59 protein-coding genes, 1 tRNA gene, 1 other RNA gene and 1 pseudogene (2 of these 62 running past the window's edge) are annotated in these 56,829 nt (G+C 42.0%); 25 read left to right on the top strand and 37 right to left on the bottom strand.

The annotated features are described in order from the left end of the window. A protein-coding gene (locus ACM0OT_RS04525; RefSeq protein WP_414563113.1) for a hypothetical protein crosses the window boundary here: on the bottom strand, positions 1-140 show its 5' portion. It extends 127 nt beyond the left edge of the window; the window shows 140 of its 267 coding nt (coding positions 1-140); its start codon is at positions 138-140; the stop codon falls past the left edge of the window. Between the two features lie 317 nt (positions 141-457). After that, positions 458-544: transfer RNA gene (locus ACM0OT_RS04520), tRNA-Ser, on the bottom strand. A gap of 106 nt (positions 545-650) precedes the next feature. Here ACM0OT_RS04520 and ACM0OT_RS04515 point away from each other — a divergent pair. The 3 genes from ACM0OT_RS04515 to ACM0OT_RS04505 all read left to right on the top strand — a co-directional run bounded on the left by ACM0OT_RS04515 (position 651) and on the right by ACM0OT_RS04505 (position 2,502). After that, the gene (locus ACM0OT_RS04515; protein ID WP_414563112.1) at positions 651-1,019 is read left to right on the top strand and encodes a 2Fe-2S iron-sulfur cluster-binding protein; all 369 of its coding nucleotides are present in this window, start codon (positions 651-653) and stop codon (positions 1,017-1,019) included. Further along, positions 1,009-1,599: a thermonuclease family protein gene (locus tag ACM0OT_RS04510; RefSeq protein WP_414563111.1), complete on the top strand. Its 591-nt coding sequence runs from the start codon at positions 1,009-1,011 to the stop codon at positions 1,597-1,599. The genes ACM0OT_RS04515 and ACM0OT_RS04510 overlap by 11 nt, the downstream gene beginning before the upstream one ends. 84 nt (positions 1,600-1,683) lie before the next feature. After that, entirely contained in the window at positions 1,684-2,502 is an 819-nt protein-coding gene (locus ACM0OT_RS04505) for an inositol monophosphatase family protein (RefSeq protein WP_414563109.1), read from the top strand. Between the two features lie 240 nt (positions 2,503-2,742). Here ACM0OT_RS04505 and ACM0OT_RS04500 read toward each other — a convergent pair whose 3' ends face one another. The 5 genes from ACM0OT_RS04500 to ACM0OT_RS04480 form a co-directional block, all read right to left on the bottom strand. Further along, positions 2,743-2,898 carry an SUMF1/EgtB/PvdO family nonheme iron enzyme gene (locus ACM0OT_RS04500; protein ID WP_414563413.1) on the bottom strand — a complete coding sequence of 52 codons (156 nt, stop codon included), beginning with the start codon at positions 2,896-2,898 and terminating at the stop codon, positions 2,743-2,745. 24 nt (positions 2,899-2,922) lie between these two features. After that, a complete protein-coding gene (locus tag ACM0OT_RS04495; RefSeq protein WP_414563108.1) occupies positions 2,923-3,981 on the bottom strand; it encodes a reverse transcriptase domain-containing protein in 1,059 nt (352 codons plus the stop codon). A 141-nt stretch (positions 3,982-4,122) separates the two neighbouring features. Further along, complete coding sequence (gene avd, locus ACM0OT_RS04490) at positions 4,123-4,479, bottom strand: diversity-generating retroelement protein Avd (RefSeq protein WP_414563107.1); 357 nt, start codon at positions 4,477-4,479, stop codon at positions 4,123-4,125. A 166-nt stretch (positions 4,480-4,645) separates the two neighbouring features. Continuing rightward, positions 4,646-6,079, bottom strand: coding sequence for an SUMF1/EgtB/PvdO family nonheme iron enzyme (locus ACM0OT_RS04485; RefSeq protein ID WP_414563105.1), 1,434 nt, complete (start codon positions 6,077-6,079; stop codon positions 4,646-4,648). 129 nt (positions 6,080-6,208) lie between these two features. Then, complete coding sequence (locus ACM0OT_RS04480) at positions 6,209-6,670, bottom strand: hypothetical protein (RefSeq protein ID WP_414563104.1); 462 nt, start codon at positions 6,668-6,670, stop codon at positions 6,209-6,211. Between the two features lie 532 nt (positions 6,671-7,202). Between ACM0OT_RS04480 and ACM0OT_RS04475 the strand changes: the two genes are divergently transcribed. From ACM0OT_RS04475 to ACM0OT_RS04440, 8 genes and pseudogenes are all read left to right on the top strand, one after another. Then, the gene (locus ACM0OT_RS04475; protein ID WP_414563102.1) at positions 7,203-8,150 is read left to right on the top strand and encodes a J domain-containing protein; all 948 of its coding nucleotides are present in this window, start codon (positions 7,203-7,205) and stop codon (positions 8,148-8,150) included. Then, positions 8,150-9,361, top strand: a complete 1,212-nt coding sequence (locus ACM0OT_RS04470) for an ATP phosphoribosyltransferase regulatory subunit (protein WP_414563100.1) — start codon at positions 8,150-8,152, stop codon at positions 9,359-9,361. Before ACM0OT_RS04475 ends, ACM0OT_RS04470 begins: the two co-directional genes overlap by 1 nt. 139 nt (positions 9,362-9,500) lie before the next feature. Then, the gene (locus ACM0OT_RS04465; protein ID WP_066380485.1) at positions 9,501-9,725 is read left to right on the top strand and encodes an indolepyruvate ferredoxin oxidoreductase subunit alpha; all 225 of its coding nucleotides are present in this window, start codon (positions 9,501-9,503) and stop codon (positions 9,723-9,725) included. A 79-nt stretch (positions 9,726-9,804) separates the two neighbouring features. Then, positions 9,805-10,533 (top strand): ABC transporter ATP-binding protein, encoded by a 729-nt coding sequence (locus ACM0OT_RS04460; RefSeq protein ID WP_414563098.1) that lies wholly within the window; start codon positions 9,805-9,807, stop codon positions 10,531-10,533. A 75-nt stretch (positions 10,534-10,608) separates the two neighbouring features. Next, complete coding sequence (locus tag ACM0OT_RS04455; RefSeq protein WP_414544022.1) at positions 10,609-10,902, top strand: nucleotidyltransferase family protein; 294 nt, start codon at positions 10,609-10,611, stop codon at positions 10,900-10,902. Next, a complete protein-coding gene (locus ACM0OT_RS04450) occupies positions 10,899-11,132 on the top strand; it encodes a DUF86 domain-containing protein (RefSeq protein ID WP_414563096.1) in 234 nt (77 codons plus the stop codon). The genes ACM0OT_RS04455 and ACM0OT_RS04450 overlap by 4 nt, the downstream gene beginning before the upstream one ends. Continuing rightward, complete coding sequence (locus ACM0OT_RS04445) at positions 11,122-11,247, top strand: DUF86 domain-containing protein (RefSeq protein ID WP_414563094.1); 126 nt, start codon at positions 11,122-11,124, stop codon at positions 11,245-11,247. Before ACM0OT_RS04450 ends, ACM0OT_RS04445 begins: the two co-directional genes overlap by 11 nt. A 17-nt stretch (positions 11,248-11,264) precedes the next feature. After that, a pseudogene (locus ACM0OT_RS04440) lies at positions 11,265-11,357 on the top strand (ABC transporter ATP-binding protein); the annotation flags it as partial. 94 nt (positions 11,358-11,451) lie between these two features. Here the strand turns inward: ACM0OT_RS04440 and ACM0OT_RS04435 are convergent. The 10 genes from ACM0OT_RS04435 to trxA all read right to left on the bottom strand — a co-directional run bounded on the left by ACM0OT_RS04435 (position 11,452) and on the right by trxA (position 18,364). After that, a complete protein-coding gene (locus tag ACM0OT_RS04435) occupies positions 11,452-12,090 on the bottom strand; it encodes a Uma2 family endonuclease (protein ID WP_414563092.1) in 639 nt (212 codons plus the stop codon). 91 nt (positions 12,091-12,181) lie between these two features. Beyond that, positions 12,182-13,354 carry a molybdopterin-synthase adenylyltransferase MoeB gene (moeB, locus tag ACM0OT_RS04430; protein ID WP_414563090.1) on the bottom strand — a complete coding sequence of 391 codons (1,173 nt, stop codon included), beginning with the start codon at positions 13,352-13,354 and terminating at the stop codon, positions 12,182-12,184. A 62-nt stretch (positions 13,355-13,416) separates the two neighbouring features. Beyond that, a complete protein-coding gene (locus tag ACM0OT_RS04425; protein WP_414563089.1) occupies positions 13,417-13,875 on the bottom strand; it encodes a Mov34/MPN/PAD-1 family protein in 459 nt (152 codons plus the stop codon). Positions 13,876-13,885: 10 nt separating this feature from the next. Next, positions 13,886-14,245 (bottom strand): four helix bundle protein, encoded by a 360-nt coding sequence (locus tag ACM0OT_RS04420; protein WP_414544026.1) that lies wholly within the window; start codon positions 14,243-14,245, stop codon positions 13,886-13,888. Between the two features lie 131 nt (positions 14,246-14,376). After that, the gene (locus ACM0OT_RS04415) at positions 14,377-15,186 is read right to left on the bottom strand and encodes an alpha/beta fold hydrolase (protein WP_414563087.1); all 810 of its coding nucleotides are present in this window, start codon (positions 15,184-15,186) and stop codon (positions 14,377-14,379) included. Between the two features lie 112 nt (positions 15,187-15,298). Then, positions 15,299-15,727: a type II toxin-antitoxin system VapC family toxin gene (locus ACM0OT_RS04410; protein ID WP_414563085.1), complete on the bottom strand. Its 429-nt coding sequence runs from the start codon at positions 15,725-15,727 to the stop codon at positions 15,299-15,301. A gap of 2 nt (positions 15,728-15,729) precedes the next feature. Then, a complete protein-coding gene (locus ACM0OT_RS04405; RefSeq protein WP_414563083.1) occupies positions 15,730-15,942 on the bottom strand; it encodes a transferase hexapeptide repeat containing protein in 213 nt (70 codons plus the stop codon). Positions 15,943-16,426: 484 nt separating this feature from the next. Beyond that, the gene (locus ACM0OT_RS04400) at positions 16,427-17,125 is read right to left on the bottom strand and encodes a glutathione binding-like protein (protein WP_414563081.1); all 699 of its coding nucleotides are present in this window, start codon (positions 17,123-17,125) and stop codon (positions 16,427-16,429) included. 48 nt (positions 17,126-17,173) lie between these two features. After that, the gene (locus ACM0OT_RS04395) at positions 17,174-17,836 is read right to left on the bottom strand and encodes a nitroreductase family protein (RefSeq protein ID WP_414563080.1); all 663 of its coding nucleotides are present in this window, start codon (positions 17,834-17,836) and stop codon (positions 17,174-17,176) included. A gap of 165 nt (positions 17,837-18,001) precedes the next feature. Continuing rightward, a complete protein-coding gene (trxA, locus tag ACM0OT_RS04390; protein WP_414563412.1) occupies positions 18,002-18,364 on the bottom strand; it encodes a thioredoxin in 363 nt (120 codons plus the stop codon). A 44-nt stretch (positions 18,365-18,408) separates the two neighbouring features. Here trxA and ACM0OT_RS04385 point away from each other — a divergent pair, with 44 nt between their 5' ends. Then, positions 18,409-18,750, top strand: a complete 342-nt coding sequence (locus ACM0OT_RS04385) for an ArsR/SmtB family transcription factor (protein ID WP_414563078.1) — start codon at positions 18,409-18,411, stop codon at positions 18,748-18,750. Here the strand turns inward: ACM0OT_RS04385 and ACM0OT_RS04380 are convergent. The 4 genes from ACM0OT_RS04380 to ACM0OT_RS04365 form a co-directional block, all read right to left on the bottom strand. Further along, positions 18,737-20,446: an ATP-binding protein gene (locus ACM0OT_RS04380; protein WP_414563076.1), complete on the bottom strand. Its 1,710-nt coding sequence runs from the start codon at positions 20,444-20,446 to the stop codon at positions 18,737-18,739. The two genes, ACM0OT_RS04385 and ACM0OT_RS04380, sit on opposite strands and share 14 nt — an antisense overlap. Before the next feature lie 135 nt (positions 20,447-20,581). Then, the gene (locus ACM0OT_RS04375; RefSeq protein ID WP_414563074.1) at positions 20,582-21,166 is read right to left on the bottom strand and encodes a chemotaxis protein CheB; all 585 of its coding nucleotides are present in this window, start codon (positions 21,164-21,166) and stop codon (positions 20,582-20,584) included. Continuing rightward, a complete protein-coding gene (locus ACM0OT_RS04370) occupies positions 21,166-21,996 on the bottom strand; it encodes a CheR family methyltransferase (protein ID WP_414563072.1) in 831 nt (276 codons plus the stop codon). Before ACM0OT_RS04370 ends, ACM0OT_RS04375 begins: the two co-directional genes overlap by 1 nt. 186 nt (positions 21,997-22,182) lie before the next feature. Beyond that, on the bottom strand, positions 22,183-25,809 hold the full coding sequence (locus ACM0OT_RS04365) for a response regulator (RefSeq protein ID WP_414563070.1): 3,627 nt from the start codon (positions 25,807-25,809) through the stop codon (positions 22,183-22,185). A 566-nt stretch (positions 25,810-26,375) separates the two neighbouring features. On the opposite strand from ACM0OT_RS04365, the gene ACM0OT_RS04360 reads away from it, so the two are divergent. From ACM0OT_RS04360 to ACM0OT_RS04340, 5 genes are all read left to right on the top strand, one after another. Continuing rightward, positions 26,376-27,038 (top strand): general stress protein, encoded by a 663-nt coding sequence (locus ACM0OT_RS04360; RefSeq protein ID WP_414563068.1) that lies wholly within the window; start codon positions 26,376-26,378, stop codon positions 27,036-27,038. 247 nt (positions 27,039-27,285) lie between these two features. After that, the gene (locus ACM0OT_RS04355; protein WP_414563067.1) at positions 27,286-28,923 is read left to right on the top strand and encodes a mechanosensitive ion channel family protein; all 1,638 of its coding nucleotides are present in this window, start codon (positions 27,286-27,288) and stop codon (positions 28,921-28,923) included. Between the two features lie 19 nt (positions 28,924-28,942). Beyond that, on the top strand, positions 28,943-30,271 hold the full coding sequence (locus ACM0OT_RS04350) for a DUF2254 domain-containing protein (protein WP_414563065.1): 1,329 nt from the start codon (positions 28,943-28,945) through the stop codon (positions 30,269-30,271). A 312-nt stretch (positions 30,272-30,583) separates the two neighbouring features. After that, positions 30,584-31,420, top strand: a complete 837-nt coding sequence (locus ACM0OT_RS04345; protein ID WP_414563063.1) for a hypothetical protein — start codon at positions 30,584-30,586, stop codon at positions 31,418-31,420. A gap of 40 nt (positions 31,421-31,460) precedes the next feature. After that, positions 31,461-33,890 carry a TIM-barrel domain-containing protein gene (locus tag ACM0OT_RS04340; protein WP_414563062.1) on the top strand — a complete coding sequence of 810 codons (2,430 nt, stop codon included), beginning with the start codon at positions 31,461-31,463 and terminating at the stop codon, positions 33,888-33,890. Between the two features lie 522 nt (positions 33,891-34,412). Here ACM0OT_RS04340 and ssrA read toward each other — a convergent pair. From ssrA to ACM0OT_RS04325, 3 genes are all read right to left on the bottom strand, one after another. Then, positions 34,413-34,802: a transfer-messenger RNA gene (ssrA, locus tag ACM0OT_RS04335) on the bottom strand. A gap of 66 nt (positions 34,803-34,868) precedes the next feature. Beyond that, complete coding sequence (locus ACM0OT_RS04330; RefSeq protein ID WP_414563060.1) at positions 34,869-35,633, bottom strand: class I SAM-dependent methyltransferase; 765 nt, start codon at positions 35,631-35,633, stop codon at positions 34,869-34,871. A gap of 27 nt (positions 35,634-35,660) precedes the next feature. After that, the gene (locus tag ACM0OT_RS04325; protein ID WP_414563058.1) at positions 35,661-36,365 is read right to left on the bottom strand and encodes a cytochrome b/b6 domain-containing protein; all 705 of its coding nucleotides are present in this window, start codon (positions 36,363-36,365) and stop codon (positions 35,661-35,663) included. Between the two features lie 90 nt (positions 36,366-36,455). Here ACM0OT_RS04325 and ACM0OT_RS04320 point away from each other — a divergent pair, with 90 nt between their 5' ends. Continuing rightward, positions 36,456-36,656, top strand: a complete 201-nt coding sequence (locus ACM0OT_RS04320; protein WP_414563056.1) for a hypothetical protein — start codon at positions 36,456-36,458, stop codon at positions 36,654-36,656. A gap of 255 nt (positions 36,657-36,911) precedes the next feature. On the opposite strand, the gene ACM0OT_RS04315 is transcribed toward ACM0OT_RS04320, so the two are convergent. From ACM0OT_RS04315 to ACM0OT_RS04275, 9 genes are all read right to left on the bottom strand, one after another. Continuing rightward, entirely contained in the window at positions 36,912-37,859 is a 948-nt protein-coding gene (locus ACM0OT_RS04315) for a F0F1 ATP synthase subunit gamma (protein ID WP_414563054.1), read from the bottom strand. 97 nt (positions 37,860-37,956) lie between these two features. Beyond that, positions 37,957-39,477: a F0F1 ATP synthase subunit alpha gene (atpA, locus tag ACM0OT_RS04310; protein WP_414563052.1), complete on the bottom strand. Its 1,521-nt coding sequence runs from the start codon at positions 39,475-39,477 to the stop codon at positions 37,957-37,959. A 158-nt stretch (positions 39,478-39,635) separates the two neighbouring features. Beyond that, on the bottom strand, positions 39,636-40,193 hold the full coding sequence (atpH, locus tag ACM0OT_RS04305; protein WP_414544047.1) for an ATP synthase F1 subunit delta: 558 nt from the start codon (positions 40,191-40,193) through the stop codon (positions 39,636-39,638). After that, positions 40,190-40,753 carry a F0F1 ATP synthase subunit B gene (locus ACM0OT_RS04300; protein ID WP_414563050.1) on the bottom strand — a complete coding sequence of 188 codons (564 nt, stop codon included), beginning with the start codon at positions 40,751-40,753 and terminating at the stop codon, positions 40,190-40,192. The genes atpH and ACM0OT_RS04300 overlap by 4 nt, the downstream gene beginning before the upstream one ends. 112 nt (positions 40,754-40,865) lie before the next feature. Then, positions 40,866-41,357, bottom strand: coding sequence for a F0F1 ATP synthase subunit B' (locus ACM0OT_RS04295; protein WP_414544049.1), 492 nt, complete (start codon positions 41,355-41,357; stop codon positions 40,866-40,868). A gap of 125 nt (positions 41,358-41,482) precedes the next feature. Beyond that, entirely contained in the window at positions 41,483-41,728 is a 246-nt protein-coding gene (atpE, locus tag ACM0OT_RS04290; protein WP_010994186.1) for an ATP synthase F0 subunit C, read from the bottom strand. 121 nt (positions 41,729-41,849) lie between these two features. Beyond that, positions 41,850-42,602, bottom strand: a complete 753-nt coding sequence (gene atpB / locus ACM0OT_RS04285) for a F0F1 ATP synthase subunit A (protein WP_414544050.1) — start codon at positions 42,600-42,602, stop codon at positions 41,850-41,852. 117 nt (positions 42,603-42,719) lie between these two features. Next, a complete protein-coding gene (locus ACM0OT_RS04280; RefSeq protein WP_414563047.1) occupies positions 42,720-43,160 on the bottom strand; it encodes an ATP synthase subunit I in 441 nt (146 codons plus the stop codon). Positions 43,161-43,449: 289 nt separating this feature from the next. Beyond that, a complete protein-coding gene (locus ACM0OT_RS04275) occupies positions 43,450-44,631 on the bottom strand; it encodes a class I SAM-dependent methyltransferase (RefSeq protein WP_414563045.1) in 1,182 nt (393 codons plus the stop codon). On the opposite strand from ACM0OT_RS04275, the gene ACM0OT_RS04270 reads away from it, so the two are divergent. Beyond that, positions 44,630-44,857 carry a hypothetical protein gene (locus ACM0OT_RS04270; protein WP_414563043.1) on the top strand — a complete coding sequence of 76 codons (228 nt, stop codon included), beginning with the start codon at positions 44,630-44,632 and terminating at the stop codon, positions 44,855-44,857. The genes ACM0OT_RS04275 and ACM0OT_RS04270 overlap by 2 nt on opposite strands. Next, the gene (locus ACM0OT_RS04265) at positions 44,827-44,997 is read left to right on the top strand and encodes a hypothetical protein (RefSeq protein ID WP_414563041.1); all 171 of its coding nucleotides are present in this window, start codon (positions 44,827-44,829) and stop codon (positions 44,995-44,997) included. The genes ACM0OT_RS04270 and ACM0OT_RS04265 overlap by 31 nt, the downstream gene beginning before the upstream one ends. Before the next feature lie 171 nt (positions 44,998-45,168). Here the strand turns inward: ACM0OT_RS04265 and ACM0OT_RS04260 are convergent, their stop codons facing one another. Further along, entirely contained in the window at positions 45,169-45,939 is a 771-nt protein-coding gene (locus tag ACM0OT_RS04260) for a Uma2 family endonuclease (protein ID WP_414563039.1), read from the bottom strand. 744 nt (positions 45,940-46,683) lie between these two features. Between ACM0OT_RS04260 and ACM0OT_RS04255 the strand changes: the two genes are divergently transcribed. The 4 genes from ACM0OT_RS04255 (at position 46,684) to ACM0OT_RS04240 (ending at position 51,963) form a co-directional block, all read left to right on the top strand. Continuing rightward, on the top strand, positions 46,684-50,094 hold the full coding sequence (locus ACM0OT_RS04255) for a phycobilisome rod-core linker polypeptide (protein ID WP_414563037.1): 3,411 nt from the start codon (positions 46,684-46,686) through the stop codon (positions 50,092-50,094). A gap of 394 nt (positions 50,095-50,488) precedes the next feature. Further along, positions 50,489-50,974 carry an allophycocyanin subunit alpha gene (gene apcA / locus ACM0OT_RS04250; RefSeq protein WP_414544059.1) on the top strand — a complete coding sequence of 162 codons (486 nt, stop codon included), beginning with the start codon at positions 50,489-50,491 and terminating at the stop codon, positions 50,972-50,974. Positions 50,975-51,043: 69 nt separating this feature from the next. After that, positions 51,044-51,529 carry an allophycocyanin subunit beta gene (apcB, locus tag ACM0OT_RS04245; RefSeq protein WP_414544060.1) on the top strand — a complete coding sequence of 162 codons (486 nt, stop codon included), beginning with the start codon at positions 51,044-51,046 and terminating at the stop codon, positions 51,527-51,529. 227 nt (positions 51,530-51,756) lie between these two features. Then, positions 51,757-51,963 carry a phycobilisome linker polypeptide gene (locus tag ACM0OT_RS04240; protein ID WP_414544061.1) on the top strand — a complete coding sequence of 69 codons (207 nt, stop codon included), beginning with the start codon at positions 51,757-51,759 and terminating at the stop codon, positions 51,961-51,963. A gap of 120 nt (positions 51,964-52,083) precedes the next feature. Here ACM0OT_RS04240 and ACM0OT_RS04235 read toward each other — a convergent pair whose 3' ends face one another. Continuing rightward, entirely contained in the window at positions 52,084-52,221 is a 138-nt protein-coding gene (locus ACM0OT_RS04235) for a hypothetical protein (RefSeq protein WP_414563034.1), read from the bottom strand. Between the two features lie 277 nt (positions 52,222-52,498). On the opposite strand from ACM0OT_RS04235, the gene ACM0OT_RS04230 reads away from it, so the two are divergent. Beyond that, positions 52,499-52,954: a DUF29 domain-containing protein gene (locus ACM0OT_RS04230; protein WP_414563032.1), complete on the top strand. Its 456-nt coding sequence runs from the start codon at positions 52,499-52,501 to the stop codon at positions 52,952-52,954. A 371-nt stretch (positions 52,955-53,325) separates the two neighbouring features. Here ACM0OT_RS04230 and secA read toward each other — a convergent pair whose 3' ends face one another. Beyond that, positions 53,326-56,118, bottom strand: coding sequence for a preprotein translocase subunit SecA (gene secA, locus ACM0OT_RS04225; protein ID WP_414563030.1), 2,793 nt, complete (start codon positions 56,116-56,118; stop codon positions 53,326-53,328). Positions 56,119-56,406: 288 nt separating this feature from the next. After that, on the bottom strand, positions 56,407-56,829 hold the 3' portion of the coding sequence (locus ACM0OT_RS04220; RefSeq protein ID WP_414563028.1) for a cytochrome C. 123 nt of this gene lie beyond the right edge of the window; only the last 423 of its 546 coding nucleotides appear in the window; its start codon lies off the right edge, out of view; the stop codon is at positions 56,407-56,409.

Genomic DNA, 56,829 nt, shown 5'->3' with positions numbered 1-56,829 from the left:
TACAATTGTTGATTGTCTTCTAGTAGAGATTCTAGAGAATGCAAAGTATCTGCATCCGCTTGTAGACTTTGTTCTTCTTCTTCCTCTAAGGTTTTTATTTTATCGAGGAGGAGTTTTTCCGATTTTTTGATTAGTTTCATCTTTATATGGATGGGTGGAAAACTACAGATTGAAAAAACGAAAATCTTAACATCGATTCTGAAAGATACTAATGTAGTGTTTCAAGAATCTTTAGAGAGATCCGCAAAAAGCTATTATAAAGTTTATTGTTGAAAAAGTTACTCAGCAAAAACTAGAATACAGCAATTTTACTGGAAATGCTGACGCATTGTGCAAAATCTTTATATCTTAATGTCAGACACAGGCAGTGTTTAGAGGAAATTTCGGAGTTTGTGTACTTTTCTACCACCTCAGATGACCTAGCTGCAAAGAATACATTGAATATTCAGTTTAAAAACGGAGAGGGAGGGATTCGAACCCTCGTATACGTTTCCGCATAACAGACTTTCCAGGTCTGCGCCTTCAACCACTCGGCCACCTCTCCAGGTGCCACGATTTACGATTGTACTATGGAATCCTAGAAAATGCAAAGATATCAAAAGACATATTAGATTAAAGCTAAAAGTTCCCATCCAGAATCCCAAATCATCATGTCCCGTACATACACAATTAAAGTCCGCGATCGCGCCACCGATAAAGAATACAACCTCACAGTACCAGAAGACCGTTATATTCTCCACACTGCCGAACAACAAGGGGTGGAACTGCCATTTTCCTGTCGTAATGGAGCTTGTACAACTTGTGCTGTTAAAGTGTTGTCTGGAGAAATTTATCAACCAGAGGCGGTGGGATTGTCCCCAGAGTTACGCCGTCAAGGTTATGCCTTGTTATGTGTCAGTTACGCCCGTTCTGACTTGGAGGTAGAAACACAAGATGAGGATGAGGTTTATGAACTTCAGTTTGGGCGTTATTTTGCCAAAGGGAGAGTTAAGGCGGGTTTACCGTTAGATGAAGAGTAAGATTTGGTTTACAGCAGCGGTGTACAGGAAATTTTGGGCGCCGCGCTTAGTTATCTGGGCGCGAAAAATAGCTATTTTAGGTTGCTTGCTGCTGTTAATAAGTTGTCAAGCCCATAATCAGTCGGTAGATAATCAGATTCAAGTAAAAGTGGCGCGGGTGGTAAGTGGGCAAAGTTTGGAAGTTTTAGGCATAGGGGAACAACCAAATTTAATTTCTAGAGTCCGATTATTGGGAATTGATGCACCCGATTTGCGTCAAAGCCCCTGGGGAGACGAAGCCAGACAAACTCTAGAACAGTTAATTGGTGATCTAGAAAAACCCGTCACCCTAGAATTTGATGTCGAAACCAAAGATACAATTGGGCGAACTTTGGCTTATGTGTGGAGAGATGAAAAATTATTGAATGAACAAGTCATAGAACAAGGATATGCGTTATTTGTCGGGCGATCGCCTAACCATAAATATGACCAGCGCTTAGAACGTGCCCAACAATGGGCTAGACTCATGGGCAAAGGCATTTGGAACCCAGAACAACCCATGCGTCTGACGCCTGCTGAGTTTCGTCGGCGAAATTTGTAGGGAATGGGGAGGTGGGGAAGTGAAAAAGTTTTCCTGTTCCCCATTTCCCGTTACCTGTTGTCTTTTAATAATGACTAATAACTCATGACTAATCTACAAATTTTTCTAGATATTGCGACGGAAGCGGCATTGGCTGCGGGTGCAGTTTTGCAAGGGTATTTGGGTAAATTAGAAGATGCTATTACCGAAAAGGGTCGCCCTGGTGATTTAGTCACTGCTGCGGATAAAGCCTCGGAGGTGGTGATTTTAGATGTTTTGCGTCGTCACTTTCCCCAACATTCCATCTTGGCTGAAGAATCAGGCAAACTGGGAAATCAAGATAATGAATATCTCTGGGCGATTGATCCTTTAGATGGCACAACTAACTATGCTCACCAATATCCCGCTTTTGCTGTTTCTATTGGGTTATTAATTAATGGTGTACCGCAAGTTGGTGTTATTTATGACCCTTTTCACAATGAGTTATTTCGGGCGGCTAATGGCTTAGGTGCAACACGCGATCGCCATCCCATCAAAGTTTCCCAAACCTCAGAACTGAGTAAAAGTCTGCTGGTAACAGGATTTGCTTATGACCGTCGGGAAACATCTGATAACAATTATGCAGAATTTTGTCATCTCACCCATCTCACCCAAGGCGTGAGGCGTAGCGGTTCTGCTGCGTTGGATTTAGCTTATGTTGCTTGTGGGCGTGTGGATGGTTACTGGGAACGAGGAATTTCACCTTGGGATGTTGTGGCTGGTGTAATTTTATTGCGAGAAGCCGGCGGTAAAGTCACCGCCTATGATGGTTCTTCCTTTAAGTTGGAATCAGGTAGAATCCTCGCTACTAATGGTAATATTCACGACAAACTGAGTCGAGAATTAATAGAAGTTCCGCCCTTATCTAGTTGGAAAGAAAAGTAGGAAGAGGGAAGATGCAGGGCTAATTGATACTAATTTATACCAACAATTTGCCCAAAATAGCAATTTAATAGTTTAAGAACTGCTGCACGCGATCGCAGATACAATTTTTAAACTTGCTAAAAATTGGGCAACTGTTCGGCTTTAACACCTACCAAGCTACCCAACTCAGGTTGATTTTCGGATACCATTACTGATATCACCGGAACAGGTCTGGACTCTTTTTTGACACGCTCGACGCATTCACATCCGCCGACTCTGGTACAAAAGAGCGCTCGCAGCCACACTACTACACACAACCCGAAAACCGATATTGTTGTTCGCGTTGTCTGGGTTGTTGTTGTTGCGATTGGCAGAACGACAGTTTTCAGGATTGTTGTTCCACGAACCACCGCGCAGCAGCCGGAATTGCCCATCCCTTCTCTACCCTCTTGACCAAGCAAGAGAAGTAAATATCTTTTGACGCAACCGCCAAGTGTCGCCATGCTCTAAATGAGCAAACCAACTTTGCATCGATTGGGCTACGTAATCTGAATGAATCTTACCCTGTATATAGTCAATTTGCATTTGTTTGAGTCGGCGTTTTGCTCTTCTTAAGTTTTCTGAGCGTACCCGGATGCAGTCTGGTAAAATACGAAAACCTAAGAAATTAGCACCATGTTTGAGTTTAAATAACTGACTTTTGACAGGATGAATTTTTAACCTTAATTGAGATAAATATTCTATGACTTGCAAACGGGCTTCAGCTAAAAAACTCCAATCATCAGAAAATAAAGCAAAGTCATCGACGTAGCGCAGGTATTTTCTAGCTTTGAGTTGTTCTTTGACAAAATGGTCAAAACTATTTAAATAAACATTAGCAAAAAACTGGCTGGTAAGATTGCCAAGCGGTAAACCCCGCCGTCTTTGTAGCGGTGTGAATAAATTATCCCCTGCAAAATATTCAGCTACTAATAACTGTTCATTGCTGTTATCAATCATCGTATCTATTAACCGCAGCGTATCTGCACATTTTAATTTATGACGCAGCAAGGTTTTGAGGATTTCGTGGTCAATGCTGGGAAAATATTTTTGGATATCGCACTGAAGTACATAGCGACTGGAACGAGCAAAGTTGGTAAATCGCCGCAAGGCGCGATGAGTACCGAACCCTACGCGATTAGCATAAGAATCACCGATAAAGCTGGGTTCAATCAGAGGTACGATAATATTACATAAAGCATGATGTACTACTCTATCTCGGTAGGGAGCAGCAGAAATCATGCGAATTTTTGGCTCTTTAATGTAAAAGGTTCTATATTCACCAGGCTGATAAGTTTGATTAGTTAGTTCTATTTGTAATTGAGCTAATTCGGCTTCTAAATTATCATTAAAATTTAAAACATTTTCCCGAAATCTTTTACCCTTTTGGGCTTTTTTAGCAGCTATCAGAAGATTTTCAAAATTAATAACTTGATGATAAAGATTACCGTAACGTTTCATTTAAGAGGTTGTTTGAAAAGTAAAAGACTTACGTAAACCTAACATATCTTTGTCATTGCGACCGTAGGGTAGACGCGGAGCGGTTTCTCGCAGAGTAGCAATCTCAAAGCCTTAATTTTCCTAGCGAGTGCGTAAGTTCTATTAATTTTTGCTCAGGTTTTGGTAATTGCTTTGTTGTTTAATCCAACCACCTAAATCTAGACCAATTTCGTTAATTAATTTACTTGCATATTCATATCGATAAACTGGAATTAAATTAAAATCGAATAATATTCTAGTTTGATATTTTAAAATATCTATGATGGTTTTAAGGGGTTCTAACAAATTGAGTTTTTCTTGATGATAGCGAGCAGTTAATAAACCCTCCAACAAATCATATAATTCATTGGTCATTCTGTCACCCAAGGTAAATTTATGAATCCTGGGCAACCGATTAATAATTGGTACATACCATTTAATCAAGTCGTAGGTTTTTTGGATGATTGGTAATTCTTCCATTAAATATTTAGGGAATTTTGCTGTTTGGTTTACTTAACAGATTTTATATGTTATCTTGAGTATCAAGAGTGTATATTGGTAAAAAAATTTGATCGCTCCGTTTCACTACGCTAGGAAAGGGCAAAGAGGAACAAGAGCAAAGAGCAGAGGGCTAGAGTACAAAGGGCTAAAGAGTCCTCGCAGCCACACTACTACACACAACCCGAAAACCGACATTGTTGCCCGCGTAGTCTGGGAGGTAGTTGTTGCGAAAGGCAGAACGACAGTAGACAGGATTGTTGATCCACGAACCACCGCGCAGCAGCCGGAATTGATTATCATTATCAACCCAGGCACTTCCATCATCGGGCGCGCCTTCATAGCTACTGTGCCAAGTATCTTGACACCATTCCCATAGATTTCCGTTCATATCGTACAAACCAAAGGCATTAGGAGGAAAGCTGCCTACAGGCGTTGTTTTTTGCCGATATTCTCCTTTCGGGCTATTACTATAAGTGTAGTTACCATCATAATTAGCCACTTCAGTTGTAATTATATCACCAAAATGAAAATGTGTGACAGTGCCTGCACGACAAGCATATTCCCATTCCGCCTCACTGGGTAGTCGATAATTGCGACGTGTTTTTTGAGACAGCCTCTGGCAAAACTCAACTGCATCATACCATGAAATGCTCTCTACAGGAAGATTATCATCCCCTTTAAAAGAAGATGGTCGAGGATCTAGTTCTTGCTTAACACGCGGAAAAAATGCAGCTACTCTTGCCCATTGTGCTTGCGTGATCAGATATTTCCCCATAAAAAAAGATGGAATTTTTACTTGGTGTTGGGGACGTTCATCATCGCCGCTTCCTTCTTCATTTTGAGAAGCACCCATGAGAAAGATTTCACCAGGAATTTTCACCATTTCTAGCTTGACACCAGTACCTAAATCTTCTACAAACTTTTCAGCTTTTCCTGTATAGTTCTGACGCTGAATTTTATCGCCCCTCCCTATTGTTAGTTTGGCAAACTCAAATTTTTCTAATTCTGACTGAGAATCAATTGGGGGTTGTGGGGGTTTAATTGGAGGAACAGGCTGAGGATTGGAAGTAGAGTTATGATGTGGCAGAGGTCTTAGCTTGCCAAGTCGTGGTTTTTGATATCCTGGTTGATTGGTCAGATGACGATAAAGATTTTCATAGCCTTCGTCAGTATGAGCAAAATAATAAGTAGTTCCTTGTAAGGGTTTAGGAATATCCTCAAATTTACCCGATTCGAGTAACACAGGGATAAACTTGCGATTTAATGTCCCTGCATTGTAAAGGTCTTGATATGTCAGATGTCCTTCCCATCGCACACCATTTCCTCGACCTGGTTCTTCTTCACCCTCGCAACGACGTTTATAGGTTAGAGTACATATTACTAAAACAAAATTTGCTTGCTCAATTTGTTTTGCCATCCAGCGCGGCCAGCCTTCAGCAGGCGATGTTTCATATCGATCAAGATTGCAGTCAATTCCCCATTCACGTAGCTTATCCGATAATGCTAGTACGCGTTTTTGATGTTCAGGCGAGTCCCAACTATAACTAATAAAGACCTTTGGCGGAGTCTGATCTGACATATCATTTAATATCTAAAGACAAAATAATATTATTTTACAAATCAATATCGTTCATTTAAGGCTAAAAATCAAGATTTACGTAGGTTGAGTATTATTTTTTAATTTAAAAAAAGCTAGGATGCGCCCTATCTATAGAACTAAATATCTAGCAATAATCACAGTTATTAACAAAGTTAAATAAAATGGATAAACAGAAAAAGAAAGACTAGAGGTAAATAATAAATTAACAACATTCATGCCTTTTGGTGGCTTAAGAATAAAAAGTTTATCTATTGTAATTTCACCTGAATGTAACTCTTTCACAAAATTGTTATATATCTCACGAAAGCTGCGTTCTTGTCCCAAATAATATGAATCGAGTAAAAAGAACAACACTATGGGAATGAGCGATATCCAAGCATAATTAGGCTTATTTTTATCTGCCAATACCACTAAAATTGCCGAAACCAGAGAAATACACCAAGTTTTACAGCTGGCACTGTTAGTTGCCATCCGCGCAATAACCCCTTGCAAGATATTGAGGTAACTTTGCACAGAGTTAGAATCAGGGGTTACCTTATGTGGTTGTGACTGCGGATTAGAGTTACTCACGGAAACTTTTCGCTACTGTTGCGGTATTTTTACACCCATTGTATATCGTTGACGCAATTCCCAAAAATCCCTAAGAGATGGAATAGAACAACCCTGCCCTATTACCCCTTATCCCCGGCTACGGTGTACACAGCACAAAGATGTGTGTAAGTAGAATGGTGTAAATAATTAAAGGTCTGTAGTGAGTTAGCGAGGTCTACAGCCCTTCGGGCATCCTTCTCCCAAGGGGAGACGCCAAAGGCGAACGGCGGGGGGTTTCCCCCATGAGCGACTAACGTACAGCCTGCGGCATCGGTCGGCATCACCCGTAGGGTGAGGACTTTAGTCCTCTAATAAGGACTGAAGTCCTTACTACGAAACAAATGCAATTTTCTTTTACATTACTTTACATAGTTTGGTTTTTTCAAGTCGTTCTACTTACACCGTAGGGGGGCCGAGTTTCCCAATCCCCAAATTTGCTACTTACAGATCACCAATTAAGGGAAGTAAACTAGAAAAAATCTAATGGCTCCTTTGGGTGCAAAACCGCTCTATGACTTTAAAAATAGATCGTGGATTGTTTAAATATGATTTCATAGATCATCACGCAATTCTGTGTGTTCCTGTTGACGCACAGGTGAAAGATGTACGTAAACGTTATCTGCAAATCGCCCGCCGCTTACACCCTGATAGCACGGCTATTACTTCACCAGAAGAAAAACAGCTAGCTAACGAACTTTTATCAAAGTTGGTTAACCCAGCTTATGAAAAACTTTCAGCAGAACGCAGTCGCACAGAATACATCATAATTTTGTCCCAAATAGGTAAACGCCTGGTACAAGAATCTACTGCGGTGGAATGGAGTAGCGATGTGGCTAAACAGCTAGCTACTGCACCGGATATTGATCATTTGTATAAAAGTGCGATCGCTAAAATTGCCGCGACTCAATACGAATCGTTGCAGCAATCAATTTCTGTGATTGCTCAAATCAGCGAGTTGAATTTAGTTTACTTAATGCGGAGTGCTGGCAAAGTTGCCACTGCGCCACCGTCATCGGCTAAACCCCCAAGTAGTTCAGGTACAGCCAGGACAAATACAGCCCCACCACCCCCACCACCCCCAAAGGAAGATTCAGCAGTTGAACAGTATGTCCGCCGCGCTCAAAGTTTAATTGACAAAAACCAACTGGCTCAAGCCAAGGTTGAGTTACAGGATGCTTTGAAGCTAGAACCTAAGAATAGTCGTTGTCATAGTTTGATTGCCTTGGTGTATTTGAAGCAAAATTTACTGAAGCTGGCCAAAGTTCATTTTGATAATGCTCTCAAATTAGACCCCAAAGATGAAACAGCGTTGACATGGAAACCTAAAATAGAAAAGGCTTTGGGGCAACAATCCAGTGGCTCGAAAGTTACTTCACCTCCTCATGATGGAACTAAACAACCAGATAAGTCTGGAGGTGGGGGTTTGTTTGGTGGTTTGTTTGGTGGGAAGAAAAAATAATGGTGTATCAACCAGCAGCGGGAGCTAGAGATTTATTACCTTTAGACGTGGCTCAAAAACGCTGGATTGAAGACAGGTTACAGCAAGTGTTTCACCGTTGGGGATATCACAGGATTATCACCTCAACGTTAGAACGCATGGATACTCTGATGGCGGGGGAAGCAATTCAACGCCAGATGGTAATTCAATTGCAAAATGGTGAAGATGAAGACTTAGGCTTACGTCCAGAATTGACAGCTTCTATTGCTCGTGCCGTGGCTACACGCATGGCAGATGTCAGTTATCCGCAACGGCTTTACTACAATGCTAATGTCTTCCGCCGCACCTGGGAAAACAGGCACAATCGCCAGCAAGAGTTTTATCAAGCCGGGGTTGAGTTGTTAGGTGTAGGCGGATTGCTTTCTAATGCAGAAGTGCTACTGTTGGCGGCTAATTGTTTGGCGGCACTCGGTTTGCAGAATTGGCATTTAGTTTTAGGGGAAGCGGGAATCACGCGATCGCTCCTTGATGCCTTTCCGGTAAATCTCCAAGCTAAAGTTCGTAGTGCCATCGCCCATCTTGACCGCATTGCCATAGATACTTTACCCTTGAGTGATGAATTACGCGATCGCGCCAGAATCATGATGGATTTGCGCGGTTCTAGTGCAGATGTCTTGCAAAAAGTTAGCAGCCTCGGTTTAGATGCAGAGCAACAAGAGGTAGTAAATAACCTGAAATCTCTGGTAGAGTTATTAGAATCAGAAGGGGATATCCCGTTAATTCTTGACCTCAGCTTAATCCAAACCATCGACTACTACACTGGTATCGTCTTTGAAGTCGTCAGCAATGCTAACTCGCCAGCACGAGTTTTAGGGCGTGGTGGTCGCTATGACAAGCTACTGGGACTATATCATCCCCAAGGAGAAGATATTCCCGGAATTGGCTTTGTACTTAATATCGAAGATTTATACCAAGTTCTTTTATCTACTCAGCAATTGCCACAAGCAACCCCAGCTAGCAACTGGTTAGTAGTAGCAGAAGCACCACATGCTGAAGCTGCGGCCTTTGCCTACGCGCAAAAACTGCGGGATTGTACAGACTTAGTAAGAGTAGAAATGGATTTAGGTGGCAGAGATGCAAAAGCCATTAGGCAATATGCAAGCGATCGCGGCATTGCTCAAATCGCTTGGATTAAATCTGATGGTTCACCCACAATTGAATCATTGGTTTAAGTAGGGACTGGGGACTAGGGACTTAGTTGGTGAACAAAATTCCCCCCTGCTCCCTGCTCCCTACTCCCCTGCCTCATTCTCTGCCTCATCTCCCTGCTAGGCTAGATATAGCTGATCCGAAAGATAGGGAATCGAGAAAATGCCACACACTATTGTTACTGATGTTTGTGAAGGTGTAGCTGACTGCGTAGATGCTTGTCCTGTAGCTTGCATTCATGAAGGCCCTGGTAAAAATGTCAAGGGAACCGATTGGTATTGGATTGACTTTGCTACTTGCATCGATTGTGGTATATGTATCCAAGTTTGTCCTGTAGCAGATGCGATCGTTCCAGAAGAACGACCTGATTTGCAAAAAACACCATAAAATTTGCTAGTCAACAGTCTCGAAGTTATTTTTAACTTGACTGTTGACCTCATAATTATTATTTAATGACTAATTACTAATGAATAACGACTATTTACTAGAAGTTGAAAATGTCCATGCTGGATATATTAAAGATGTAGATATTCTCCAAGGGGTAAATTTTTATGTAGCACCAGGGGAATTAGTCACAGTGATTGGCCCTAACGGTGCTGGTAAATCTACCTTAGCAAAAACTATTTTTGGGCTGTTGACTCCCCATACAGGCACAATTACTTTTAAAGGTGAAAATATTGCCGGGCTAAAGTCAAATCAAATTGTCAGAAAGGGAATGTGCTATGTACCACAAATTGCTAATGTTTTCCCTTCTTTAAGTGTAGAAGAAAATTTAGAAATGGGGGCTTTTGTCCGTAATGTTGCCCTCAAACCCTTAAAAGATCAGATATTTACGATGTTTCCCCGATTAAGCGATCGCCGTCGTCAACGTGCTGGTACTCTATCAGGTGGGGAACGCCAAATGTTGGCAATGGGTAAGGCTTTGATGTTGGAACCTAGTTTACTGCTATTAGATGAACCTTCTGCGGCTTTATCTCCTATTTTAGTCACCCAAGTCTTCGAGCAAATTAAACAAATTAACCAAACAGGTACAGCCATTGTCTTAGTAGAACAAAACGCCCGTAAAGCTTTAGAAATGGCTGATCGTGGTTATGTACTTGAGTCGGGACGCGATGCAATCTCTGGCCCTGGTCAAGAATTATTGCATGATCCCAAAGTAGGTGAATTATATTTAGGTGCAGGTAAAGCGCATTAAACTCTATTCCATTTCCCATCCACAGCAGAGTAAGCTAAGTTATGCAGTGTGCTTACCCAAAGGGAGATTGGGGGTATGAAAACTCTTGAAGAAATCAAGCAATGGCTGGTACAGCACAAGTCAGTGTTGCAGGAACATTATAAAGTCAGAGAGCTAGGTATTTTCGGCTCTTACATTCGGCAAGAGCAGACAGAAACCAGTGATGTGGATTTGCTAGTAGAATTTTCTGAGACACCAAGCTTGTTAAAGTTTGTCAATTTAGAGAACTATCTCAGTGACAACCTGGGAGTTAAGGTCGATTTAGTACATAAGGGCGGTTTAAAGCCTCGCATTGGAGAGCGCATTTTGGCAGAGGTGGTTTACCTTTGACCAAGCGACAACTAGAGGACTACTTACAAGATATTTTGGATGCCATTGCTGCCATAGAGCAATTTACCGCAGTTATTGAGTTTGAAGTTTTTTCTCAAAACTTAGAAAAAATTTTCGCAGTTTCCAGAGCTATCGAAATTATTGGCGAAGCTGTGAAACGAATACCTGAGTCGGTGAGAAGTCAATATCCTAAATATTCCTTGGAGAGATATTGCCGGAATGCGAGATAAACTGATTCACGATTATTTTAATACAGATGTAGAAATTATCTGGAAGGCAGTTCAGGAGGATGTTCCAAAGTTAAAAGTAATGATTTCAAATATTTTGAGTGACATAAAAATATAAAAACTTTATCTCAATCGTCTGGACGCGATACCATATCTGGGCCTGGTCAAGAATTATTGCATGATCCCAAAGTAGGTGAATTATATTTGGGTGCAGGTAAGGCACATTGAAATACCACTGGTTGCTTCCTAGAAATAGAGGTTGCTGCGTTCTCTGGAGTAACAAACATTTTTAACACTAACATTCAGTCAAGTGGGGTTGTAGCTACATTGGCAGACCACCAGCTTGAAAAATTTGTTCGGCAGTTAAATTCAATTCCGGAAAAGTAGGCGATACAATGCGTTGTTTACCGCCGCAGGCATCGCTGTCTCTAAATTGAGTAACTTGGTATTCATCATCGATTAATTGATAAATAGATATAGTCGGTTGTTTCGGATTGCCAATAAATTTTCTACCACCGAACGCGGCATAATCTACAATCCAGTATTCTGAAATACCAATAGCTTCGTACTGTCCGAGTTTAGTGAAGTAATCATCACGCCAGTTCAGACTCACAACCTCTATTACTAATGGGATTGATGCTGCAAGACTTACGGTTGATTCTTTTTTCCATAGCGGCTCATTTACTAAATTAGTTCGATTGAGTAATAAAATATCTGGGGAATAAGCAGATTCCGAAGTAGAAGGTTTAATTAGCGCAGTTTTAGGGATCGTATAAGGTAAATTTAATCGGTCAAATTCTACTGTTAACTTTCTTGCTATAAAACCAACAATATCTTCATGATCTCCCACTGGTTGCGCCATTTCAACAATCACACCATCATGTAATTCGTATCTTCCGCCCTCGGGCCGCCACGCTGCAAAATCTTCAAAGGTTACTAGTTTACTTAAACTTTGAATCATTATTTATTGCCTCTAGTAGCAGGTTCAATGGACGCAAAAGTGTAGAGAATAAAAGTAAAATCTCTACGTTCCTCTGCGTCCTTAAAGCAGTTTAATATTCTGGAACTGAAGGATCTACTTCTTTACTCCAAGCATTAATTCCGCCTTTAACATTAGTCCCCTCAATACCTGCTTCTTTGAGGATACCCAAAGCTTTGGCAGAGCGTCCGCCCAGCTTACAATGAGCAATTAAGCGGTGACCATTGAGTATTTCTTTGACTTTGGCTACACCATCGCCATTTTCAATATCTGGTAAGGGTATAAGTACAGAACCAGGAATTTTGGCAATTTCGTACTCATGAGGATTACGGACATCCAACAGCACAAAATCTTTTGCACCGCTATCGAGTAATTCCTTTAATTCCTTGACGGTCATTTCTGACATTTCCATCTGCTGTTTTGCCTCCTCTGCCTTAGCTTGCGGAATCCCGCAGAATTGTTCGTAGTCTATCAGTTTTTCAATAACTGGGCGAATGGGATTAGGACGCAGCTTTAATTCCCGGAATTTCATTGCTAAGGCATCGTACAACAGTAGTCGTCCACTTAAGGTGTTACCTTGTCCCATGACGATTTTCACTGTTTCTGTCGCCTGGATCAATCCAATAATTCCTGGTAAAATTCCTAATACGCCACCTTCTGCACAAGAAGGAACCATTCCTGGTGGTGGTGGTTCTGGGTACAAGTCACGATAGTTGGGCCCACCTTCATAGTTAAAGACTGTGGCTTGTCCTTCAAAACGAAAAATGGAGCCGTAAACGTTAGGCTTATTCAGTAAGACACAAGCATCGTTGACGAGATATCTGGTAGGGAAGTTATCAGTCCCATCCACGACGATATCGTAAGGCTTGATGATATCTAGGGCATTTTCTGAACTCAGGCGAGTTTCGTACAAATCAACCTGACAATAGGGATTAATTTCGTGAATGCGGTGTTTTGCTGATTCAATCTTGGGTTTACCTACCCAGGATGTACCGTGAATTACTTGGCGTTGGAGATTGGAAGTATCGACGACATCGAAGTCAACAATACCAATGCGGCCAATACCGGCGGCGGCTAGATATAAAAGTAATGGTGAACCGAGTCCACCAGTCCCAATACATAATACACTGGCCGATTTTAGGCGCTTTTGTCCTTCTAGTCCCACTTCTGGCAAAATCAGATGGCGGGAATAGCGTTCGTAATCGTCTTTAGTCAACTGGATTTCATCCAGATTGGGATTGAGCATAGCAGTTATGGTAGATCAGCAAGGAATATTGATCCTATCGAAAAACGATATCCGTAGTTGAATTAAATTATGTTTTCAATTGTCTCTGCTTGAAACTGGTGACTATCATCAAGACTCCAGCTTTGGAGTTGACTAGCTTTGCCGTTTTGAACGGAAACTATTATATACGAGTATTCTGGCCAAGCATAGAGGCGATCGCATTCTGAAGGTGTAGCGGAATTATCGGGGTGGGAGTGATAAATACCGATAATATTCAGTGAGCGATCGCGTGCTTGTTTTTGTGCTTGTAACATGATTTGGGGGGCAATGGCATATCGCCGTCTGGTACTATTTACTGTATAGTCACCTGGAAAATTATCTGCTTGACTCTTCCAGGCATTTTCTGTAGATATTACTTCTATGACGGTTTTACCCCCGCTAGCTAGCTCACCAAGAATTAGTCCGCAGCATTCTTCGGGGTAAGTGCTTTCAGCATGGGTGCAGATAATTTGCAAGTGTTCGGGGAGAAGTTTTAGAACCACAGAATCTTGCTTAAAAATTGTGACTTTGCTTGTCAATATAAGATGCTAGCAATTCCTTCACTTCTACTACATCCCTAATCAGGCGATCGTAGTCAGCCGATTCCAGCATATGCAACTCATAGCAAAGCAGCAGGTAATATTCCACTTCAATGACTGCATCCCTGGCCATTTCCAAAAAATCTAGTTGGTCTTCGTAGTCATCGCGATCGCATCCCTGAGCTATTTTAATGGGAATGGCCGCACAAGCTAACCTAATTTGTTGTGTCAGTCCCAGTAATTCCTCTTCGGGAAAGTTTTTAGTAATTTCATAGACTGCAACTGTCAGTTCATGGGCTTTTTCCCACTCTGGGATTTCTCTAAAGTCTGTCATTTTAATATTGGTATCCTTGAAACTGAATCGGGTGACCAATGCCTACCTATATCATATGCCACTAATTCTGGTGCGGATATTTGAGCTAGCTTGTTCAAGTTGGTCGTGAGTTTATCTGAACACCAGTAATTTTAGTTCATCCGAGATGGCAACTGTGCTAAAAATTTGAGCATTACTGAAGTTACTGTGTCTGATGACTCAATTAAAAAGCCATGACCACCACGGTCAATCACTACTAGTTCAGCTTTGGCAATACCTTGAGCGAGTTGCTGAGAAAACTTGACTGGGGTGAGAATGTCTTGTCTGCCAACTAAAATCAGAGTGGGACAGTGAATGTTTTGCAGGCGGTCTTTTGTATCACTGGCAAGGATAGCCCGACTATGATAATACAGTGTATGAGGCGCTGGGGAAAAGGGATAATTAACTGCCCACTCAATCAGTTGTTCCACCATAGCAGGAATAGCATAGAAGTCGTCGCTAAATATCCAGGGTAAGACAACTTTTTCATACAGTTGCAAATCTATACTCTGGGGTAAGTCGCCCCATGTCTCGATGACACTATTAAATCGTGCATCACCCTTGGCTAAGGAAGATAGTAAAATCAGGCTTTTGACTTTTTCGGGGTTGGCTATTACTAGTTCTTGGGCAATTTGACCACCCATTGAATGACCTACTACGTTTACGCTGTCAATACCGATGTGATCCAGTAATGCGGCCACATCATTTGCCATCTGCTGAATACTATAAGGATTGTCGGGGGCAGAACTTCGCCCCATCCCGCGATTATCTAAGCGAATTACTTGATATTGGGAAACGAGTGCAGGCATGATTAACGACCAATAGGAATGATCACATAAGAAGCCAGCAATTAATAGTAACGGCTCTCCTGTTCCTTTGATGTCGTAAAATAAATCGATTCCGTTCACCTGGACTTTAGGCATTTGTTTTAATATGAGTTAGCATTAATCGTTTTTTGAGATCAAAACTTTGTGTTGGAAAGCTAAATAGTCAGGAGTAAAAGCCAATTTTTTGCTGCTTATTTGAGTTTAAAGTTTAAACTGTCCAATTCTCTGTAATCAAGTTTGGCACTTTGCTAAAGTCACTATTGTTGCGAGTCAATAAAACTAAGTTTCTTGAAAGTGCAATCGCAGCTATTCTTAAATCCATTGTGGCTATGCGAACTCTTTGCGCTCTTAATTCTTCAAATATAGCTACTGCTCCAGCATCGAATGGTAAGATTGGGGCTGCTGAAAACCCTCGAATGATTTCCATCAGCAGGGTATATCCTCGAACTGTATCACTAGGTGTTTGGGAGCGAGTGATAAAGGTATGAGCGCCAATTACTTGCTCATGAAAACTGATGATATAAAAAGCAAAATCTGTAGACTGATACTGAGAAATCCGAGCAGCTAATATTAAAAACTCTGCTCCTGAACGTCGTTGAAGAAAACTGATGTGGTCAGTGTCCAGTAGATATCTCACAGTTACTCACCACTTTCTTCTGTGAAGATATCAGCATGGCGCAGTGACCGTCCATATTCTAAAGCTTCCAAAAATGCTGGTTCATCAGAGATGGAGCCAATCACTTTTTCAAGCCAGTTACTAGAGGTAGGCGCATCAATGACTCGACGTTTAAGATCCGCAACTGTTTGTTCAAGAGTTGCTAAACGTTGTTCAACATTCGTTTCATCTAACATAATTTGCTCTCAGACTTTAATTTCAATGATAGGATAGTGCGTCTAAGTGATTAGTTAAGCAGTAATCCAAATCTTGATACACTAATGAATTCAAAAAATGTTGGAACTGTGGATGCGGTTCGCTTCATAATTGAAACTATTGAGTGTAAGTAGGTAGGTAGGTAGGAAAATTTACAGGTATGTCATTACGTTCGCGGAGCGTGGCGTTAGCCATACGTAACGGAGTGAAGCGAAGTAATCGCAAGGGTTATAAGGCTTTTACATTCTGTTACATAGTTGACTTTATTTGTGCCTACCTACTTATTTATAAAAATATAGTTTTGTCAAATAATTGAATTTATTTTATCTATGGATAATAATGCCTGAATTAGTGTGCCATTTACTGCATAAAACCACCTTAGTAGTCTCATTGATCAAAATATATAAGGGCAGGCTTTGCGGCCTACCCTACAAGATTGATCTTATTTACTTGCAAAGTGTTGTATCAAGTCTGAATTGTTTTTGCTGATTGGTTGAATAGCAATTCTCTTGATTTTTCTAGATCTATTGCCTGATTTTTGAAGGCTTCGGCTTTTTGGTAGGCGCGCATGGTGGCTGGACGCGCTTGAATTGTCTCAAACCAGCGCTTGAGATGGGGAAAGTCTTCTAGGTTTTGGCTTTGGCTTTCATAAGGTACTATCCACGGATAAGCAGCGATATCAGCAATGGAATAATCGCCTGCGACAAATTCTCTATCTGCTAGGCGTTTGTTGAGTACTGCATATAAGCGCCCTGTTTCGTTGACGTAGCGGTTAATGGCATAGTCAATTTTTTCGGGTGCATATTTGTTGAAGTGATGGTTTTGTCCTGCCATTGGCCCTAGACCTCCCATCTGCCAAAATAACCACTGGAGGACTTCTACTCGACCGCGCACATCTTGGGGAATTAACTGTCCGGTTTTTTCTGCTAAATACAGCAAGATAGCCCCAGATTCAAATACGGAAATGGGCTGATCTCCGGTTACAGGTTCATGGTCAACAATGGCTGGGATGCGATTGTTGGGAGAAATTTTGAGAAAGTCTGGCTGAAATTGTTCTCCAGCACTAATATTGACAGGAATAATGTTATATGGTGATCCGACTTCTTCGAGAAATATGGTGATTTTATGACCGTTAGGAGTCGTCCAATAATAAAGCTCAATCATTGGTAATTTTCCTTTGTTTTGCGCTTTTTTGATGCAAGCGGATGTGCATTAACTTCGATATGGTTGACCTATTTTGTCTACAGAAACTTTATGAGATAGTGGCAAGCGACCTGGGTTTAAGCGTGGTTCGGCGGCATAACCTACAGGTACTAAAAGAGCGATCGCAATATCTGGATCTGCTGCACCAATTACTTGTTTAACTTGTTCTTCAATCCAGCCATTCATAAAGCAGGTGGATAAACCTAAGCTTTCTGCGGCTAATACTAAATGGGTTGCAGCAATCACCGCATCTTTAATGGCATATTCCCGGCGTTTGTCTCCTAGCCCTTCTTGAAATTGGGGAATGGCATTTTTAAAGTAGTTTACCGTACCTTCATTCCAAGCTCCAGTGGCGATCGCCTGCTCGTAAATCGGTGTTAAGTCTTGTTCACCTGCATGGGGATCGGCGGCAAATACAAAGGTCACAGGCGCTTGAATAATTTGCTGTTGATTCCAAGCAGCGGCGGCTAAAGCTGCTTTTTGCGCTTCATCTTGAATCAATATGATTTGCCAATCCTGGATGTTAAAACTACTAGGGGCCGCTATGGTCAAATCTACCAATTGCTTGAGTAATTCTGGGTCAATGGGGTCTGTTTTAAAAGTTTTAATGGAACGACGTTGAACTATGGCTTGCGGTACATCTAAAGGCCGAATTTGGGTGGTAGGATTCACGTGATTCTCCTGATAATTGAGATTGAAAAACTACTTTCCATTATGGATGAGGGAGATGAGGCAGATGGGGGAGATGAAAAACAAAGATGTTGGTAATCACCGAAAATCTTTTCCCCCTCCACCCTGCACCCCTGTTTGTTCACCCCCGACTCCCCATTCTTGTATTTATTGAATATGCTGACCTAAAGTTTTAGCCAAGGTGGTTTTTAGCACTGCACCCACAACTATATCAACCTGTCTCCCTCCTTTAAATACCATCAGTGTAGGAATGCTGCGAATGCCATAATGACTGGCAACAGTGGGATTTTGATCTGTGTTTAATTTAACTACTTTTACCTGTCCTGCATATTCGCCTGCAAGTTCATCGACAACTGGAGTCACCATCCGACAAGGGCCACACCACGGTGCCCAAAAGTCCACTAATACTGGGATTGTACTGTCCAGTACTTCTTGTTTAAATGTGGCTTCTGTGACATTTGTAACGGATGACATATTTGCCCCCTTGTTTTTATTCTGTTGTTCGGAAATATCGAACAAACAAAATATACGCCATTTTACGAGATAATGCAAGTATGAGATTTTTGTATCACCCAGACCGAAAAGACATTTTTTTACCAGGAGTGTTATATGCCTTGGGCGACCCAGTGCGGCTAGAAATTGTGAGAATTTTGGCAACCGAGGGGGAGCAGTGCTGTGCTGGGTTTGATTTTGCGATCGCTAAGTCAACTATGTCGAATCATTTCAAAATTTTACGCGAGTCAGGGGTTATCTTGACTCACAAAGAAGGTACACAACACATCAATAAATTGCGGCGTGAAGATTTAGAAATCTTATTTCCGGGGTTACTGGATGCGGTGTTGCGGTCGGCGCCACCATTGCTAGTAGATCACCGTTCCACAGTTAATAGTCGTTAGATACTTGAGAATTTTCGGGTTTTAGTTCTCTACCATTATTGATGCTGTTGTTTTCCTGCATTAATGGGAGTTTTACAGTAAACGTAGAACCCTGTTCTTTCCCCAAGCTTTGGGCGGAAATTAGCCCACCGTGGAGTTCTACTAAATGGCGGACAATAGACAATCCTAACCCCAAGCCACCATGCGATCGCGTTGTCGTACTATCAGCCTGGCGAAAACGTTCAAATACTTTAGGTAAAAAGTCTGAGGTAATACCTATGCCTGTATCAATAACTTGGATTTGGGCATAAGTAGTTTTAGAGAAACGCAGAGGGGCGGAGGTGGAAGATATCTGAACTTTTTCTTGAGGAAACAACTCTTGTGCTTCCCATGCTTCTGGTTCTATAGCTTGTAACCGGACTTCGACTTTGCCCCCTGCGGGAGTAAACTTAATAGCGTTAGTCAGTAAATTCCACACTACTTGCTGTAACCGGGCTGGATCACCACAAACCGAGCCGAGGGAAGTATCCAGGGTCGTAATTAATTCAATTCCTTTGGTTTCTGCTAAGGGTCGCACAGCCTCCAAAGCCGCCTCAATGACAGAAATCAGATTGACAACGGATAAATGTAGTCTTAGCTGTCCCCGAATAATCCGCGAGACATCTAAGATATCCTCAATCAGTTTCATTTGAGACGTGGCGTTTCGTTCAATAGCATCTAGGGCCCGGGCTGTAGCTTTTTCGTCAAGTTTCTTGGAACGCAGGATTTTTGACCAGCCCAGCATGGAAGTCAAGGGTGTGCGGAGTTCATGGGAAAGTACGGCTAAAAACTCGTCTTTCATGCGGTTGGTGGCTTCTGCTTCTTGTCTAGCCGTTTGTTCGCGAATTATTTGCGCGCGAACTTCTTCAGCTTGCTTACGTTCAGTAATATCTTCGAGAGTCCCTACATAACCAAGTAATTCACCTTGACTAGAAAGCATTGGTGACGATCGCACCTCAACCCAACGGATACTACCATCAGCATTTTGAAACCGAAAATCTGCCGAATATTCCTGACCTTGACAAATATAAGTAGACCAAGTAGCGATCGCTCGTTCTTTTTCTTGGGGATGTACACATTCTAGCCATCCTTGGTGACAATTATCTACCAAACTATAGTCACAAATTTCCTGATAACAAGGATTTGTATAAGTAAAGCGCCCCTCAGTATCCGTTTCAAAAATGCCCATGGGTGAACAAGTACTCAGTGAACGAAACCGCTCTTCACTTTGTTTGAGTTCAGTATTCATGGCGCTGAGTTGGAGTGCTTGTTCCCGGACTGCTTGTGTTTTCTTAAACAGTTCGACAAACACCGTCACCTTAGAAATCAATATATTGGTATTTAAGGGTTTTAGTAGATAATCAACGGCACCTGAAGCATAACCTTTAAACAGCATTTGGTCGCTAGTACTAAAGGCAGTCAGAAAAATAATCGGAATATGACGCGATCGCCCCCTACTACGAATTAGGGTAGCAGTTTCAAAGCCATCAATACCTGGCATTTGTACATCCAGCAGAATTACCGCAAAGTCCTGATGCAATAGACACCTTAAAGCTTCTTCTCCAGAAGTGGCTGTAACTAGGTTTTCTCCTAGTTGTTCCAAAACTGCTTCTAGTGCCAGTAAATTTTCCAGCTTATCATCCACCAATAGGATGTTTACTTTGGGTTCCGGCTGCATGAGTTTCTTTCACTAAATGCTTGATTACAATCCCTGACAACAGCGGATTGCTTGAATCATTATGACACGACTAGCCATTTATCTTGCCCAGCTACTAACATTCAGCATTGTTATGTCCGGGGTCTGCTCATCCAGCTACCCTTTCTCCCCCTGCTCTGTTGGATAACAAAGACTAACCAGTAAGTTGGCAATTTCCGTCAGAGGGACAATCCAATCTACTGACATAGCAGAAATTGCCGCTTCTGGCATAATGGCACTTTCAGCAGTGCTTGGTTGTTGCACAATGGTAATTCCTCCCCGGGCTTTTACCTTTTTTAAACCTTGTGTGCCGTCATGATTGGCCCCTGTTAAAATAACACCAATAACTTGGTCACCATAGATATCGGCTGCTGACTCAAATAGCACATCTATTGATGGTCTAGCGTAAGAAACAGGGTCGTCTGTAGAGAGAGCAAAATAACCTGGTTCAATGAGTAAGTGATAGTCGGCCGGAGCCAGGTAGATTTTTCCTGGTAATATTTCATCTTTGTCTTGGACTTCTTGAATCGGCAAACACGTATGTTCTTGCAATAATTCTTCCATTGTGCCGTCAGAGTTTTTATGCCGATGTTGGACAATGACAATGGGCACTAAGAAGTCTGCTGGTAAATTTGCCAGGACTGTTTTGAGTGCGGATAATCCTCCTAGAGAAGTGCCAATTACTACAACTTTAAAGGACACTAGTTGAGCCTCCGGTAAAGCTTTTCACCTTTGGCTATCTCATCATAATACTGCTCATAAGGAGTAAATCTCAGAGATTCTTGCCGACCTAAACCTAAGATGCCAAAGTTGCAAAGACTGTTGTAAAACAGTTCGTGGACTTGTTTTTGCAGTATCTGATTAAAATATATTAAAACGTTTCGACAAAGAATGACATGAAATTCATTAAAAGAACTGTCAGTGGCTAAATTATGTTGAGCAAAGATGACATTTTCCCTCAGGGATGCTCGAAATATGGCATTGTCATAAGCCGCAGTGTAATATTCTGAAAAAGACCTTTTACCACCTGCTTTCAGGTACAGTTGAGTATACTCTTGCATCATCCTCAAAGAGAAAATTCCACTTTTAGCATTTTGTAGTACCTTACTGTTGGTGTCGGTAGCATAGATTCGACAACGGTGGTAAAGTTTTTCTTCTTCTAACAAAATCGCCATTGAGTAGACTTCTTCTCCAGTTGAACATCCAGCGTGCCAGATGCGAATAAAAGGATAGGTGCGTAACAATGGAACTACTTGATTTCTAAAGGCGAGATAAAAACTGGGGTCACGAAACATTGATGTGACATTTACAGTCACACCCAACAAAAATCTCTCTAAACAGGTGCGATTGTGCAGTAATCGCTCTTGCAATGTCGAAATATTGCTGATACCTTCTACGTGCATAAAGCTTTTAATCCGACGTTTGAGGGAAGAAAGAGCATAATTACGAAAGTCGTAACCATAGTACTGATATACCCCCTCTAATAGCAACTTGATTTCGATGTCCTCCAAACTAGCTTTTGGCAGATTCATAATCATGAGGATAATCAAGTTAAAGTCAACACCACTAATTCAATCATTACAGATTTCAGCTAGGAAATTTCTGAATATTTCTGCTGATGAATTTTGCTGTTGCCAAATATTTTGTGCCAATAAACACTATTAGCGATAACACAAAATATATTAAACAAATACGATCGCCTGGCTAATTTTCTTGTCCTATCTATATAACCACACCCGCAGCAGTGAAAGTAGTTGTTCGGTATCCACTGGCTTAGTAATGTAATCAGAAGCACCAGCATCAATACACTTTTCGCGATCGCCCGGCATGGCTTTGGCCGTTAAAGCAATAATTGGTAATGAGCGGAATTGCGGTTGCTGGCGGATGGCAATGGTTGTTTCGTAACCATCCATTTCAGGCATCATGATATCCATTAACACAGCATGAATGTCGGGATGCGCTTGCAGCATTTCGATGCCATCTCTGCCATTTTCGGCAAATAGTACTTCCATGTGATAGCTTTCTAAAAAGCTGGTAATGGCAAAAATATTCCGCAAATCGTCATCTATAATCAAAATTTTGCGGTTAGCTAGCACTGGATCTGTTTGTCGCAACTGTTCTAGCATCTGACGCTTGGGCTGGGGCAAGTTTGCCTGTATTCGATGTAAAAATAGAGCAGTTTCATCGAGTAAACGCTCAGGCGATCGCACGTTCTTAATAATAATCGTCTCTGCCAGTCGTCTGAGTTGGGTATCTTCTTGTCTGGTTAATTCTTTGCCTGTGTAAACGATGATTGGCAGTTTCAACAAACTGGATTGTTGTTTGATTTGTTCAATTAGTTCTAAACCGCTCATATCCGGCAGACCTAAGTCTAGTACCATACAATCAAACCGCTGTGATTGCAGAATTTCTAAGGCTGCGGTTCCTGTATACACTGCTGTACTTTTGACATCGCCATTACCAATCAATTCAATAATACTTTGAGCTTGTACAGGATCATCTTCCACCACTAACAGAGTTTTGACTTTACGTTCAATAAAGCTTTTAATTTCAGTCAATGCTTGATTGAGCTTTTCTGGAGATATGGGCTTTTGCAGATGTGTAATTGCTCCTAGCTGTAATCTGCGTTGTTCTCGATCATCGACAGACAAAATGTGTACAGGAATATGTCTGGTTTCCGGATCACGCTTGAGACGATCCAACATTGTCCAACCGTCCATATCTGGCATATGAATATCCAGGGTAATGGCATCGGGTTTGTATTGTTGGGCTAACGCCAGTCCTTCTTTACTCTGTAAAGCCACAATGACTTTAAAACCTTGTTCACGGGCTATTTCTAAGAATATACGGGCAAATTTATCATCATCTTCGACAATTAGCAGAACGCGATCGCCTGGTTGAATTTGCTGGCGATCATCGGGAATTGTCTCAAGTGGAGTCGGAATTATTGTTGCTGCTGGATTTGCAACTGGGGAAAGAGGTGGGGAAGATATAACTTCTTTTTCGGTGATGGCTGTGGGAATTTCTGTTAGCTCATTAACTGTGTAAGTCTGGGGTAGATAAAGAGTAAAAGTACTTCCCTGTCCTCTTTGACTAAATAACTCAATTCTTCCCCCCAATAGTTGCGCTAACTCACGGCTAATGGACAAGCCTAAACCAGTTCCCCCATACTTGCGGCTAGTGGTACCGTCTGCTTGCTGAAATGCTTCAAAAATAATCTTTTGTTTTTCTTCAGGAATACCAATACCTGTGTCACTGACAGCAAATGCAATCATGGGACTACCATTTTGGTTAATCTCGTCAGTCACCCTAATTTGTAATTTAACGCTGCCTTTTTCAGTGAATTTAAAAGCATTAGCTAGCAGATTTTTCAATATTTGTTGTAAACGTTTAGAGTCGTTAGCAATGACATTTGGTAATTGATCATCCAGTTCCACGGCAAAACTGAGTTCTTTATCTTCAGCAATTTGATGAAAAGTCCGATCTAAGGATGCCTGCAAATCGACAAAGGTGATTTGCTCAATATCTACTGCTAGGGTTCCCGATTCAATTTTGGCTAAATCTAAGATGTCATTAATTAATTCTAATAAGTCTGTGCCGGCAGCATAAATTGTCTGGCTATACTCTACTTGTTTGTCTGTTAAATGACCTTCGGTATTATCTGCTAGCAATCTTGCTAAGATTAATAGGCTATTCAGTGGCGTTCGCAATTCATGGGACATATTTGCCAGAAACTCTGATTTATATTTGGAAGATAAAGCCAGTTGTTTGGCCTTTTCTTCCAAAGACTGTCGAGCTTGCTCAACCTCACGATTTTTCCGCGCAACTTCCCGATTTTGCACCTCAAGTAATTCGGCTTTTTCTTCTAATTCTTCATTTAGTTGCTGTAATTCTTCATTAGACTGTTTCAATTCCTCTTGTTGCTGCTTCAGGAGAAATTGTGATTCCTCCAACTCTTGCGCCTGCTGTTCTAAGCGTTGATTGCTTTGCTTGAGTTCTTCTTGCTGGAGTTGTAGTTCTTCTGTTAAAGCTTGAGACTCGTTTAACAAATCTTGTGTTTGAGCGTTGGCAGCAATATTATTTAAAAATATCCCGATAATTTCACTTAATTGTTCTAAAAATTGCAGTTGGAGATGACCAAATTGCTGCAAAGAAGCTAGTTCAATTACAGCCGTTACCTGATTCTCAAATAGTACAGGCAACACAATAATATTTAATGGTAATGCGGCACCCAATCCAGAATTAATGCGAATATAGTCACTAGGTACATCAGTTAAGAGAATTTTTTGTTTTTCTAAGGCACATTGCCCTACCAATCCTTCACCTAAGCGAAATTGATTAGATAAATGTTTGCGCTCTTGGTAAGCATAACTACTCAGCAGCTTTAAAACAGGCTCTTGGTAAGCCCCATCCATTAAATATAAAACCCCTTGCTGGGCGCCAACCAATGGTGCCAAATTGGACAAAATCATCCGAGATACGCCTTCTATATCTCGCTGTCCTTGAAGCATCTGGGTAAATTCAGCTAAATTACCATTAAACCAATTTTGCTCCTCATTTTGTTGCGTGATATTTTGCAGATTAGCGATCATCTGTTTGAAAGTGCGCGACAATATGCCAATTTCGTCCAGGCGATCGCTCTTTGGTAAACTTACAGATAAATTCCCCGCAGCAATCTCTTCTGCTGCATCAGAAAATTGCTTCAGTGGCTGGGAAATATGCCTAGATAACCAAAATCCAATTAAAGCTATGACTAGCGCCACAAGGGGAATACTAAAAGTAATACTATTTATAGTTCTTTGAGCAGCCACAGATGTTTGCTCAGAGAGCTGCTGTAGTTGCGAATTTTCCTCCGTTTTAATTTCTTGGATGATCTGCCGAATTTCATCCATCAGTTGCTTACCCTGATCTGTCTGGACAGCTTCTTGAGCAGCTTCCCATCCTTGGGTTTCTCTGATATTAATCACCGCTTTCATGACAGCCATTCTTTGATTGATCAATGGTTGTAATCTATTAATTCGGCGTTGTTGCAGAGGATTATCTACTAGTAGTGCGTCGAGTTCTTTAACTGTTTTATCTAGCACTTGGACGGCATAATTATAAGGCTCTAAATAACCCTCTTGTTCAGTAATCAAATAACCTCTTTGTCCAGTCTCAGCATTTATGAGTTGAAAACTCAACTCCTCCAATTGACCAAGTACTTTGTATGTATCTTTTTCTTGCTCCGACGTTTTAACGAGTTCATTGGTACTTTGATAAGAGCTTAGACCAATCATTGTTAAAATTGCCAAACTCATGGCAAAACCCGCTCCGATCTTAGTTCCAATCTTCAGACTGTTTAACATTTATATTCTTTGTCCGGCTATTATTAATAAATAAACTTGTTTTTAATTCTTCGGCGTAGGAAAAAGAGGGGGAAATTTCTTAAAGTCCCCCTTGATAAGGTTTCCCGACTTGTAGCAAGTGGCGTGGATTTAGGGGGATCAGATCATTTGTGTGTACACGGTAGCCTTACCAAGGAGACGTTGAAGAAAGTCAAAGGCGGGGTGAGGTCAAAAACCAGATTTACATGTTATTTAATTTATATTTTATAATTTAATTTATCAATAAGTCTTGCAAATATTTTAGCTTATTACCCAATACATTAAAGAATGTATTAAAGGATTTCCCCGATAAAATCTTCAGCCACATTAGCTTGAATCTGGTATGGTGCGGTCAATAACGCACCCGATAAAAGGGTTTGCAGTCATTTTTAATGATTTATGTGTACACCGTAGCTCTTCTGATGGATACAAAGCTAAACCTATAGGTTGATGAATATTTAGATCTTAGAAGACATACTAGGACGAGTATGACTACAAAAATTACCTTTGTGGCAACACATTCGTAATGATGTATGAAAGGAGGAAAAATGGTATCTCGACAATATAAGCGGGCAATTGGTACATTTGCTAATCGAGAAGCAGCTGAAGCAGCCCTGAATGAACTAAGAAGCTCAGGTTTTGTGATGGATAATGTTTCCATCTTGGCTAAAGACACAGGTAGCGATGACCAAATTGCTGGAGCTAATGTCGCAGATCGAGGTGAAACTGAGGCTCCAGAAGGTGCTGGTATTGGTGCAACCACAGGTACTGTCTTGGGCGGTCTTGGTGGCTTACTTGTAGGTCTTGAAGCTTTAATCATTCCTGGGGTCGGGCCCTTTCTGGCCGGTGGTACCATCGCAACTACCTTAGCTGGTGCTGGTATTGGTGCCGCTGCTGGTGGTATCGTGGGAGCGCTGACAGGTTTGGGTATTCCTGAAGAAGAAGCCAGAGCTTATAGTGAACGGGTATCTAAAGGAGATTACTTGGTAATCTTAGATGGATCTGCCAACGAAATTGAGAAAGCTGCGGCTATTTTAATGAGTCGGGGTATTCGTGAGTGGAGAGTACATGATATCTCTAATGAACGTGGTACTGCTAATGCTCCCGATGTAGCTCCTACTACTGCTCATCGCAATACAGAGACATACACAGATACGACTACTACCGATCCTAATGTGAAAGTGGTTGATAAAAGAGATCGAATTAGATAGTAGATTGTAACTAGCGATCGCGCTTTTAGCAAAAAACCTGAGACTAGAGTGTGCCCACGCTAAAATATAGCAACGTCTTATATCTCGATTGGGGAAGCAATTTTTATCTTCCCTACAGAGGCTAGATTTCCCGCAGATGTGAAAAATGCCTCAAAAATAAGATTCGACACTCCCACGGCTAAAAGCGCGTGGGATTCTTGTTTTATCCAGATAAAAGTTCAAGTAGTTCACTAGATACACAAAAGCAATGAATCGAAAACATCTGCGACAGTCATCAAATTCAATTAAATCTTGGATTACTACAACTTTGGTGTTTTTAATTCTCACCTTGGTGTTGATAGTTGCACCTGCACGAGTAGCAGCACAAGCACCTGTGAATATTGATGGCCTTTCGGTATTTGAAGTTGGTAGTTCTCAACAATTTACGGCCGAGGAACGGGCAGAATCAATTAATTTGCGGCTACGTCAAATTGTCTTATCTCAAGAACCAATCCAAGTTGAAATTGAGGAACGCAATCAATCTCCAACTATTGTGGTGAATGAGCAATATCTATTGACTGTTACCCAAACAGATGTCTTAGATAATAACACTCCCGAAGAACAGGCAAAAATTTGGGTGCAAAGACTAGAAGATGTGTTGTTGCAAGCTCAAAAAGAGCGCAGTGCTGGGTTTATTCGCAACTCGTTACTCATTAGTGCTGGCGTTTTAGTGATAGCAATTGCCTTGCACCAATTCTGGGGATGGCTATGGAAACGCTTTCGAAAGGCAGTTTTGCAGCGCTTCCCTATATCTTCTGATGAGGAAGAAGTTGATTCTAGTTCCTCCACAGCTCTACATTTACTGTTCACTTTTACCCTACTAGCAGGGCGGATTTGGTTATGGGTAACTGTAGCTCTCTACATTACTAATTTATTCCCCACCACGAGAATTTGGAGCTATCAGATTACTGAGCAATTGATCCAAAGCTTGACATCTCCCATCCTGACTTTGGGTCAAAGCGAATATTCAGTGATTTATTTGCTAGTTTTGTTGGTTTTAATACTGGGACTGATGATTGTAGCTGGTGCGGTCACCAATCTTTTGAGAACCAGAATTTTGCAATTGACTGGTATGGAGCGGGGCGCTCAAGAGGCGATCGCTATCATTACTAAATATACAATTATTATTATTGGTACTATTGTTTTACTACAAATCTGGGGACTGGATTTAAGTTCCCTGACAATTTTAGCTAGTGCTTTGGGTGTAGGGATTGGTTTTGGTTTTCAAGACATCGCCAAAAACTTTGGTAGTGGTTTGATTTTACTGTTTGAACGCCCCATTCAAGTCGGTGATTTTATCCAGGTGGGTGATATAGAAGGTTCAGTAGAACGCATTGGTGGTCGCAGTACCATACTGCGAACGGTAGATCAAATTTCCATTATTGTGCCCAATTCGCGTTTCCTGGAAGATCAAGTGATCAATTGGAGCTATAAAAACCCAGTTTCCCGGCTGAGAATCCCTGTGACTGTGGCTTATGGTTCCGATATCAGTGCAGTCAAATCGGCTTTACAGGGAGCCACTAAAGGACAAACGGGAGTTTTATCGGTTCCTCCGCCAACGATATTTTTTACTGGTTTTGGTGAAAGTGCTTTGAATTTTGTCCTCCTGGTTTGGACTGCTCAACCAAGCCAACAATATTTGATTAAAAGTAATTTATATTTTCGCATTGAAGAACTTTTCCGACAATATAATATCAAAATTCCTTTTCCTCAGAGAGATTTGCACGTCCGTTCGGGAAATTTGCCTTTAGAGTTATCGCCGGAATTAGAAGCAACTTTACGACAAATATCTGATAATCTCCAGAATAATTATGGTGGTAAAAATAACTCCAAGGGCAATTTTTGAACTCCAAAAATCATAAATCATGAAAAATGTCAAGTTAGTCAAGGTTTGGGACGCACTTCATACTAGCTACTGGTTTTTGCCAGGAATCTTGGCAATAAGTTCGATAATTTTAGCAGTGGTAACGTTGACTCTTGACCACATCATTGATTTTAATGATTGGGATTGGTTGTACGCAGGTGGCCCCGAAGGATCAAGAGCAGTACTTTCGGCGATCGCCAGTTCGATGATTAGTGTTACGGCTACATCTTTTTCTATTACCATTGTGGCTATGCAACTAGCTTCTTCCACTTTTGGGCCTAGGCTGTTGCGTAATTTTATGAAAGATACAGGCAATCAAATTGTTCTGGGTGTATTTATTGGCACGTTTATATATTCCTTGCTGGTACTGCGTGCCATTTATAATGAAGACTTCGATTTGTTTGTGCCTCATCTTTCTGTCACCGTTGGTCTTGCTCTAGCGATTCTTAGTATTGGCGTACTTATTTACTTTATTCATCATGCATCAACAATTATTCAAGTATCACATGTACTGCAAAGTGTGAGTGACGATTTAGATAAAGCGATTGAGCGATTATTTCCTGAAAAAATTGGTGTTAATCCTCAAGCAGATCAACCATATAGAGAAGATATTCCACCAGATTTTTCATTGCAGGCTTACCCCATTAAAAATAATAAAAATGGTTATTTGCAAGCAATTAATAATGAAAAATTGATGGAGATTGCCCGTCAATATGATCTTTTAGTACATGTTAAATTTCGACCGGGCAACTTTGTTGTTAAGGGTAGTGAATTAGTCATGGTTTGGCCTGGGGTACGAGTAAATAATAAGCTGAAGCAGCAACTACAACAAATATTTATTATAGGAAAAGAACGTACAGAACAGCAGGATATAGAGTTTCCTATACAACAGTTAGTGGAAATTGCTCTACGTGCTATTTCTCCGGGAATTAATGATCCTTTCACTGCTATTCGGTGTATTGACCGATTGAGTGCAGGACTATGTTATCTAGTACAAAGGCAGTTTCCCTCATCCTATCGCTACGATTATGACAACCAATTGAGGGTGATGGTTCCATCCTTAGATTTTGAGGGCATAGTCGATCAAGCCTTTAACCAAATTAGACAATATAGCAATTCTGACGCTGCTGTAACAATTCGTTTACTAGAAGCGATCGCCTTGGTTGCTACTCATACCCAAAATCCTCAATATCGAGAAGTGTTGCGGCGACATGCTGACATGATTGAACGTGGTAGCCATGAAGGTTTACCAGAATCACAAGACCGCAAGGATGTCTACAGAAAATACGATGATGTTATTCAATCCTTGGCAGCAAACTATGAAATGTAGAAAATGATTCAGCGATTTTATCTTTCTTAAGGTAGACAAAGAATAATCAAATAGATAGAAGAGAAGATAATTTTCCTTGTTTATAATAGGACAATGCTTATAACTACCTATAAAAATCAAAAGATTTTTTTGTTGCAGAACTGTCAAAATGTCCAACAAAAAAGACTTTCTCATGATTTAGGTAGTTTATATATCTCTGGTTTATTTACTACATCTTCATAATTTATTTAATGAGATGTAAATAAATCAACTATGAGCAAAATTGGTGTATCTAATTTGCAGATAAAAAGTAGAAAAAAAGAGGAGTGTTTTATGGTGAATAAACTGAATAAAAATCAATCTACAAGCTGGACAAATAAACTATGGAAATCTAAAGGTGCTGCTGTTCTCATTTTGGGAACACTGCTAGTTTCTGCTTGTGAGAATGTAGTACCTGAAGCAACTGCGCCTGAAGAACCAGGAAACGTTACCACTGAACAAGTGTCAGATCGTACAGAAGAATTGATTGGACAAACCGTAACTGTCAGAAGTGAACCAGAGAATATGGTAAGTCCTACCACCTTTACCATTGGGGACGATAAATTGTTTGGTAGTGATAACGTCCTCGTTGTCAACGCTACAGGTGAACCTTTGACTATTCCTGAAGGTCAAAATATAGAAATTCAAGCCACAGGGACAGTTCGCAGATTTAACCTGGCAGAAATTAATCAAGAGTACAAATTAAATTTGCAGCCAAACGTATACAGTGAATACGAAAATCAACCTACTATCATTGCTCAGTCGTTGGCATTAGCACCTAAACCCGGTGATATCACTTCCGACCCTACCTTCTACTATGGCAAAACTTTAGCAGTGGCAGGTGAAGTGGCAGATGTGAAAAACCAAGCTTCATTTGCTTTAGATGATGACCAATTATTAGGGGGAGAAAATTTACTTGTACTGCATACGCAAGCACAGCCACAAGCGAGTGTAAATGATGGAGAAGATGTTGTTGTCACTGGTGTACTACGTCCGTTTGTCGTCGCTGAACTAGAACGAGATTACGACTTGACCTGGGATTTAAATTTGCAGAGACAATTAGAAGCTGAATATAGCAACAAACCTGTGTTAGTTGCTACAGGCGTTTATCCATCGGCAGTTGACCAATAAAAAACAGTTGCCAATTTCCTCCAATTCCCATAATTAGGTTATGAATTTTTGGAAACAAGCATTATTAAACCTGCGCTTAATCAAATTGCGACGGTTTCTTGGTTCATTTTTCTATCCTTTGCAACGTGACTTTTTAGAGCGCCAGTTTCAAAGTTCCGGGGAAGTGTTTGGGGAAATTGGCAATATTCTTGACACTGAAGCTACCTCAACAGGTGGAAAGTTTTGCTTTCAGAATGTGCAGCTAGAAATTTGTTTTCTGACGGCAGATTTAGTTCGCATTGATTGGCAACCGGGAGTACTTCCTATTCCCTATGCGATCGCCTGTTGTGATTGGCCAGCAGTTGACGTAAAATTTCAAGCAGTAGGCGATGATCGCTGGATGATTTCCAGTACAGCAATCAAGGTAATTATTGGTGTCAACGGTAGTTTAGAATTTCAAAACGCCCAAGGGGAAATTATCAAAGAAGAATTACCTCCCCAACAAAAAACCTCTGGTTGGTTACATCAATCTAAATTACGAGATGAAGAACATATCTATGGGTTAGGCGAACGGGCGGCCCCTCTCAACCTCCGCACATCACCCCAAACCAGCAGTTACTTGATGTGGAACTACGACGCTGGCGGTAAGTACGGCCCAGGAACAGACCCACTGTATCTTTGCATTCCCCTCTACTTGGGTTTACATAACTCTGGTAGTTATTTAATTTTCTACGAAAATACCTATCACGCTACATTTAGTTTTAATGGTTACGCGGCTGCTGACTTTGCTGGAGGTGCGCTGCGTTATTACTTCAGTATCGGCTCACCAGCCCAATTAATAGACCGCTATACAGAATTAACGGGTCGCCCAGCCCTACCACCTCGGTGGGTATTAGGATATCATCAATCACGTTGGGGCTATGAAACTGAAACCGCAGTCAGAGAAGCTGCGGAAGGATTTATCACCCATGATTTACCTTTGAGTGCGATTCACTTAGATATTGACTGTCAAGATGGATTTCGCGCTTTTACCATTGACCCTGACCGTTTCCCCAAGTTAGCTGATTTTAACCGAGATTTGGTAGCCAGGGGAGTACATTTAATTGCGATCATTAATCCTGGTGTCAAAGCTGACCGCAAGAGTGAATTGTTTGAAGAAGGAAAGGCACAGGATGTATTTTGTAAGCTCTCCAATGGCAAAATGATCATTGCCCCTGTGTGGCCGGGAATGTGCGCCTTTCCCGATTTCACTAACCCCCAAGCCCGTCACTGGTGGAGTCGGCAGTATGAATATCTCCTAGATTTAGGCTTTAGTGGCTTTTGGCATGATATGAATGAGCCGGGAATCTTTGTTTTATGGGGAGATCCCAGTTTACCACCACATTCCACTCAGCATTTGATGGAAGGTAGAGGTGGTAATCATTTAGAGGCACATAATATCTATGGATTACTGCAAGCTCAGGCAGGCTACGAAGCATTAAGTCAGTATCAACCACAACACCGTCCTTTTATAGTTTCACGTGCAGGGTGGGCAGGTTTACAACGTTATGCCTGGACTTGGACAGGAGATATTGAAACTAGTTGGTCAGGATTACGCCAAACCATTCCCACAGTCATCAACTTGGGTCTATCAGGGATTCCTTACAGTGGCCCAGATATTGGCGGATTTAAAGGCGACCCTAGCGAGGAACTGTATTTACGCTGGTTTCAAATGTCATGTTTTTTACCATTTTTTCGCACTCATTCTGCCAACAATGTCAAGCCGCGCACTCCTTGGACTTTTGGTGAACCAACTTTGAGTATTGTTAGAGAATTTTTACATCTGCGCTATCGGCTTTTGCCTTATTTATATACCCTCGCTTGGGAAGCAACACAAACAGGACATCCCCTAGTGCGTCCACTTTTCTGGGCTGACAGCGAAAATCAGCAGCTTTGGGGTGTGGAAGATGCGTTTTTATTAGGCGATGCTCTTTTGGTTGCACCTATTGTTGAAGAAGGGGCTACTTCACGGACAGTCTTTTTACCCCAAGGACATTGGTATGACTTCTGGAATGATAACTTGTGGGAAGGTGCCAAACAGGTGAATTTTGCAGCCCCAAGGGAAGAAATACCTGTATTAGTTAAGGCTGGAAGTATTCTCCCAACTGAAGCAGATGGAAAATTAACTTTGCATATCTACCCACCCGTTAACTTAACTGGTGGAGGTCGAATTTATAGTGATGCTGGTGATGGGTATGGCTCGTGGCGATTAGATGAATTTTATATTGAAGGCGATCGCCATCATTTAGAAATTATCTGGCAGCAACAGGGAAATTATGCTTTTCCTGACAATACAGTGCGTCTCCAGGTTCATGGAGTAGAAATTCAAAAAGCCTGGGTAGACGGTGAAGAATTTCATTGTCAAGGAAATTATTTAGAAATTGAGCAATTTCAGCGAGTTTGCTTACAGGCAAAAACTACCTCAAATGAGGCAATAATAAGCGAAATTTGATGCCAAATAGGGAATTAGCAAAGGTCAAATCTGCTTAATTAGTCGCAAGCTTTCACAAACTGGGTTTTGGCAGCGGCGAATTTTTAGGCGTAGTTGTACCACTCTCTTCAGGGTTCTAATGTGGCAATAACTGTCATCTTCACGCCACTTCGCTGGACTACAATTATGACAGTCTTGTTGTACACACTCCCAGACTGTTTTTGATGCAGTTTCCGGCTTGGGTCTTCTCCTGGCCATTTAGCACCCCTATTGAAATTTTCTGTTTTGTTAGCTTACCTGAAATTTTTGTTTTTCTAGCTAGTTTTGTCACATTAGCAATGAAAACATACATCAGTCGTTGCTCATTGGTCAATAGCACTAAAAACTGATACCAAAACTACGCATCCCACGACTGTAGATGAAAACGAGCTAATTACAATGCTTTTACAGCTGTGTGATTAGTTAAAATTCTTAACTTTTATATATGTAAAATCAAAATCCACCTAAACATATAACTGCTTGGTGGATTTGTTTTTAGTTATTTAGTGGATCCGAGCAGAGTCGAACTGCTGTCCAAATTGGGTATTTACCCCCCGCTCATTCACAGGTTTAGCCTTTCTGACCCTCAAGGCGGGAATCGTTCATTATCCCGAACGTAGGATGCTCTGATTAATTCTTAGCTAACAAGCCAATCAGAGAACACTTGTTAGAGCGTCCGTTGGGGGTTGGTCTTCAATCCTTAACGGAGTCAAATCGAAGACGCTCGAACCTATAAGAGGTTTTTATGCAACTGCTAAAGCAGGCTTACGAGCAAAGCTAACGATGTTATTCGCATTTACTTTTTTTTTGAGCCTTTGATTTCCGAGAGGAGACTCACTCTCGACCTGAATCACAGAGTAGCGTTCGCCAACCTGTCGAAACCGTTACGGACCCATGTCTTTATATTTCAATTATAATACTTGGTTGGGGAAATGTGTGGTGTGGCGAAAAAATTTGAGTTCATGCCAGTGTTGCGGAAAAACACAGGGTATCTTGATACGAGGTTGGCTGTACTCCTTCAGTATAATTAGCACACAAAGTTATATCTTTATAGCCGTTATTTTGTAATAACATGATAAATTCATCGCGCCCGAACCAATGCAGGGGAAAGTGTTGTAACTCTGTGGCTATGAGTTGACCGTTTTGCCATTTTTCGTAGCGAATGATAGTTTTATTCAGTTGATTGAGCCAATCTATCTGAGATGTAGATTGCAGTAGAATGATTGATCCATCAGGGCAGGTAATAGGCGATCGCTGTTGCACGATGTTCTCTGTTTTAAAATCTTCAATAGGTATTTCCAAGTCGATATAGATACGCCCCTGCGGTTCTAAGTGCCGCTTAAAAGCTTGTAGTGCTGCAACAGCAGCATCTCGCTTTTCTAATAACATGAATGAGCCAAAGGCAACGATAATGGCGTTAAACTTGCCATGTAAATCAAGATTTTCCACACTACCTTGATACAAAGAGGGATTTAGCCACCTGGCTGCACAGTGCTTTTGACAAATAGCCAGCATATCTGGTGAAGCATCAATTCCCTCAATATTTATCCCAGCCTCTAATAATGGTATGAGTAATCTTCCCGTCCCTACCATGACCTCAAGAATTCTGCCACCAATTTGAGAAAGATGGCGAATGTAATAGGGAACATCGGGGTAATTTCCATCTATAGGCTTGGTGATGTCATAAGCCTCTGTACACAAAGGCCCATATGTTGTCATTGTCATTGTTTATGGGGAAATGGGAGTTGGCAATTACTTAAATAATGGAATAATCCAGGCAGCAACAATGCTGATGAGAATAGCTGATTCTAGTAACACCAGAGTATGCGAAGATTGAAACCAGTTCGACCAGGAACCTTGCCAGAGACTTGACCACCATTGAGAGATATGGGCAGACCAGAAAGTAGGACTATCTTTGTCACGAAATTGCCAATTGAGCATGGATAGCAGTAACGGAACTCCACCAACTTTGGCATTGATCAACAGGTGAAGGGCGATGGCCACCACCATAATCACCCATGCAATTAAGTGAGCATAATACCAGACATGATTTAATTCCCCTTGTGGCAACCATATTTCATCCATCATCTTGCCGCTAAATAACGCAAAGGTTAAAGCCAGGAGGGCAAAGGTATTTGTCAAGCGGTTTAATGTATACCACCAAATAGGTTTACCAACCTGAACTAATTTAGTCAACGAATCAGGCTGAATCAGTCGCTTCTGACCCCTATGGAATGCATAAAGTACAAAGGCAGGAAATATCAGTAAGGTAAATAATCCAAAAGTTCCATGTAAGCCTTCAATTTCTCGATAGGAAGGCAATGGAATTCTTCCCCAGCGCGCATCATAGGTATCGTACGTCCAGAAAGCCGTTAGAATTGCAGCTACTAAAAACAGACCAGTGATTCCATGCACAATGCGAAGGAGGAGTGGCTGATAGGGTCGAGTCAATTTCATGTAAAGATACAAATTGATTTTACAACTTGAGATGGATTAACTTCTGAAAAATTTGTTTTATAAAAATACATTAAATCGAGGAATTAAGTTATGTTTAATCACTCTTTACTATCTGACATATCTTTAGAACAACAAGAAATTTTATGCGGGGGAACAAATTCTAGCAATAATGAAGATGATGATTTTGATAAATTTAAAGATAAGGATAAATTGAAAAATAAAAATATTACAAATTTTATGATTCTTCAAAAAGATATAAGGGGACCGGTGAACATAAAGGTATCTCTTTAATCAAAATCCCAGTCAAATAATGCGCGGATTTGAGATTTTGGAATGACTCCGCAGATAAATCTGGGAGTTTGTACCATTAAGAAAATATGGGACATAACATATTATTGCATCTCAATAATTATGCTGTTGATTATTTATGCTATGTGAATAGATTTACTAATAGTTCAAAATTCCAAATACTAAAAATAGCCAATTGCTAATAATCTGTACGACTAGCAATCAGCTATTTTTTTAAACTAAACAATTAACAATTCCCTAAGTTAGTGCTTCAGCACCGCCCACAACCTCTAAGAGTTCTTGGGTAATAGCGGCTTGTCTTGCTTTGTTATAAGACAAGGACAGAGATTTAATCAATTCACCGGCATTGTCGCTGGCATTGTTCATTGCTGTCATCCGCGCTGCTAGTTCACTGGCTGCTGATTCCTGTAGCGCTCGTAATAGTTGGTTACTGAGATACAAGGGCAACAGAGAATCCAGAATCTGCACTGGGTCTTGTTCAAAAATCATGTCACGGGGCAAAGGCCGGGCTGTACTGGTCACTTTTTGCCGTTCGACTTCAAATTGACCGCCACGAGTTGTGAGGCGGAATATTTCATCATCTGCGGCTTCTAGACCTTGAGGATCTAAAGGAAGCAGAGTTTGCACCACAGGGCGGGAGCTAACCAAGGAGACGAATCTGGTATAAATTAACTCAATGCGATCTACATTTTCTGAGAGGAACAAAGAAAGTAGTTGATCGGCAATTTCTGTAGCTTCTGCTGCTGTAGGAATTTGCTCTAAGCCAGTGTAGGTACCATCGATGGGTTGTTCCCGACGTTGGAAATACTGGATGGCTTTGCGCCCTACCAGTACATATTTGTAATTTACACCTTCGGCTTGGAGTTCCTTGGCGCGGTTTTCGGCACGACGGATCACATTAGTGTTGTAACCGCCACACAAACCGCGATCGCCTGAAATTACCAATAATCCTACTGTCTTAACTTCCCGTTTTTTCAGTAGTGGCAAATCTACATCTTCAAACCGCAGACGAGTTTGCAAGCCATACAGTACTTGTGCCAAGCGATCGGCAAAGGGACGAGTAGCAGTTACTTGTTCTTGGGCGCGACGTACCCGAGCGGCCGCTACCAGCCGCATGGCTTCTGTAATTTTTTTGGTGTTTTTGACCGACTGAATGCGATCGCGTATTGCTTTGAGATTGGCCATATTCTTAAGTTCTGAGTCCCTAGTCAATAGTCAAATGTCAACAGTCAATAGCCATTAAGTGTTTCCCAATGACTCATGACTATTGACCAATGACTAATTACGCTGTTGCTTGGAAGGTCTTTTTGTATTCTACGAGTGCTTCCTTCAAGGCTGTCTCTTCTTCGTCACCCAGTACTTTTTTGCTCTTTACGGAGTCAGTGTACTGAGGCTTACCTGTTTTTAAGTACTCTCTTAAACCTTTGGTAAAGGTAGTAACTTTCTCTACAGGCACATCATCCATATAGCCATTGATACCAGCATATAGAATTGCTACTTGCTCGTATACTGACAGGGGAGCATTTTGTGGCTGCTTGAGCAATTCCCGCAATCTTTGACCACGTGCCAATTGGTCTTGGGTAGCTTTATCCAAGTCAGAAGCAAATTGAGCAAAGGCTTGCAGGTCGTCAAACTGGGCTAGTTCCAATTTCACTTTACCGGCAACTTTTTTCATGGCCTTGGTTTGTGCTGCCGAACCCACACGGGATACAGAAATACCAGGGTTTACAGCCGGACGAATACCAGCGTTAAACAAGTCAGATGACAAGAATATCTGACCATCGGTAATCGAAATTACGTTGGTGGGGATATATGCCGAAACGTCACCAGCTTGGGTTTCGATGATTGGTAGCGCAGTCATACTGCCTTTACCCAATTCATCACTGAGTTTAGCGGCTCTTTCCAACAAGCGGGAGTGGATGAAGAATACATCTCCAGGGTAAGCTTCCCGTCCGGGTGGCCGACGTAGCAATAGGGACATTTGGCGATAAGCTTGGGCTTGCTTGGAAAGGTCATCATAAACCACCAAGGTAGCTTTGCCTTTGTACATAAAGTACTCAGCGATAGTTGCCCCGGTGTAGGGAGCTAGGTACTGTAGTGTAGCTGGTTCACTGGCACTAGCGGCAACAACTACGGTATAGTCCATTGCGCCTTTTTCTTGTAAGGTTTGGACCACGTTAGCCACAGTGGATGCTTTTTGGCCAATGGCAACGTAGACACAAATTACATCTTCACCTTTCTGGTTGATGATGGTGTCAATGGCGATCGCAGTTTTGCCTGTTTGACGGTCACCAATGATCAATTCCCGTTGTCCCCGACCAATGGGAATCATGGAGTCGATGGCTGTAATACCCGTTTGCATGGGTTCGTGTACAGACCGACGGGCAATGATACCAGGTGCTGGAGATTCAATCAAACGGCTATCGCTAGTTTTGATGTCTCCTTTACCGTCAATGGCCACACCCAAGGCATCGACAACCCGTCCAATTAGGGCTTCACCTACGGGAACCTGAGCAATTCTGCCGGTAGCAGTTACAGAGCTACCTTCTTGAATGTTCAGACCTTGACCCATCAACACCGCACCCACGTTATCTTCTTCTAAGTTCTGGGCGATGCCGATTGTGCCATCTTCAAATTCTAATAGTTCCCCAGCCATAGCCTTTTCTAGACCATAGATCCGGGCAATACCGTCACCCACTTGCAGGACGGTACCAACATTAGCAACTTTGACCTCTTGGTCGTATTGCTCGATTTGCTGCTGAATAATGCTGCTGATTTCGTCAGGTCTAATTGAAATACTCATGTGTCTATCTTTTTTGCGTTCGAGACGGAAAAACAGGTTAGGGAGTGGGGAGTGGGGAGTAGGGAGTGGGGAAAACTTTTCTCGTTTCCCTTTTCCTTTAATTTTCTCATCTCCCTCCAAGTTACCAGCACAGCCAGAAAACTCTAGAAGTAGCGTAATTACGAATTACTAGCTAAACGTAAAGAAAGGCGGCGTAACTGACCTCTTAAACTGGCATCAATTACCTGCGAGCCTACTTTAATGATCACACCACCAATTAACTCGCTGTCTATCTTAGTTTCTAACTCTACCTGGCGAGCATCAGTGATAGCGAGAACTTTTTCCACTACCGCTTGCTGTTGAGTTTCTGATAGAGGAACTGCTGAAGTCACTTCTGCTAATACGGTTTGATTCAGTTGCCGCAACAACGCCAAATATTGCTGGAGGATTGCTTCTAAGAAAACAATGCGTCGTTTGTCTACCAGCAACAACAAAAAGTTGCGGAGGTAGGGGTTAGCACTTTCACCAAGTATTTGTTTGATGGCAGCTTTTTTGCTCTCACCCTGAATAAAGGGATTGCCGATAAAGCTTTGTAGCTGCTGGTTCTCCGATAGCAGACTCCGCAAAGTCCGCGCATCTTCGCCGAACTCTTCTGTCAAGTTTTTTGATTGCGCGATGGATAACATTGCCTGTGCGTAAGGCTGGGCTATTTCAGCTGTTGCTACCTTACTTGTCATACTTCGCCTCCCAGTTGTGCGATGCTACGTTCAATCAAAATTTGTTGAGCATCGTCGGCTATGCCGCTTTTTAGTTCCGACTCGACTTTTTGCAATGCTTGAACAACTACCCGCTGTCGCAACTGAGCGATCGCTTTATCTAGTTCTGTACTCAAGTCAGCTGCTCCTGCGGCTTGCAAGCGCTCAATGTCTACAGCCGCTTGGGCTAAAATAGCTTCGCCGGCAGCTTGAGCATTTTCTTGGGCTGCTGCTTTGATTCTTTCAGCTTCTGCTTGAGCTTGTGCTAGTTTTTGCTGCGCTTCTTTCAGTTGCTGTGCAGCTTGGGCGGCACGTTGTTCTGCATTCTTAATTGCTGTTTCAATATTTTCCCGGCGAGTTGTCAGGGTTTTACCCAGAACTTTCCGACCAAATACAAACAGCACAGTAATAATAATGGCCAGGTTAATGAGGTTAGTGTCAAAAATATCTGTATTTAGACCAAAACCACCATTCCCGGCTTCCTCCGCCAATTCACTTGCGACGGCGCTGGCTTCTGCCATCAACAGTAAAAAAGTCCCCATGATTTTTCATCCACAACTGCGCTGCCAAGGCTTAACATTACTGACGCCGCCAATTGTTACTTAGCAAAGGCGTCTTTACAATGTCACTTAATGATTCCAACCTACGTTTGAGTTAGCGCCGACTTGCTAAATCTGCTCCTAAAAGCTTTTCTAGTATTTGGCGACTCAGAGCATCTACTTGTTGCTCCAATGAAGCAAAAGCTTGTTGTTTTTGCTGCTCTATTTCACTAGAGGCTTGTTCTCTTTGAACTTGGGCTTCTTGTTGGGCAGCTGCTATTTTCTGAGCAGCGATTTTTTGCGCCTCGGCTTGAGCATCAGCAATAATTGTTTGAGCTTGCCGTCTAGCTCCTGCTAAATCTTGCTCGTATTGCTGTGCCAATTTCTCAGTTTTTGACAAGCGTTCTTGTGCTTCTAATTGATTGTTACGGATATATTCATTCCGGCCATCAATAGCATTGCCCAATGGTTTGTATAGTGTTGCATTCAACACTATAGCTAAAATTAAAAACTGAATTGCCATTAAGGGCAGGGTAGCATCTAGATCGAATAGCCCCCCTTCTTTGGCAACCTCTTCTACAGCTAATAAGGTGATCCAGTGTGTCATGGTTGCTAATTCTTAATCTACTTTGTTAGTCCTGAGTCCTGAGTTACGAGTTATGAGTTATGAGCTAAACTCTTAACTCCTAACTCTTAACTCCTAATTTGTTTTACTCAGCACCCAGTACTGAATTATGCGAAGGGGTTAGCAAACAGTAGCACTAGAGCAACCACTAGACCGTAGATGGTTAGCGCTTCCATGAATGCCAAGCTTAACAGCAATGTACCGCGAATTTTGCCTTCTGCTTCTGGCTGACGAGCAATACCTTCTACAGCTTGTCCGGCTGCATTACCTTGACCAATACCAGGGCCGATTGCAGCCAAACCAACAGCTAGAGCAGCAGCTAAAACGGAAGCAGCAGAAACCAATGGATCCATGATATTCTTTCCTTACTTTACTGAGTTGAATGGGTCTAGAAGTTGTTGTGTGTCAGTTGCCATTTGACCTTAATCATTGTTAAAAAACTAATGACTCATGACCAATGACTGTTGAGGGTATTTAATGCCCCTCATGCTCCTCGCCATGATGATCTTCCATCGCTTCACCGATGTAAGCAGCGGCTAAGGTGGCAAAAATTAGTGCTTGGATGGCGCTGGTAAATAGTCCCAAAGCCATTACTGGCAAAGGTACAAACAAGGGCACTAGTAATACCAGTACACCTACTACAAGTTCATCAGCCAAGATGTTGCCGAATAAACGGAAGCTTAGGGAAAGAGGCTTGGTGAAGTCTTCAATAATCTTGAATGGCAACATGAACGACACTGGCTGGACGTAGTTACCAAAGTACCCTAAACCTTTTTTGCTGAATCCCGCATAAAAATATGCTAGTGATGTCAGTAACGCTAAGGCAACAGTTGTATTGATGTCACTTGTAGGTGCTGTTAGTTCACCTTCTGGTAAATGAATCAGCTTGAAAGGAACCAGCGCCCCTGACCAATTTGACACAAAAATGAACAAAAACAAAGTGCCAACAAAAGGCACCCAAGGGCGATATTCTTTCTCGCCAATTTGGTTTTTGGCCAAATCCCGAATGAACTCCAGGGCATACTCCATCAGGTTCTGTATACCGCTGGGAATTCTTTTGATGTTACTGCTGGCGGCCACGGAAACTAGCACTAGTACACCAATAACAAACCAGGAGGTGAGAAACACCTGACCATGCAGCTTTAAGTTGCCTATTTGCCAGTACAGATGTTTACCCACTTCCAATTCGGCAAGTGGAAGAGAGTAGAAGTTCAGAAAATTCAGCATTTTCTTTCCATATCAATCGTTTCTCCAATATTACCTGGAGAAGAGGAGCAAATTTGCTGTGTGGATATTCCTCACGCAAAGCTTTTGTCAGCCTTTTTGGGGTTGTCGGAGCTTTAGCTAGTCAGAGATAAAAGCCATCCTCACTACGTAGATGATGAGTGTGGCTTTGTAGGTAAGAAATCCCAAAAATATGGGCAATATTTGTAGTTGATTCCACCGCGATGCTAGCAAAATCAGCGCTACTAATAAGGCTAACCGAGTTTTGCTCAGGGCCTGTTTTTCTCTACCTAAACGCTCAACATCTTTTGCCAACATCCTCAAGTAAAGCACACCTGCACACGCCCCTAATAGATAATTCAGGGCAATGTTTAGAGAATAAGCAATCCATACAGAGATAAAAACAATCCCTGTCAAGGCAAGTGTGATTACCAGCAACTCCTGATAGAGTTGATAAAACTCTTGCATGGAAGAGCTTACTGGTTCTGTGTCCTCAAAACCAGATTGAGTGTCTTGTTGTGTTGTGGGAGTGGGATCAGTCGAATTTTCTGACAAGCTCACGAGACTTGAAACCAGTACAGCTAACTTATGATGACTGCACATTCAGTCAGCTGAATCATATCATGATCAGGTAACAATACTTTAGAAAAAAACAATTAACTTCTTGTCATATTCAGCCTAACGGTAGAAGCCTGACGCTGTAATGGAAAAATGGAAATCAGAGGGCGATGGTGTCAGAGAAAGAGGGGGATAAATATCTAAAATTCCCGGTTGTACAATTCCAAATTTCTTCAAATTTCGCCGTTTTCTAGTCAATAGCGATTGTATAATCAGCGTCTTGGTGCCTTGTTTAACCTGGTGTCAATATAATCAGCTGTTGTTTAAGCAGTGTCTTGACTTGATCCAAGCTGATCTGCACTGTTGTTAAAATTTCTGCCACAGGGGAATTACCATCACACTTTTGTAAAAACTCCAACTCTGTATCTGATAAATTGATTATTTGGTATTCGTAATTAAAGATACATTGATTAGGAAAGCCTTCAATACAAGGATTAAGTTCAGGAATTGCCTGCAATAAGAGTTTATCTTTTGACCAGTCAACCTTGATCTGCGGCAGACGACCGAGGAAAAATTCATAATGAGTAACTTCTGGATCTAGTAATTCTATCAGGCGGTAACGTTGGCGATCGCTTAATCCTTGTGCCCGTTCAATTAAATCTGGTGCTTTTGCTAAAAGTCTTTCTAACTGCCAAAACCCAGGATTAGAAAACCCGATAAACTCCAGTTCAGAAGCGTCAATTAATGCAAACAGTGTTTCAATGTTGTAGTCAATTTCCTGGGGATGAACGTACATGTCGGCAAAACATTCATCCTTATGATTTTCTAATGACCAAAGTTCTTTTTCTCGCTTGACAATACGATTCTTTTCTGGTAAGGAAGAAAATATTTTGCGTCCGACTTGCACACCATCGCGGTAATCGCCCTTGTTGTCACCTTGGAGGAGAGCGATCGCCTTTTGCATGAGTTGAATTTCCCAGCGTCCAAGTTCACCATACACAAAAATGTGCATTAGTCCACCAGGAGCTAATTTTTTTGCTAAAGCTTGAATGCCACGGATGGGGTCAGGTAAGTGATGTAACACACCCACGCAGTTAATTAAATCAAAGTCCCCTGGCAATTGTTCCACATCATACAAGCTGAGATGGTGAAACTCAACTCGGTTAGCCCCAGAACGCTGACAACGCTCTTTTGCTACTGCCAAAGCCCCAGCGCTGAGGTCAATTCCTACAACACTAGCTTGGGGGTTGAGGTGGACTAAGTATTCTGTACCTACTCCTGTGCCACAACCAGCGTCTAGAATGCGGATGTCTTGTTTTTTAGGTTTTAAGCCTGTGCAGAAGTTATGGGCGGCTAACCAATTCCAGCGCCAGTTATAACCAGGGGGTGGTGCATCTAACAGTGGTTCTGGAGGAAAAGGGTAGGTGTTGTAGAGATTGGCAACAGCAGCACTAACAGTTTGAGAATCTGACATGATGAGCAAGCAAGATTATGGCAATTCTGAGTTTATCGAATGGTGGGTACTTGAGCGACAAGTTATAGAATTTTTAACGCAAGAGACACAGTATATTTTTTTGATTGTGAGGGTGGAAGATTTAAAAAGATTAATTGCTTCAGTTCTTTTCTTTGCCCCCTCGACTCGTTTTTGGCTGGTATTGGTGCTGCACTTATGGGACTTTCTATTTGGCAAACAACAGTAATTATTGCCGGGATGAGTGGATTATTGATTTATTTGGGTTTACAAGTGGGAATTTTTCTTGCAAGTAATCAGTTACTCAATCGCTTATCTTATTTACCTGGTTTGTTGTTGATTATGTTGGGACTTTCTAAATTTGTTTAGTTGTAAATAGAAATTAATATTTAAGGTATGCCGACAGATGGCGTTGCTGATTAAAGGGATAATTTTAATCTCACGCAAAGTCGCCAAGGCGCAGAGAGGAGAAGCAAAAGAAAGTGTATGAATAAAGTCAAACAAATTGCTTCTTCTCAAAACCTATTGAATAGGAGAGGATTATTCGCTATCCGGTAAATTGATTCCTTGTTCACGTAACAATTGCCGCAACTTAGCAACTTCTAACTCAGCAGCGTCAGCGCGTTGCTTTTCTTGTTCCGCTCGTTGTTTTTCTTGTTCTTCAGGTGTAGGCAACCAATTATTATCCCGATCAAACCAACGTAGCCATAATCTTTTTAACCCTTGATATTCTCCATCCCATAATCCTAAACCTAGTTCTGCTTCCTCTAACCACACACCTAACCCATTTACAGAGAGAGGTTGATAGCGGTTCATCATTAAACCAAAACATTGCAACTCATTGGTATAACGACTAAAAACAAAATAATAAGGGATTCTCAAAATCTGCTCATACACTGACCATTTATTAGGCGGTTGATTTACTTCTCTTAAACTTCTTCCTAAATCTTCTGCTTCTGTACCTGGTGATATTAATTCCACCACCACAAAAGGATTGATTCCTTCTTGCCAAGTCACATAACTTAACCGCAGTTCTGTTTGATTATAAAAACGTGATGCTCCCAACACTGCAAACCAATCGGGGCGCTTATACCATTGGGGATGATGAGGGTCATAGTATAAGTTTAAATCACTCGCTGTAAAAACTTGATTCTCGGTATAACTATGGGGGCGAAAAGTGATGCGGAGTAATTCAGGTTGTATAAGGTGAAATTCATCTGGCAAACCTGGTTCCTCCGGATTTTCGCTTGGTAAATCATACATCGTTGGCAGTGTTTCTGTAGGAGGTAAGGGCGGATCTACTTGATACATTGTGGCTCAACTCCCGTATTCTGCTAATAATATTCATTCGTCTTCATATTTGTTCAGAAGCTGTAACTATAAATATAGTTATATCTTGAGGATTATAATTACTTAACCACTTAATAATAGATGGCTCACCTCTTTGTAAAAGTGATAATTCATCTGTATCTAATATTCTTAAATTATTCACATTTAAACTTACCTTACTTGAACTGTGCCATCTGGTTGATTTTCAATTAGTACATCATAAGTTAACTTTGGTGTTATTTTGCGAGAGGAGGTTTTATCAGCTAAATTCATAATTTGTATTCTTGAACTTCTGATATTGATTTTAACTTCATTCGTAGTGAGAACATAAAGGCTTTGAGATTGCTAGAGCCTCCGGGCTTATCGCCGACCCAACTCTAGTAGGGCAACACGACTATATTAAGAAAATATTAAATATTTATATATCTGCAATAATATATGCATTGCCTGTCAACCAGAGAGAGTTGAAATGGGAAAATTTTCATAATCACAGCCCACTAGAGATATATACTCATCCGGAGTAACAGAATTTAGATTACAGGTTCTACATAGTTCTTAATAAATCACCAGGGAAAACGCAAAACGTTTTAATCTAAAGCTAACTGGGTTAATTTACTGGCAGTTTTGCAGGCGGCACTCTAAGGGCATGATCACACTGATGTGTCAAGCCTCAAAACAACCCAGACTTAACACATAAATAATTATGATGGGAGTTTTACAAATCAGATGAGTGTTAAGGCAAGTGGTGGAAGCTCGGTTGCGCGTCCGCAACTATATCAAACGCTAACTGTGTCTACAATTTCCCAAGCGGAACAACAAGACCGCTTTTTGGGAACTGGCGAACTCAGCGAACTGGCAAGCTATTTTGCCTCTGGTGCAAAACGTCTGGAAATTGCTCAAACGCTGACGGAAAATTCGGAAATTATCGTCTCGCGCGCGGCTAACCGGATTTTTGTCGGTGGTTCGCCAATGGCTTTCTTAGAAAAGCCTCAAGTAGAAGAATTGGCTATGGCTACGGCTGGTGCTACTTCTGCTGGAGGTGTGACAGAAGGAATGAAACTAGGAACCGTAACCTACGTTGAAAGTCGTGGTGGGTTTCTAGAAAATCTTCGTTCCATCTTTAATACATCTCCTGGTGGCCCAACTCCGGCTGGTTTTAGACCAATCAACGTTGCTCGTTATGGCCCTAGCAATATGGCCAAGAGCTTACGGGATTTATCCTGGTTCTTGCGCTATGCGACTTACGCCATTGTCGCGGGTGACCCGAATATCATCGTGGTCAATACACGGGGTTTGCGGGAAATCATTGAAAATGCTTGCTCTGGTGAAGCGACATTGGTGGCTTTGCAAGAAATTAAATCAGCGTCACTTTCCTATTTCCGCAAGGATGCTGAGGCCACAGATATTGTGTCTCAGTACATGGATATTCTGCTGAATGAATTTAAAGCCCCCACGCCTTCTAACAAACTGCGTCAACGTCCCTCCGGTGACCAACAAGGACTACAGCTGCCACAAATTTACTTTGCAGCAGCAGAACGTCGTCCCAAGTTTGTTATGAAGACTGGTTTATCAGCCAGCGAAAAAACCGAAGTTGTCAAAGCAGCTTATCGGCAACTTTTTGAGCGCGATATTACCCGTGCTTATAGCTTGTCGATTTCTGACCTGGAATCTAAGGTAAAAAATGGCGATATCTCCATGAAGGAGTTTGTCCGCCGTCTCGCTAAATCTCCTCTTTACCAAAAACAGTTTTACCAGCCTTTTATTAACAGCCGAGTTATCGAATTAGCTTTCCGTCACATTTTGGGACGGGGGCCAAGTAGCCGGGAAGAAGTACAAAAATACTTTGCAATTATTTCTAACGGCGGTCTGTCAGCTTTAGTAGATGCTTTGGTGGATTCTGACGAATACAGCGACTACTTTGGCGAAGAGACAGTACCCTACATCCGGGGTCTGGGTCAAGAAGCCCAAGAATGTCGTAACTGGGGGCCGCAACAAGACCTGTTTAATTACAGTGCGCCTTTCCGCAAAGTACCTCAGTTTATTACCACCTTTGCTGCTTACGATCGCCCGCTACCAGACCAACATCCCTACGGTTCCGGTAATGACCCCTTGGAAATTCAGTTTGGGGCGATTTTCCCGAAAGAAACTCGCAATCCCAGCAGCAGCCCAGCACCATTTGGTAAGGATACCCGCCGCATCTTGATTCACCAAGGGCCTGGGATTAATAACCAATTGAGTAATCCCCAAGCCAGGGGTGAAGCTCCTGGTACTCTGGGACGCAAGGTGTTTAAACTAGACCAAATTCCTTCGACTCTCAGCAGAAAGGGTGGTCAAGGTGTCAGCGTCAAGTTCTCCGAAAGCTCTACCCAAGCAGTAATTAGAGCAGCTTACCTGCAAGTTTTTGGTCGTGATGTTTACGAAGGTCAACGACTGAAAGTAGCAGAAATCAAGCTGGAAAACGGCGATATCTCCATGAAGGAGTTTATCCGCATTTTGGCGAAGTCGGATCTATTCCGCAAGCTGTACTGGACATCACTGTATGTGTGTAAGTCCATCGAGTACATGCACCGCCGCTTGTTGGGTCGTCCGACTTACGGTCGCCAAGAAAACAACAAGTACTTTGATATCGCTGCCAAAAAAGGTTTCTATGCGGTGGTTGATGCCATCCTTGATACCGATGAGTACAGCCAAGCCTTTGGTGAAGATACAGTTCCTTACGAACGCTATTTGACCCCGGCTGGTGTCTCTTTGCGGCAATTACGCGTTGGTAGTATTCGTGAAGATGTTGGTGCGGCGAAGGTTGAAAAACAAGAAACACCACGCTTTGTTGAATTGGGTACAGTTACCGAAAATCGGACAGAACCCGATATTCAATACCGAATTAACCAAGGCGTTACCAAGAAGCGCGAACAAACCAAAGTCTTTAAGTTGGTAGCCAATACCAGCAATAAAGTTGCAATGCAAACTTTGATTAGCGCCGCCTATCGCCAAATTTTCGAGCGCGATGTTGCACCGTACATCATCAAGAACGAATTTACAACGTTAGAAAGTAAGCTCAGTAACGGCGAAATCAGCGTCAAGGAATTTATTGCAGGTTTGGGTTACTCCAATCTTTACCTGAAAGAATTCTACACACCTTATCCCAACACCAAAGTAATTGAATTGGGAACCAAGCACTTCTTAGGACGTGCGCCTTTAGACCAGGCAGAAATCCGCAAGTATAACCAAATTTTGGCTACTCAAGGGATTCGGGCGTTTATTAACGCTATGGTCGAAAGTGCCGAATATAGCCAATCATTTGGTGAAGATACGGTTCCTTATCGTCGCTTCCCAACTTTACCTGCGGCTAACTTCCCCAATACGCAAAAGCTTTACAACCAACTCACCAAGCAAAACAAAGATGTGGTTGTGCCTAGCTTTGAAACAGTGAAGCCCCGCATCGAGTCGGCGAAAACACCAATTTTAGCGAAGGCGATCGCAGATTTGGCAGCCCAAGCTAAGTCTATGGATAAGACCAAGCCGTTGTTCATTGAGTTGGGTCGTTCCTTCAATGATGGTCGTGGTCAATCGGTAGAAGTAGGTGTGGGTACAAACCGCCGTAAACCTGCACGTATTCACCGCATGACCATAGGTGGTAGCCAAGCTGAAAAGCAACAGGTAATCAACGCCGCTTACTGTCAAGTGTTGGATGTATTTAGTGGTCAGGTTCCTGAGGACTACCGCCGTTCTAACTTAGATAGCAAATTGCGGAATGGCGAAATTTCTGTCCGGGAGTTCGTGAGAGAACTAGCTAGTTCAGAAATCTACCGTAAGCGGTTCTATACGCCTTACCCCAACACCAAAGTGATTGAATTCCTATTCCGTCACATATTGGGACGCGCACCCGCTACACAAGGCGAAATCCGCCAGTATAACAAACTGTTAGCTGATAGCGGTTTAAGAGCCGCAGTAGAGGCAATGGTGGATAGTCCAGAGTATGCCCGCTTCTTTGGGGAAGACGTAGTACCATACCCACGCTACCCATCTTTACCAGCCGGTAACTACCTCGGTAGTGTCCAAGCAGCTGCTGACTTAGTGAAACAATCTTGGTCTAGTTTGTCACCTTCTGTACTGACAGGACGACCAAGCGATCGCTAGAAACGAGGAAGTAGGGAGTGGGGAGTGGGGAGTAGGGGTTTATCTTCCTCATCTCCCCTATCTCCTTCATTTCCCTCCTAACCCCTCTGCAACCTTTTGTAGTAACGCTTTCAGCCAGCAAGTGTGATTGCAAATCTGAAAAGTAATATTACAAAGTATTAAGAGCAGTCATAAATGCTCTACAGAATGCCGGAAAATATTTTGCGGAAGGTATGTTGCGCTCTCAAGATTGTTGAGTTGTATTTACTCAAGCAAACTTGTAATGTTACAGCTATAGCAGTTGCTTAACTGTTGTATCTGACACAACGAAAAAACAGCAACTCTACCAACCAAATTTTAAAGTCGCACCAGTTTAATCAAATTCTGGTTTCATTAGTACTGGAGGAATCCATTAATGAGTATCGTCACGAAGTCCATCGTGAATGCTGATGCAGAAGCCCGCTATCTTAGCCCTGGCGAACTGGATCGGATCAAAAGCTTTGTTTCTGGTGGCGAACGTCGCCTCCGCATCGCTCAAGTTTTGACCGACAACCGCGAGCGCATTGTTAAGCAAGCTGGCGATCAATTGTTCCAAAAGCGCCCTGACGTTGTTTCTCCTGGTGGAAACGCTTACGGACAAGAAATGACCGCTACCTGTCTGCGTGACCTAGACTACTACCTCCGCCTTGTCACCTACGGAATTGTTTCCGGTGATGTTACCCCCATCGAAGAAATCGGCGTTGTGGGTGTTCGCGAAATGTACAAGTCCCTCGGCACACCTATCGATGCTGTGGCTGGTGGCGTTACCGCGATGAAGAATGTTGCTGCTACCCTGTTGTCTGCTGAAGACTCTGGTGAAGCTGGCGCTTACTTCGACTACCTAGTCGGTGCGATGCAGTAAGCTGAAGCTATTTTTACTTCTGCTGAAACACAAGTATTGCAATAAGGTTGGAAATAAGGAAATAACAACATGCAAGACGCAATTACCTCCGTCATTAATGCTTCAGATGTTCAAGGCAAATACCTTGACACCGCTGCACTAGAAAAGCTCAAAGGCTACTTCGTAACTGGTGAACTGCGCGTTCGTGCAGCTACCACCATCAGTGCTAACGCAGCTGCCATCGTCAAAGAAGCTGTAGCTAAGTCTCTGCTATACTCTGACATCACTCGTCCCGGTGGTAATATGTACACCACCCGTCGTTATGCTGCTTGTATCCGTGACTTGGATTACTACCTACGCTATGCTACCTACGCTATGCTAGCTGGCGATCCTTCCATCTTGGATGAGCGCGTATTGAATGGCTTGAAAGAAACCTACAACTCCTTGGGAGTTCCCGTAGGTGCTACTGTACAAGCTATCCAAGCTATCAAAGAAGTAACCGCTAGCCTAGTAGGCCCCGATGCTGGTAAAGAAATGGGTGTTTACTTAGACTATATCTCCTCTGGCTTGAGCTAAAAGCTGGTTTGTACCTAAGAGATTAGGTGCAGCTTTATAAGGTCTGGAAATCAATTGTGAGTGCTAGAACGTTTTATTGCTTATATGTTGAATGAGTGTTAGCGGTCTAGTATTGATGCTTGATTTCCAGGCTTGGAGTGATTAATTTAAACATTTGCATAAAATACACACTCCCATTTTTGTTTGAAATAAAAAAGCTTTCACAATCACAGTAGGAGAAGAAGAATATGTCGCGATTGTTTAAAATTACTGCTTGTGTACCCAGTCAAACCCGGATTCGTACCCAAAGAGAGCTACAAAACACTTACTTTACTAAGTTAGTTCCTTACGAAAATTGGTTCCGCGAACAGCAACGCATTCAAAAAATGGGCGGAAAAATCGTTAAGGTAGAATTAGCAACTGGTAAGCAAGGTACTAATGCTGGTTTGCTGTAATTAATTGTTATTTAACAAACATCATTCTAGGGAGTTGCTAAGAGGTCAAAGTAGACCTCTTTTTTGTTGAATATAAAACTAATTTGTAATGTCGTATACATGAATGCAAGCGATCGCTCGTCATTTTACACCGGAATAAGAGCGATCGCCTGGGAATTTATTATAAAAACCTTCTTTGCGCCTTTGCGTCTCTGCGTGAGCTTTAAATAGCAATAATAATTTACCTTTATTGATTTTTTCTAGACAAGCGATCGCCATTATTATCTCTCAACTCCCACAGGTAATGTCTGACAACAAGCTGCAACTTCCTTGCAGGGGAGAGGTTTGGAAGCGGGGTTTTTTAGATCCGTCGAACTCACGTTGGTTTAACCGCAAATATTGAAGTATCAACAGACACGCAAAAAATCTAATCTGCTGATGAGCGATCGCGTAAAACGCACGCTGCGCGGTAAGCGTAGCTATGCCGTTAAACTTATCGCTCTTGAAAATCCCGATATAATGTAATCATCATCCTATCGAATTAGGAAAAATTTGTATGCTAACCTCTAATACAAATAAAGCATTATATGAACAAGATTTTTATTTATGGATACAAACCACTGTTAAATTCTTAAAAGAGAGAAATCTAGAACAATTAGATATTGATAATCTGCTTGAAGAAATCGACAGCATGGGTCGGAGTGAAAAGAAAGAATTAAAAACTCGATTAATAGTGTTAATTGAACATTTATTAAAACTGCAATTTTGGATTTTAGAAAAAGATGATAATGCTAGAGGTTGGCGCACAACTGTGGTTGAGCAACGAAGACAAATATTATATATTCTTGCCGATAGCCCTAGTTTGAAATCTATTCTCAATAATCTATTTATAGACTGTTATACAGATGGAAGAAAAGATACAATTAGAAAACATCAACTCTCCTCTGAACTATTTCCTGAACAGCCACCTTTTTCTCTAGAACAGGTTCTCAACGAAGATTTCATACCCTAAATTTTAGTATTATTGATGTTTATCAAGATGAGCGATAAGCCTAACGGCATAGCTACGCTTACCGCATGGCGTGTTTTTTTTAGGCGATCGCTTGTGAGTTGACGATTGACCCTCTTTAATCACTATCGCGCTTATAAAAATCTAAAACCTTAATTTTGCAAGGCTTTTATCAGTGTAGGCGTAGCGACTGTCTTAAAAGTCAAGCGATCGTCCTTTTATAAAATTGGTATTAGTTCGTACACACCTTGCTTTATCGGTGGTTAATTATTCTTAATACTAAAAACTCGATGAATGATTTAACTGATTCATCGAGTTCTAAGTTTTATTGATTTTAGTGTCGTGGCGGGAAGTAATGGTGTATGTAGTTAGACTTAAACCATCTCTGATGATGCTTGCACCACTGGCTGCGGCTGCGGCTGGAACATGAACAATGAGTAAACGACATCTCGGCGGATGTTGACCATCATATCCAAGAAGAGTTCGTAACCTTCACTCTTGTATTCAATTAACGGATCTTTTTGCCCATAACCACGTAATCCTACGGATTCGCGTAAAGCATCCATTTGTTGCAAGTGTTCCCGCCATAGGGTATCAATGCGTTGCAAGATAAAGAATCTTTCAGCTTGTCGCATTAGCCCTGGTTGAATTTGGTCAATCTGTGCTTCTTTGAGATCGTAGGCGATTCGTACTTGTTCGTGGAGGAACGCCTTAATCTCGCTCACAGACATGTCTTCTAATTGACTAGCTTGCATATCCGCAAGTAGATAGACAAATTCTTTGACTTTCTCTACCAACTTTTCTAATTCCCACTCTTCCGAGGGTAAGTCTGGGTTGATGTAGAAATCAACGATTTCATCCATCGTTTTTTCGGCGTACTTGATTACTTGTTCTTTCAAGTCTTGACCTTCTAATACCCGACGGCGTTCGGCGTAGATGGCGCGACGTTGGTTGTTCATTACCTCGTCGTATTCAAATACCTGTTTCCGAATGTCGTAGTAGTAGGTTTCCACTTTTTTCTGGGCGCCTTCCAAACTGCGGGTCAGCATCCCAGATTCAATGGGCATATCTTCCTCTACTTGGAAGGCATTCATTAACCCAGCGACGCGATCGCCTCCAAAAATCCGCAGTAAGTTATCTTCTAAACTGAGGAAAAATCTGGTGGAACCAGGGTCACCTTGTCGTCCCGCACGTCCGCGCAATTGGTTATCAATCCGCCGTGATTCGTGGCGTTCTGTACCAATTACGTGTAAACCACCAAGTTCAATTACTTCGTTGTGTTCTGTTTCGGTAAACTCTTCGTATTCTTGCTTCACCCGGTTGTAAGCTTCCCGCAATTTTTGAATTACAGGGTCATCTATGGGAGCTTTTTCTGCTGCCACAGCTATCTTATCTTCTGCATCCAGTTCCGGTAAACTACGTTCGCCATACTCTCTCACAGCCACTTCCACTGCCGCTTTCAATAGCTGTTCGCTTTCTTTGCTCAACTCAGTGGGGAAAATTTCTGGGGAAGCTTTCCAAGTTTTAACTTTTTTACCAGGGACAAAACCTTGTCCACCACCGTGTCCTGTGGGTAGACCAGCAGCTCTTTGTACACCAAAGACATCTTCATTGTCTGGAACCACCAAACGAGGCATGAAGTATTCCCGTAACTTCAGACGCGCCATGTATTCGGAGTTACCACCAAGGATGATATCTGTACCCCGACCAGCCATGTTTGTGGCAATGGTGACAGCACCTCTACGTCCTGCTTGGGCGACAATTTCTGCTTCCCGTTCCACGTTCTCTGGTCTGGCGTTTAGTAATTCGTGGGGAATCTCCATCTGCTTCAGCAGCTGACTGAGATATTCTGATTTTTCTACACTGGTGGTTCCAACTAATACTGGTCTGCCAAGTTGGTGCATTTCTGCACATTCCCCGGCGATCGCTCGCCATTTACCAGGCTCGGTTTTAAACACCATATCTGGCCAGTCTTGGCGTCTTCTGATTCTATTGGTGGGAATTACTGCAACTTCTAATTTGTAGATTTTTTCAAATTCTGGTTCTTCGGTCTTTGCCGTTCCCGTCATCCCGCCTAGCTTGGGATACAGCAAGAACAGGTTCTGATAAGTAATTGTTGCCAGGGTTTGCGTTTCCGGCTGAATATCTACATGTTCTTTAGCTTCAATTGCTTGGTGCAGTCCATCACTCCAGCGTCTTCCTGGTAGCACCCGCCCAGTAAATTCATCCACAATTACCACTTCCCCATTCCGGACGATGTAATTTACGTCCTTGAGAAATAGTTCCTTGGCTTTAATGGCATTGAACATGAAGTGCGCCCACGGATCTTCTGGGTCAAATAAATCTGTAACTCCCAAAAGATTTTCCGATTCCGCAAAGCCTTCATCAGTTAACAGCACATTCCGAGCTTTTTCATCTACCTCGTAATGCTCATCTTTTTGCAATGTGAAAGCAATTTCCGCAGCTCGGAGGTATTTTTCTGTAGGTCTTTCTACCTGCCCAGAAATAATTAGCGGTGTCCGCGCCTCATCCACTAAAATTGAGTCTACTTCGTCAATCACACAATAATTAAACGGGCGTTGCACCACATCAGCCATTGATGTCGCCATATTATCCCGCAGATAGTCAAAGCCTACCTCACTGTTGGTGACATAGGTGATATCGCACTCATAGTTTTTCTGGCGTTCACTGGGAATCATGCTCGACTGAATTAGCCCCACACTCAATCCCATAAACCGATGCACCTGTCCCATCCATTCTGCGTCCCGACGAGCCAGGTAATCGTTGACTGTAACTACGTGTACACCTTTACCAGTGAGGGCATTTAAATAACTCGGTAAAGTAGCAACCAGGGTTTTACCCTCCCCGGTTTTCATTTCCGCAATTTGTCCTGAATGCAGAATGACACCGCCCAACAGCTGAACATCAAAGTGCCGCAACCCCAAGACTCGCCGTCCTGCTTCTCTGACCACCGCAAAGGCTTCCGGCAAAATATCATCCAGGGTTTCGCCTTTAGCTAGCCGCTGTTTAAATTCTGCTGTTTTACCTTTTAACTCCTCGTCAGAAAGAGCTTGAATGTCTTCCTCTAAGAGGTTAACTTCAGTAATGTAAGGTTGGTATTTTTTAAGCTTACGAGCGTTGGGATCGCCCAACAAGAGTTTTAGCATGGCAGATTATGGAACTAAATCAAGGGGATGGGGATTAAAGTTTTGATATTGATTATAAGAAGAATTTAACCTAACCCAGTCATTTATGTGAGGGATGGGTTCTCAAGCGAGAATTAACTCAAAAACGACAACAATCTAATCCAATCATTTAGACAACTGATTGGTGGTATCTCATAGTTTAATTTTGCAACTCTTTTAATAGTATCATTTTGCCTCCAACTGAGGGGACTGGGGAGTGGGGATTAGGGGACAAGGGGACAAGGGAAAAAAATCCTTCATCTCCCGCATCTACTTCATTTCCCACTCTGGAGTCAGGCTGCGAAAATTGAAATCTCTGGCGCTGGGGTGACAAGTTATACAACTGCTCATCTCCACGGGGCGCGGTAACTTGACATGGGGATGCAAGGCTTGGAAGTAACGAGAGTTGTTGACGCGATAGGGGGTGGCTTCGTCTTTTAGCTGTGTACGAGAAAAAGTGGAGAGATACCGCCACACTAGCATCCGGGGTGGATCAACTAAAGGTGTGAGTTGCACTCCGTAGTGCTGTGAGTCTTGTAACAGATTCCTCCAGGTTTGGGTAGGTAATACTTCTGGTGGCAAAGCAATGTGACAAGTAGCACAGTTATCTAGATATAGTTGTTTCCCTAACTCAAATTGTGCAGGGACTACATCAACTGTACCAATGTCTGATGTAGTAGTGGCACTATGGGC

It is taken from the genome of Anabaena sp. CCY 9613, from assembly GCF_963920895.1.
In the GTDB taxonomy this organism is placed as follows: Bacteria; Cyanobacteriota; Cyanobacteriia; order Cyanobacteriales; family Nostocaceae; genus Cyanocohniella.
Note: the sequence above shows the minus strand (reverse complement) of the source record. Positions and strands in the feature narration are given on the sequence as shown.

Coding starts and splice junctions, on each gene's coding strand:
- ACM0OT_RS04515 (WP_414563112.1), top strand. CDS start 651: ATGTCCCGTACATACACAATTAAAGTCCGCGATCGCGCCACCGATAAA.
- ACM0OT_RS04510 (WP_414563111.1), top strand. CDS start 1,009: ATGAAGAGTAAGATTTGGTTTACAGCAGCGGTGTACAGGAAATTTTGG.
- ACM0OT_RS04505 (WP_414563109.1), top strand. CDS start 1,684: ATGACTAATCTACAAATTTTTCTAGATATTGCGACGGAAGCGGCATTG.
- ACM0OT_RS04495 (WP_414563108.1), bottom strand. CDS start 3,981: ATGAAACGTTACGGTAATCTTTATCATCAAGTTATTAATTTTGAAAAT.
- avd (WP_414563107.1), bottom strand. CDS start 4,479: ATGGAAGAATTACCAATCATCCAAAAAACCTACGACTTGATTAAATGG.
- ACM0OT_RS04485 (WP_414563105.1), bottom strand. CDS start 6,079: ATGTCAGATCAGACTCCGCCAAAGGTCTTTATTAGTTATAGTTGGGAC.
- ACM0OT_RS04475 (WP_414563102.1), top strand. CDS start 7,203: ATGACTTTAAAAATAGATCGTGGATTGTTTAAATATGATTTCATAGAT.
- ACM0OT_RS04470 (WP_414563100.1), top strand. CDS start 8,150: ATGGTGTATCAACCAGCAGCGGGAGCTAGAGATTTATTACCTTTAGAC.
- ACM0OT_RS04465 (WP_066380485.1), top strand. CDS start 9,501: ATGCCACACACTATTGTTACTGATGTTTGTGAAGGTGTAGCTGACTGC.
- ACM0OT_RS04460 (WP_414563098.1), top strand. CDS start 9,805: ATGAATAACGACTATTTACTAGAAGTTGAAAATGTCCATGCTGGATAT.
- ACM0OT_RS04455 (WP_414544022.1), top strand. CDS start 10,609: ATGAAAACTCTTGAAGAAATCAAGCAATGGCTGGTACAGCACAAGTCA.
- ACM0OT_RS04445 (WP_414563094.1), top strand. CDS start 11,122: ATGCGAGATAAACTGATTCACGATTATTTTAATACAGATGTAGAAATT.
- ACM0OT_RS04435 (WP_414563092.1), bottom strand. CDS start 12,090: ATGATTCAAAGTTTAAGTAAACTAGTAACCTTTGAAGATTTTGCAGCG.
- moeB (WP_414563090.1), bottom strand. CDS start 13,354: ATGCTCAATCCCAATCTGGATGAAATCCAGTTGACTAAAGACGATTAC.
- ACM0OT_RS04420 (WP_414544026.1), bottom strand. CDS start 14,245: ATGACAGACTTTAGAGAAATCCCAGAGTGGGAAAAAGCCCATGAACTG.
- ACM0OT_RS04415 (WP_414563087.1), bottom strand. CDS start 15,186: ATGCCTAAAGTCCAGGTGAACGGAATCGATTTATTTTACGACATCAAA.
- ACM0OT_RS04405 (WP_414563083.1), bottom strand. CDS start 15,942: ATGTTAGATGAAACGAATGTTGAACAACGTTTAGCAACTCTTGAACAA.
- ACM0OT_RS04400 (WP_414563081.1), bottom strand. CDS start 17,125: ATGATTGAGCTTTATTATTGGACGACTCCTAACGGTCATAAAATCACC.
- ACM0OT_RS04385 (WP_414563078.1), top strand. CDS start 18,409: ATGAGATTTTTGTATCACCCAGACCGAAAAGACATTTTTTTACCAGGA.
- ACM0OT_RS04380 (WP_414563076.1), bottom strand. CDS start 20,446: ATGCAGCCGGAACCCAAAGTAAACATCCTATTGGTGGATGATAAGCTG.
- ACM0OT_RS04370 (WP_414563072.1), bottom strand. CDS start 21,996: ATGAATCTGCCAAAAGCTAGTTTGGAGGACATCGAAATCAAGTTGCTA.
- ACM0OT_RS04365 (WP_414563070.1), bottom strand. CDS start 25,809: ATGTTAAACAGTCTGAAGATTGGAACTAAGATCGGAGCGGGTTTTGCC.
- ACM0OT_RS04360 (WP_414563068.1), top strand. CDS start 26,376: ATGGTATCTCGACAATATAAGCGGGCAATTGGTACATTTGCTAATCGA.
- ACM0OT_RS04355 (WP_414563067.1), top strand. CDS start 27,286: ATGAATCGAAAACATCTGCGACAGTCATCAAATTCAATTAAATCTTGG.
- ACM0OT_RS04350 (WP_414563065.1), top strand. CDS start 28,943: ATGAAAAATGTCAAGTTAGTCAAGGTTTGGGACGCACTTCATACTAGC.
- ACM0OT_RS04345 (WP_414563063.1), top strand. CDS start 30,584: ATGGTGAATAAACTGAATAAAAATCAATCTACAAGCTGGACAAATAAA.
- ACM0OT_RS04340 (WP_414563062.1), top strand. CDS start 31,461: ATGAATTTTTGGAAACAAGCATTATTAAACCTGCGCTTAATCAAATTG.
- ACM0OT_RS04330 (WP_414563060.1), bottom strand. CDS start 35,633: ATGACAATGACAACATATGGGCCTTTGTGTACAGAGGCTTATGACATC.
- ACM0OT_RS04325 (WP_414563058.1), bottom strand. CDS start 36,365: ATGAAATTGACTCGACCCTATCAGCCACTCCTCCTTCGCATTGTGCAT.
- ACM0OT_RS04320 (WP_414563056.1), top strand. CDS start 36,456: ATGTTTAATCACTCTTTACTATCTGACATATCTTTAGAACAACAAGAA.
- ACM0OT_RS04315 (WP_414563054.1), bottom strand. CDS start 37,859: ATGGCCAATCTCAAAGCAATACGCGATCGCATTCAGTCGGTCAAAAAC.
- atpA (WP_414563052.1), bottom strand. CDS start 39,477: ATGAGTATTTCAATTAGACCTGACGAAATCAGCAGCATTATTCAGCAG.
- atpH (WP_414544047.1), bottom strand. CDS start 40,193: ATGACAAGTAAGGTAGCAACAGCTGAAATAGCCCAGCCTTACGCACAG.
- ACM0OT_RS04300 (WP_414563050.1), bottom strand. CDS start 40,753: ATGGGGACTTTTTTACTGTTGATGGCAGAAGCCAGCGCCGTCGCAAGT.
- ACM0OT_RS04295 (WP_414544049.1), bottom strand. CDS start 41,357: ATGACACACTGGATCACCTTATTAGCTGTAGAAGAGGTTGCCAAAGAA.
- atpE (WP_010994186.1), bottom strand. CDS start 41,728: ATGGATCCATTGGTTTCTGCTGCTTCCGTTTTAGCTGCTGCTCTAGCT.
- atpB (WP_414544050.1), bottom strand. CDS start 42,602: ATGCTGAATTTTCTGAACTTCTACTCTCTTCCACTTGCCGAATTGGAA.
- ACM0OT_RS04270 (WP_414563043.1), top strand. CDS start 44,630: ATGATGAGCAAGCAAGATTATGGCAATTCTGAGTTTATCGAATGGTGG.
- ACM0OT_RS04275 (WP_414563045.1), bottom strand. CDS start 44,631: ATGTCAGATTCTCAAACTGTTAGTGCTGCTGTTGCCAATCTCTACAAC.
- ACM0OT_RS04265 (WP_414563041.1), top strand. CDS start 44,827: ATGGGACTTTCTATTTGGCAAACAACAGTAATTATTGCCGGGATGAGT.
- ACM0OT_RS04260 (WP_414563039.1), bottom strand. CDS start 45,939: ATGTATCAAGTAGATCCGCCCTTACCTCCTACAGAAACACTGCCAACG.
- ACM0OT_RS04255 (WP_414563037.1), top strand. CDS start 46,684: ATGAGTGTTAAGGCAAGTGGTGGAAGCTCGGTTGCGCGTCCGCAACTA.
- apcA (WP_414544059.1), top strand. CDS start 50,489: ATGAGTATCGTCACGAAGTCCATCGTGAATGCTGATGCAGAAGCCCGC.
- apcB (WP_414544060.1), top strand. CDS start 51,044: ATGCAAGACGCAATTACCTCCGTCATTAATGCTTCAGATGTTCAAGGC.
- ACM0OT_RS04240 (WP_414544061.1), top strand. CDS start 51,757: ATGTCGCGATTGTTTAAAATTACTGCTTGTGTACCCAGTCAAACCCGG.
- ACM0OT_RS04235 (WP_414563034.1), bottom strand. CDS start 52,221: ATGGCGATCGCTTGTCTAGAAAAAATCAATAAAGGTAAATTATTATTG.
- ACM0OT_RS04230 (WP_414563032.1), top strand. CDS start 52,499: ATGCTAACCTCTAATACAAATAAAGCATTATATGAACAAGATTTTTAT.
- secA (WP_414563030.1), bottom strand. CDS start 56,118: ATGCTAAAACTCTTGTTGGGCGATCCCAACGCTCGTAAGCTTAAAAAA.